Origin of the sequence: Marinifilum sp. D714 (assembly GCF_030851345.1) — a bacterium.
Lineage (GTDB): Bacteria > Bacteroidota > Bacteroidia > Bacteroidales > Marinifilaceae > Marinifilum.
This window is the reverse complement of the sequence record NZ_JALPNU010000026.1, coordinates 1-55,267: the sequence shown is the minus strand read 5'-3', so window position 1 is coordinate 55,267 and position 55,267 is coordinate 1. Positions and strand designations below refer to the sequence as shown.

At 35.9% G+C, this 55,267-nt stretch carries 44 protein-coding genes and 1 riboswitch; of the genes, 15 read left to right on the top strand and 29 right to left on the bottom strand.

All coding sequences use genetic code 11. The features are described from left to right. Positions 1–357: 357 nt before the first annotated feature. The 4 genes from M0051_RS17070 to M0051_RS17055 all read left to right on the top strand — a co-directional run bounded on the left by M0051_RS17070 (position 358) and on the right by M0051_RS17055 (position 4,027). Positions 358–1,086: a polyprenol monophosphomannose synthase gene (locus M0051_RS17070; RefSeq protein ID WP_373568321.1), complete on the top strand. Its 729-nt coding sequence runs from the start codon at positions 358–360 to the stop codon at positions 1,084–1,086. A gap of 31 nt (positions 1,087–1,117) precedes the next feature. Then, positions 1,118–2,458: a dihydroorotase gene (locus M0051_RS17065; protein ID WP_306742746.1), complete on the top strand. Its 1,341-nt coding sequence runs from the start codon at positions 1,118–1,120 to the stop codon at positions 2,456–2,458. A 21-nt stretch (positions 2,459–2,479) separates the two neighbouring features. Next, a complete protein-coding gene (locus tag M0051_RS17060; RefSeq protein ID WP_306742745.1) occupies positions 2,480–2,992 on the top strand; it encodes a hypothetical protein in 513 nt (170 codons plus the stop codon). A 93-nt stretch (positions 2,993–3,085) separates the two neighbouring features. Continuing rightward, entirely contained in the window at positions 3,086–4,027 is a 942-nt protein-coding gene (locus M0051_RS17055; protein ID WP_306742744.1) for a 2-hydroxyacid dehydrogenase, read from the top strand. Positions 4,028–4,086: 59 nt separating this feature from the next. On the opposite strand, the gene M0051_RS17050 is transcribed toward M0051_RS17055, so the two are convergent. The 10 genes from M0051_RS17050 to M0051_RS17005 form a co-directional block, all read right to left on the bottom strand. Further along, positions 4,087–4,725 carry a hypothetical protein gene (locus tag M0051_RS17050; protein WP_306742743.1) on the bottom strand — a complete coding sequence of 213 codons (639 nt, stop codon included), beginning with the start codon at positions 4,723–4,725 and terminating at the stop codon, positions 4,087–4,089. A 127-nt stretch (positions 4,726–4,852) separates the two neighbouring features. Beyond that, on the bottom strand, positions 4,853–5,392 hold the full coding sequence (locus M0051_RS17045) for a hypothetical protein (RefSeq protein WP_306742742.1): 540 nt from the start codon (positions 5,390–5,392) through the stop codon (positions 4,853–4,855). 164 nt (positions 5,393–5,556) lie between these two features. Further along, positions 5,557–6,096, bottom strand: a complete 540-nt coding sequence (locus M0051_RS17040; protein WP_306742741.1) for a hypothetical protein — start codon at positions 6,094–6,096, stop codon at positions 5,557–5,559. Positions 6,097–6,217: 121 nt separating this feature from the next. Continuing rightward, complete coding sequence (locus tag M0051_RS17035; protein ID WP_306742740.1) at positions 6,218–7,177, bottom strand: methylenetetrahydrofolate reductase; 960 nt, start codon at positions 7,175–7,177, stop codon at positions 6,218–6,220. Positions 7,178–7,342: 165 nt separating this feature from the next. Beyond that, positions 7,343–11,011: a methionine synthase gene (metH, locus tag M0051_RS17030; RefSeq protein WP_306742739.1), complete on the bottom strand. Its 3,669-nt coding sequence runs from the start codon at positions 11,009–11,011 to the stop codon at positions 7,343–7,345. Position 11,012: 1 nt separating this feature from the next. Beyond that, positions 11,013–12,272, bottom strand: coding sequence for an aspartate kinase (locus tag M0051_RS17025; protein WP_306742738.1), 1,260 nt, complete (start codon positions 12,270–12,272; stop codon positions 11,013–11,015). Positions 12,273–12,309: 37 nt separating this feature from the next. Beyond that, positions 12,310–13,500 carry a homoserine dehydrogenase gene (locus tag M0051_RS17020; RefSeq protein WP_306742737.1) on the bottom strand — a complete coding sequence of 397 codons (1,191 nt, stop codon included), beginning with the start codon at positions 13,498–13,500 and terminating at the stop codon, positions 12,310–12,312. Next, complete coding sequence (gene metX, locus M0051_RS17015; protein ID WP_306742736.1) at positions 13,490–14,524, bottom strand: homoserine O-acetyltransferase; 1,035 nt, start codon at positions 14,522–14,524, stop codon at positions 13,490–13,492. The genes M0051_RS17020 and metX overlap by 11 nt, the downstream gene beginning before the upstream one ends. A gap of 207 nt (positions 14,525–14,731) precedes the next feature. Further along, entirely contained in the window at positions 14,732–16,051 is a 1,320-nt protein-coding gene (locus M0051_RS17010; protein WP_306742735.1) for an O-acetylhomoserine aminocarboxypropyltransferase/cysteine synthase family protein, read from the bottom strand. Positions 16,052–16,525: 474 nt separating this feature from the next. Next, a riboswitch (SAM riboswitch) is annotated at positions 16,526–16,637 on the bottom strand. A 218-nt stretch (positions 16,638–16,855) separates the two neighbouring features. Further along, the gene (locus M0051_RS17005; protein ID WP_306742734.1) at positions 16,856–18,112 is read right to left on the bottom strand and encodes an aspartate kinase; all 1,257 of its coding nucleotides are present in this window, start codon (positions 18,110–18,112) and stop codon (positions 16,856–16,858) included. A 289-nt stretch (positions 18,113–18,401) separates the two neighbouring features. Here M0051_RS17005 and fbp point away from each other — a divergent pair, with 289 nt between their 5' ends. Continuing rightward, on the top strand, positions 18,402–19,424 hold the full coding sequence (gene fbp / locus M0051_RS17000; protein ID WP_306742733.1) for a class 1 fructose-bisphosphatase: 1,023 nt from the start codon (positions 18,402–18,404) through the stop codon (positions 19,422–19,424). Positions 19,425–19,509: 85 nt separating this feature from the next. Here fbp and M0051_RS16995 read toward each other — a convergent pair whose 3' ends face one another. The 3 genes from M0051_RS16995 to M0051_RS16985 all read right to left on the bottom strand — a co-directional run bounded on the left by M0051_RS16995 (position 19,510) and on the right by M0051_RS16985 (position 22,795). Continuing rightward, positions 19,510–20,586: a hypothetical protein gene (locus M0051_RS16995; protein WP_306742732.1), complete on the bottom strand. Its 1,077-nt coding sequence runs from the start codon at positions 20,584–20,586 to the stop codon at positions 19,510–19,512. After that, positions 20,498–21,748: a DNA cytosine methyltransferase gene (locus M0051_RS16990; RefSeq protein ID WP_306742731.1), complete on the bottom strand. Its 1,251-nt coding sequence runs from the start codon at positions 21,746–21,748 to the stop codon at positions 20,498–20,500. The genes M0051_RS16995 and M0051_RS16990 overlap by 89 nt, the downstream gene beginning before the upstream one ends. A gap of 381 nt (positions 21,749–22,129) precedes the next feature. Further along, positions 22,130–22,795 carry a hypothetical protein gene (locus tag M0051_RS16985; protein ID WP_306742730.1) on the bottom strand — a complete coding sequence of 222 codons (666 nt, stop codon included), beginning with the start codon at positions 22,793–22,795 and terminating at the stop codon, positions 22,130–22,132. A 504-nt stretch (positions 22,796–23,299) separates the two neighbouring features. On the opposite strand from M0051_RS16985, the gene M0051_RS16980 reads away from it, so the two are divergent. After that, positions 23,300–23,872 (top strand): hypothetical protein, encoded by a 573-nt coding sequence (locus tag M0051_RS16980; RefSeq protein WP_306742729.1) that lies wholly within the window; start codon positions 23,300–23,302, stop codon positions 23,870–23,872. Between the two features lie 119 nt (positions 23,873–23,991). Further along, entirely contained in the window at positions 23,992–27,342 is a 3,351-nt protein-coding gene (gene mfd, locus M0051_RS16975; RefSeq protein ID WP_306742728.1) for a transcription-repair coupling factor, read from the top strand. 63 nt (positions 27,343–27,405) lie between these two features. Here mfd and M0051_RS16970 read toward each other — a convergent pair whose 3' ends face one another. Then, on the bottom strand, positions 27,406–28,872 hold the full coding sequence (locus M0051_RS16970; RefSeq protein ID WP_306742726.1) for a PAS domain S-box protein: 1,467 nt from the start codon (positions 28,870–28,872) through the stop codon (positions 27,406–27,408). Positions 28,873–29,077: 205 nt separating this feature from the next. Here M0051_RS16970 and M0051_RS16965 point away from each other — a divergent pair, with 205 nt between their 5' ends. The 6 genes from M0051_RS16965 to M0051_RS16940 all read left to right on the top strand — a co-directional run bounded on the left by M0051_RS16965 (position 29,078) and on the right by M0051_RS16940 (position 35,855). Continuing rightward, on the top strand, positions 29,078–29,821 hold the full coding sequence (locus tag M0051_RS16965; RefSeq protein WP_306742725.1) for a type III pantothenate kinase: 744 nt from the start codon (positions 29,078–29,080) through the stop codon (positions 29,819–29,821). A 254-nt stretch (positions 29,822–30,075) separates the two neighbouring features. Continuing rightward, on the top strand, positions 30,076–31,413 hold the full coding sequence (locus M0051_RS16960) for a lipopolysaccharide assembly protein LapB (RefSeq protein WP_306742723.1): 1,338 nt from the start codon (positions 30,076–30,078) through the stop codon (positions 31,411–31,413). Continuing rightward, a complete protein-coding gene (gene lptC / locus M0051_RS16955; RefSeq protein ID WP_306742722.1) occupies positions 31,406–31,990 on the top strand; it encodes an LPS export ABC transporter periplasmic protein LptC in 585 nt (194 codons plus the stop codon). Before M0051_RS16960 ends, lptC begins: the two co-directional genes overlap by 8 nt. A 42-nt stretch (positions 31,991–32,032) precedes the next feature. Next, positions 32,033–32,236 (top strand): hypothetical protein, encoded by a 204-nt coding sequence (locus tag M0051_RS16950; protein WP_306742721.1) that lies wholly within the window; start codon positions 32,033–32,035, stop codon positions 32,234–32,236. Further along, a complete protein-coding gene (locus tag M0051_RS16945; RefSeq protein WP_306742720.1) occupies positions 32,237–33,496 on the top strand; it encodes a hemolysin family protein in 1,260 nt (419 codons plus the stop codon). A 235-nt stretch (positions 33,497–33,731) separates the two neighbouring features. Further along, positions 33,732–35,855, top strand: coding sequence for a peptidylprolyl isomerase (locus M0051_RS16940; protein ID WP_306742719.1), 2,124 nt, complete (start codon positions 33,732–33,734; stop codon positions 35,853–35,855). Positions 35,856–36,266: 411 nt separating this feature from the next. Here M0051_RS16940 and M0051_RS16935 read toward each other — a convergent pair whose 3' ends face one another. The 15 genes from M0051_RS16935 to mraZ form a co-directional block, all read right to left on the bottom strand. Next, entirely contained in the window at positions 36,267–36,713 is a 447-nt protein-coding gene (locus M0051_RS16935; RefSeq protein ID WP_306742718.1) for a GatB/YqeY domain-containing protein, read from the bottom strand. Positions 36,714–36,738: 25 nt separating this feature from the next. Then, positions 36,739–37,962: a cell division protein FtsZ gene (gene ftsZ, locus M0051_RS16930; protein ID WP_306742717.1), complete on the bottom strand. Its 1,224-nt coding sequence runs from the start codon at positions 37,960–37,962 to the stop codon at positions 36,739–36,741. Between the two features lie 54 nt (positions 37,963–38,016). Then, entirely contained in the window at positions 38,017–39,318 is a 1,302-nt protein-coding gene (ftsZ, locus tag M0051_RS16925; protein WP_306742716.1) for a cell division protein FtsZ, read from the bottom strand. A gap of 32 nt (positions 39,319–39,350) precedes the next feature. Further along, positions 39,351–40,613, bottom strand: a complete 1,263-nt coding sequence (ftsA, locus tag M0051_RS16920) for a cell division protein FtsA (protein WP_306742714.1) — start codon at positions 40,611–40,613, stop codon at positions 39,351–39,353. Between the two features lies 1 nt (position 40,614). Beyond that, the gene (locus M0051_RS16915) at positions 40,615–41,346 is read right to left on the bottom strand and encodes a cell division protein FtsQ/DivIB (protein WP_306742713.1); all 732 of its coding nucleotides are present in this window, start codon (positions 41,344–41,346) and stop codon (positions 40,615–40,617) included. Between the two features lie 4 nt (positions 41,347–41,350). Beyond that, on the bottom strand, positions 41,351–42,715 hold the full coding sequence (murC, locus tag M0051_RS16910; RefSeq protein WP_306742712.1) for a UDP-N-acetylmuramate--L-alanine ligase: 1,365 nt from the start codon (positions 42,713–42,715) through the stop codon (positions 41,351–41,353). 1 nt (position 42,716) lies between these two features. Continuing rightward, positions 42,717–43,817 (bottom strand): undecaprenyldiphospho-muramoylpentapeptide beta-N-acetylglucosaminyltransferase, encoded by a 1,101-nt coding sequence (gene murG / locus M0051_RS16905; protein WP_306742711.1) that lies wholly within the window; start codon positions 43,815–43,817, stop codon positions 42,717–42,719. Next, entirely contained in the window at positions 43,801–44,991 is a 1,191-nt protein-coding gene (locus M0051_RS16900; RefSeq protein WP_306742710.1) for an FtsW/RodA/SpoVE family cell cycle protein, read from the bottom strand. The genes murG and M0051_RS16900 overlap by 17 nt, the downstream gene beginning before the upstream one ends. Positions 44,992–45,003: 12 nt before the next feature. Then, complete coding sequence (murD, locus tag M0051_RS16895; protein ID WP_306742709.1) at positions 45,004–46,341, bottom strand: UDP-N-acetylmuramoyl-L-alanine--D-glutamate ligase; 1,338 nt, start codon at positions 46,339–46,341, stop codon at positions 45,004–45,006. Positions 46,342–46,346: 5 nt separating this feature from the next. Further along, positions 46,347–47,600 carry a phospho-N-acetylmuramoyl-pentapeptide-transferase gene (gene mraY / locus M0051_RS16890; RefSeq protein ID WP_306742708.1) on the bottom strand — a complete coding sequence of 418 codons (1,254 nt, stop codon included), beginning with the start codon at positions 47,598–47,600 and terminating at the stop codon, positions 46,347–46,349. A 2-nt stretch (positions 47,601–47,602) separates the two neighbouring features. After that, on the bottom strand, positions 47,603–49,060 hold the full coding sequence (locus M0051_RS16885) for a UDP-N-acetylmuramoyl-L-alanyl-D-glutamate--2,6-diaminopimelate ligase (RefSeq protein WP_306742707.1): 1,458 nt from the start codon (positions 49,058–49,060) through the stop codon (positions 47,603–47,605). An 11-nt stretch (positions 49,061–49,071) separates the two neighbouring features. After that, positions 49,072–51,189, bottom strand: a complete 2,118-nt coding sequence (locus M0051_RS16880) for a penicillin-binding protein (protein ID WP_306742705.1) — start codon at positions 51,187–51,189, stop codon at positions 49,072–49,074. Next, entirely contained in the window at positions 51,189–51,569 is a 381-nt protein-coding gene (locus M0051_RS16875) for an FtsL-like putative cell division protein (protein WP_306742704.1), read from the bottom strand. The genes M0051_RS16880 and M0051_RS16875 overlap by 1 nt, the downstream gene beginning before the upstream one ends. 1 nt (position 51,570) lies before the next feature. Then, positions 51,571–52,476 (bottom strand): 16S rRNA (cytosine(1402)-N(4))-methyltransferase RsmH, encoded by a 906-nt coding sequence (gene rsmH / locus M0051_RS16870; protein ID WP_306742703.1) that lies wholly within the window; start codon positions 52,474–52,476, stop codon positions 51,571–51,573. A 64-nt stretch (positions 52,477–52,540) separates the two neighbouring features. Then, positions 52,541–53,005, bottom strand: coding sequence for a division/cell wall cluster transcriptional repressor MraZ (gene mraZ, locus M0051_RS16865; RefSeq protein WP_306742702.1), 465 nt, complete (start codon positions 53,003–53,005; stop codon positions 52,541–52,543). Between the two features lie 207 nt (positions 53,006–53,212). Here mraZ and M0051_RS16860 point away from each other — a divergent pair, with 207 nt between their 5' ends. Together M0051_RS16860 and M0051_RS16855 are read left to right on the top strand one after the other, a co-directional pair. Continuing rightward, on the top strand, positions 53,213–54,043 hold the full coding sequence (locus M0051_RS16860) for a 1-acyl-sn-glycerol-3-phosphate acyltransferase (protein WP_306742701.1): 831 nt from the start codon (positions 53,213–53,215) through the stop codon (positions 54,041–54,043). Between the two features lie 126 nt (positions 54,044–54,169). Next, positions 54,170–55,150, top strand: a complete 981-nt coding sequence (locus tag M0051_RS16855; RefSeq protein WP_306742700.1) for a GNAT family N-acetyltransferase — start codon at positions 54,170–54,172, stop codon at positions 55,148–55,150. Positions 55,151–55,267: the final 117 nt, after the last annotated feature.

Sequence of the window (55,267 nt, the reverse complement as noted above, 5' to 3'; positions counted from 1 at the left end):
GCATACTTTCCCGACTTTCCAAATGAAAAGCTCAAGTATTTTAACCAAAACAGGCTAACTCACTGAAGATCCGATGGAAAAATTTTTCAGGAAAACATCAGCGAATGTGTTTTTTGATTGTTTTATATGTCTATTCGCTGATTTTTTCATACGCAATCATTCGAAACAATCCGGTAGGGATAGAAGCGGCATCCTTTTTCGAAGTATGAGAAAAAGATATAGCGTATAGCCCGGCCCGAAGGGTACCGGCATAATTAATGATAGTTTTCACTCTTTTTAACGAATGTAAATGACAGTTTTATTACAGATATACTATCTTCGTGCTAATAAATTGTTTTACACATTAATTCTCTGAAGGTGACAGATAGACTTGTTATTATCCCGACCTACAATGAAAAAGAAAATATTGAAGCCATTGTAAGGAAGGTGTTCTCGCTGGAAACAGCTTTTGATATACTTGTAATTGAAGACAATTCTCCTGATGGAACTGCAGATATTGTAAAAGATTTGCAGAAAGAGTTTTCTCAACTACACATTATAGAGCGAAAAGGAAAGCTTGGCCTGGGTACCGCATATATTACCGGTTTTAAATGGGCACTTGAAAACAATTACGAATATGTATTTGAAATGGATGCAGATTTTTCGCACAATCCGGAAGATTTGGTTCGTTTATATGATGCTTGCGCTAATAAAGGTGGTGACATGGCCATTGGTTCTCGCTATGTTTCTGGTGTAAATGTTGTAAATTGGCCTATGGGTAGAGTTTTGATGTCGTATTTTGCATCGAAGTACGTTAGAATTGTAACGGGAATGAAAATTCATGATGCAACTGCTGGCTTTAAATGCTACACCAGAAAGGTACTTGAAACGATTAATCTGGATAAAATTAGATTTAAAGGGTATGCTTTCCAGATAGAAATGAAATTTACCACGTGGAAATTTGGCTTTAATATTATTGAAGTGCCTATTATTTTTACGGATAGAACACAAGGAACCTCAAAAATGAGTGGTGGTATTTTTAATGAAGCTGTGTGGGGCGTAATTAAAATGAAACTACGCAGCTTTTTCACCAAATACGAAAGATAGATTTTAAAATACTTAGAACTAAACAACCAAAATGTCGACTTATTTAATACAAAATGCCTTAATTATTAATGAGGGTAAAAAATTCGCTGGAAGTGTTCTGGTGAAAGATCAATTGATTGAAGAAATTTATACATCTGCTCCTGAAAAGGTTGATTCATCGTGGAAAGTTATTGATGCTGGTGGTAAATTGCTGATTCCTGGTGTGATTGATGACCAGGTACATTTTCGTGATCCGGGAATGCCACATAAAGGTGATTTGTATACCGAATCGAGGGCTGCTGTAGCAGGTGGTACCACTTCCTTTATGGATATGCCCAACGTAAAACCACAAACAGTTACTCAAGAATTACTTACAGAAAGATACAAATTGGGTGCTGAAAAATCTTTGGCCAACTATTCTTTCTACATGGGTGCCACCAATGACAATTTGGAAGAGATTTTAAAAACAGACCCTAAATCGGTTTGTGGAATTAAGATATTCATGGGATCATCGACAGGAAATATGTTGGTGGATGACATTGATACCCTTTCGCAGATTTTTGAAAAAGCTCCTCTTTTGATTGCTACGCACTGTGAGGATACGCCAACCATTGAGAAAAATCAAGCTGAATACGTTGAAAAATATGGAGAGAACATTCCAATGGAATATCATGGAGTGATCAGAAGTGCAGAAGCTTGCTACAAATCTTCATCGAAAGCTGTGGAATTGGCTAAGAAATACAACACGCGCCTTCACATTCTTCATTTATCTTCCGGAATGGAAATGGATTTGTTCAACAATTCGATTCCTTCGAAAGACAAAAGAATTACTACTGAAGTTTGTGTGCATCACTTATGGTTTGATGACAAAGATTACCTAACAAAGAAATCAAGAATACGCTGGAATCCTGCCATTAAAACTAAAGCAGACCATGATAAACTTTGGGAGGCTTTACTTGATGACAGATTGGATGTAATCGCTACTGATCATGCACCTCATACTGAAGAAGAGAAAGATGGCAATTACTTAAATTCAGCTGGTGGAGGTCCATTGGTTCAACATTCGCTTGTGGCTATGTTGGAGCAAGCACGACGCGGCAAGATAAGTCTTGAAAAAGTGATTGAAAAAATGTGTCACACTCCTGCTGAGATTTTCCAGGTTGAAAAAAGAGGTTTTATTCGTAAAGGATATTACGCAGATTTGGTATTGGTTAAGGAAGAAGATTGGACTGCCAACAAAGAGAACACATTGTATAAGTGTGGTTGGACTCCTTTCGATGGAGAAAAATTCCAATACATGATTGAAAAAACTTTTGTGAATGGTCACTTGGTGTATGACAATGGTAAGTTTGACGAAAGCACGAAAGGTATGCGCTTAAGTTTCGATCGTTAACAAACACATTATATATAGAACATGAAAAAATTCTATTATATCTCAACAGCTCTGATCATTTCAGGGCTGTTTTTGTTTTCTTGCCAAAACAAACCAAAAAATTCACTTGCAAAATCTGAAGGTAAACTTATTGCCGATCCAATTACTTACGAGGTGATTGTAAAAAATCCGAATCCGGATGATGAATGGCTGAATGAATGCCTGGAGAATACCAATAGCTCCTACTTAATAGAGCAAGTTTTGAAAGAAGTAAAAGCTGGTAATTTAAAAGCGTATGATTATTACGACAATCACGAATTATCCATTTGTGAAATCGAAGAAATTATTACAGTAAATGATTTAAATGGGAGAACAGGCAAAATTCAGTTTGAAGAGAATTGGTATTGGGACAAGAATCAGTTACAACTCAAAAAAGAGGTTAAAAAACTGATGTTTGGCTTCGAAATATTTGATACTACTGGAAAACTGAGAGGTTATAAAGCCAGTTTTGTTGTTGATTTAGAAAGAGTGAATGAGGAATTACATTCTAAATAAATGCTCTGGTTTATAAATTTCAATCTATTTTTGCATGAAATCCCGGAATCATAGAATCTCCTTATTCTTGATACCCTTAACTTGATACGAAAAATGAAAGTTCTATTTATAGATTCAACGCACCCTCGTTTATTGGAGATGCTGAAAAATGCAGGCTTCGACTGTACTTACGCTCCTGAAAAAAACAAAGAGGAACTACTTGAAATATTTCCTGAGTTTGATGGTTTTATCATTCGAAGTAAATTTAAATTGACCAAAAGTGAACTTGATATCGCTTCTAATCTAAAATTTATTGGTAGAGTTGGTGCAGGCCTGGAAAATATTGATGTGGAATATGCAGAAAGTAAAGGCATTAGATGTTTTAATGCTCCGGAAGGAAACCGCGATGCCGTTGGTGAACATGCCGTAGGTATGCTTTTAACTCTTTTCAATAATTTGTGCCGCTGCAATTGGGAAGTTCGCAATGGAATGTGGAGACGTGAAGAAAATCGTGGGATTGAGATTATGGGCAAGACCATAGGGATTATTGGATACGGAAACATGGGCGGAGCCTTTGCACAAAGACTAAAAGGATTCAGCTGTAATGTAATTGCCTACGATAAATACAAATTTGACTATACCGATGAATATTGCCAAGAAAAGCAATTGGAAGATTTGTTTGAACAATGCGATATTTTGAGTTTGCATGTACCGCAAACCGAAGAAACCATGTTTATGGTGAATGATGAATTTCTGAATCAATTTAAAAAACCGATTTTCCTTATTAATACTGCACGTGGTAAGGTGGTTCGTATTGCTGATTTGGTGAATAATCTAAAATCAGGACAAGTAAAAGGAGCTTGTTTGGACGTACTGGAATACGAAAAAACTTCTTTCGAAGATTTGCACGCATCAGAACTTCCTGCTGAGTTTCGATATTTAATTGAAGCGGAAAATGTTTTGTTGAGTCCGCATGTTGGTGGATGGACCCATGAATCGAACATTAAACTTTCCGAGGTCACCGCACAAAAAATAATCGATGAGTTTGCATTATAAATATCAAAAGCCTCAAGTCTAAAGATTTGAGGCTTTCTCTTTTTATTTATAATTCTAATTCAAAATTGTGCAACCAAATCCGGCTCTCTCATAAAAACTGATTGCCTTTGCAATTGATCTGCCAAATCATACAAAATTTCAATCTCAGATGAATTGGTATACCATCCTTGTGTTGTATATATTCCAATAAAAGATCTACCTTTTAACTCTGTTATAAAATCAAGATTTAGCATGTTTATCCCGACTCTTAACCGACCATCAAAATCGAAAACTTTTAAGATTAAATTCTGAATTTTATTATTGGTAAAAATCTTATTGGTACCAATTGCTGTAAACTCATCGAACACTACCTGAGAATCAAATGTGTTAGTACCTGTTTTATAATATTTCTTTTTCCCAAACAGACTCATTTTGTCCAGTATATGTTTTTTTCGAACACATATCTTTGTATCTCCTGAAACATCAATAGGAAAAAAAACACCACTATAAATTGAAAAATTATCCAATCTACGAGAATCTCTAAAACAAGCAAAAAAGACTCTTTTGAAATCATTTCCAGGTATACTTACAAATCTTCGCTGGTAAGTCAGAGGATGTAGTGCATTAGAAGGATACACTTTCTTGCTAAAATCAATTTTGCGATGCGTTTTAAGAGCAAAATCTTTTAATTTTTCAATAGCAGATTTTTCTTTTTGCATTTGGCAGCTGTGGTTTTAATGATTAAAGTTTATCTAGACATTAATATACTTCAATTTCTATTCAGAATCAAAACACATTATTAACAAACTGTTAGCAACTTTAACCCAACCAAAACTAAATGATTATTTATTTAAGTTTATAGGCAACGCCAATTCCAAGATAATTATAAGCTTCATCTGTTATTTCTATTTTAGCTTCAACCAAAACAGATAAGCCATTACCAATTTCCATATCTACTCCAACCGGTAACCAAAGAGCAACTCTTGATTTATTAATAAAATAGTCACCATCTAATCCAGATGTGAATTTAATATTTGATCGAATTGGTGTACTGTATTTCACAGCTGCATCTAATGCCATTTTACTAAAATGATGTGCCCCAACTGACATTGAGAACTTTTCTGCAAGCCACAACTCTAAATCAGCACCATAATAACCATCTCTATTTAAAGGGTCGATACTTACCCCAAGATCCATTTTCTTTCCTAATCCATATTCACCATGGAAAAAAGTTCTAAAATCTTCACTCCCATCAAAAATAAAAACTCCAGGCTCACAAGCAACAACCAACTCTCCCTTTTTTAAGATATCAGAAGAATCAAAAATTTGTCCAAATGATGCCATTGATCCCATCATAAATGTTAATGCAATTATAATCTTTTTCATTTTCAGTTATTTTAATATTATTTATTACCAAAATACTAAATTAACAATAATTCATAATTTAAAAACATAAAAATAAATAAAAATTCATCATTTAAATTCTTTTTAGTTTACTTGCATTAATCATTTTAATATAAACACCTAGATTGAAAGGTTTTATATTTACTTTAAAATCCATAGGCCATACCAACTCCAAAATAATGGTAAGCCTCATCGGTCAACTCAATTTCCGATTCCATAATTAAGGACCAACCATTACCAACCGAAACTCTTATTCCTAATGGAACCCAAAGAGGAATTTTTGTTTCATCTCCAAATACAATATCCATATCTAAACCGGTAATTAGTTTAGTACCTCTTGCCAATGGTACGGTAACATTTGCCGTTCCATCCAATGCGATATCATGAAAATGGTGTGCTCCTGCTGATAATGAAAGCGTTTTACTGAAACCAAATTCAATATCTCCACCATAATAATTCTCATCACCAAAAACACCGAACTTTGCTCCCAAGTCAATATTTTGTCCTAATCCAACACCTGCGTGAAAAAACATCATAAATTCAGTTTCACCATCGAAAACCAAAAGGGATGGTTCAAAACCTATTGCAGCTTCTCCTCCTTTTAAAATTCCAGATGTATTAAAAACCTGAGCTTTTGATAAAAACGCTCCACTCATCAGTAACAATAGAATAATTGTCTTTCTCATATCTTTCATTAATTATCAATTCTATTTTTAAACTGAGACAAAGCTACTTTTATTGCAGTTTCTGCATAAAAAAATCCCTCTTCAGACTTGAAAAGGGATTTGATTTTGTTTCTAATTATTGTTAATAAATTGCTTTTGCAATATCTCTAACGCAACCGGATGCCATTAATGTGTAAAAATGCAATGATGGTACACCATGTTGAATCAACTCTTTGCTTTGCTGTATTCCCCACTCCACTCCAACTTGTTTTACCTCATCGTTGGTTTTACACTTACGAACTTCGGCAGCCAAAGCCTCTGGTATTTCTGTTTTAAAGATTTGTGGAAGCACATTTAATTGCGACAAAGCTGATATTGGTTTAATTCCAGGAACAATGGGAACATTAATTCCAGCTTCTCTCACTTTTTTCTCAAAATCGAAGAATTTTTGGTTATCGAAAAACATTTGCGTTACGATATAATCTGCTCCGGCATCTACTTTTTTCTTCAGCCAATATAAGTCCGATTCCATATTTGGAGCATTTTCGTGTTTCTCAGGGTATCCGGCAGTACCATAAGAAAATGGCGTTTCGAATGGCTCAACATGAGTTCCATCCAAAAAGTTTCCTTTATTGATATCGTTCACCTGTCCAATTAAATCAATAGCGAACTTGTGCTCTCCTTCGCTCGGAATGAAATCGTGACGTGGTGATTTATCTCCTTGCAAAAGCAATAAATCATGAATGCCCAAAAAATTCAGATCCAATAATGCATTTTCTGTTTCTTCGGGAGTAAATCCGCTACAGATTACATGAGGAACAACTGTAATTTTGTATTTATTTTGAATGGCAGCTGCTACTGCAACGGTACCCGGACGCTTGCGAGTAATCTTCTTTTCGAATCCTCCATTGGGCGATTCAACAAAAACAATCTCATCGCGATGAGCCGTAATATTAATGTACTTCGGATCGAATTCCCGAAGCTTTTCGATGGTATTAAATACCTTATATATACTATTACCCCTTAAAGGAGGCAATAGTTCAAAAGAGAAGTGTGTGGTTTTATTCTCAATTGCTTGATTTAAATGTTCAATTACTTTCATCCGTTTATTATTTTATTATCAAAGTCGGATGGAACTTACCATGAATTAAATAATTACTGTTACATGTGGTTTAATAATTATTTAATCATGGACGCTTCATCTGGTTAATTTTAGATGTGAGATTTTATTAAACCTCAAAAATCGTATTCTAATAGTTTGATGTTTCTACAAAATTGCTGTCAACAATTTATTGGCTTCCTTTTCTGAGATTCCCTTGCGTTCAGCGTAGTCTTTTACCTGATCTTCCTTGATCTTATCAATCGAAAAATAAATTGCATCGGGATGAGCCAATACCAATCCACTTACGGAAGCTGCCGGGTACATGGCAAAACTTTCTGTTAATGTAGCACCAATATTCTCCTCAACCTGCAAGAAGTCCCATAGTACTTTCTTTTCGGAATGTTCAGGCAATGATGGATACCCAAAAGCCGGGCGAATTCCCTGGTATTTTTCGCGCAACATTTCTTCAACGCTCAGGTCTTCTCCATTTGCATATGCCCAATCTTCCTTTCGGATTTGCTCATGCAACAATTCTGTATAAGCTTCAGCCAATCGATCTGCCAAAATCTTAATCATTATGCTGTTGTAATCATCATTTTGCTCAGCATATTTTTGCAAGCTCGCTTCTATTCCAAGCCCTGCAGTTACAACAAATGCACCTATATAATCAATCTTTCCAGACTCAAGAGGAGCCACAAAATCGCTCAGACACAAATTGCTTAGGCCTTTCGAGAATTTTTCCTGCTGACGAATTTGAGTGAATCGCTCCAGCTCCGAACTTCTCCTTTCATCAGAATAGATCACAATATCATCGCCCACGGCATTGGCTGGGAACAGTCCGTAAACAGCACTCGCTTCCAAAAGATTCTCTTTCTCAATTTGGTCCAACATTTTATTGGCATCGTCGAAAAGCTTCTTGGCCTCATCCTTGTAATCCGGATCTTCCATAATTTCAGGATACATGCACTTCAATTCCCAAGCTACAAAGAAGAAAGTCCAATCGATGTATTTTCTAATCTCACCTATTGAGAAATTTTTCTGTACTTTTAAGCCAGTTTTCTTTGGCTTGTACATTGGCGATTTTTCCCAGTCAATTGCTTCTGCGTTTGCTCTAGCTTCTTCCAAAGAATAATATTCAGCAGATTTCTGTTTGGCATGATTCTCTCTCACCTTTTGATATTGTTCTTTCACGCTATCCAGGTAATCGCCACGTTTGTTTTTATCACACAATTTCTTGAAAATACCTACCGACTGAGAAGCATCACTCACATGAACAACGCCATTCTTATAATTGGGTTCAATTTTTACTGCCGTATGCAATTCCGATGTTGTTGCTCCTCCTACTACCAAAGGAATATCGAATCCTTCGCGTTGCATCTCTTCGGCAACAAAACACATCTCTTCTAAAGATGGAGTAATCAATCCACTTAATCCAATGGCATCAACATTTTCTTTTTTGGCCACTTCCAAAATTTTCGAACATGGAACCATTACGCCCAAATCGATTACCTCAAAATTGTTACAACCTAATACAACGTCAACAATATTTTTACCGATATCGTGAACATCACCTTTTACGGTTGCCATTAATATCTTACCTGCATTTTTGGCATCTGCAGCGTTGCTTTTTTCTTCTTCTATAAATGGTTGAAGATATGCTACGGCTTTTTTCATTACCCTTGCAGATTTTACAACCTGAGGCAAAAACATTTTTCCATCGCCAAACAGCTCACCAACCACATTCATACCATCCATTAAAGGTTTTTCGATTACCTCTAATGCTTTCGGATAATTTTGGCGAGCCTCTTCAGCATCCTCTTCTATATAATCAGTAATTCCTTTTACCAAGGAGTAAGACAATCTCTCATTTACTGATTTTTCCCTCCAAACATCCTTTTTTTCCCCACATGTTCCTGCTGATTTTAATCCTTCGGCAAATTCTATTAAGATTTCAGTAGCATCAGGTTTCCTGTTCAACACTACATCTTCCACCTTCTCTAATAATTCCGGTTCAATCTCATCGTAAATCTGCAACATTCCCGGATTTACAATTCCCATATCCAAACCTTCCTTAATGGCATGATACAAGAAAACCGAATGCATGGCTTCACGAACCACATTATTACCACGGAAAGAGAAAGACAGATTACTGATACCTCCACTAATTTTTGCATGCGGAAGATTCTCCTTGATCCACCTTACGGTTTTAATAAAATCAACTGCATAATTGTTATGCTCTTCAATCCCTGTAGCAATTGCCAGTACATTTGGATCGAAGATGATATCTTCTGGCGGGAAGCCCACTTTTTCTGTTAGTGTTTTATAAGCTCTGCCACAAATTTCAATTCTGCGTTCATAAGTATCGGCCTGACCTTTTTCGTCGAAAGCCATTACCACTGCGGCAGCTCCATATCTTTTTATTTGGGTAGCATATTTAATAAATTCCTCTTCGCCCTCTTTCAAAGAAATGGAATTCACCACGCTTTTTCCTTGCACGCACTTTAAACCAGCTTCCAAAACAGACCATTTCGAAGAATCAATCATGACAGGAACGCGAGAAATTTCTGGTTCAGAAACCAACAGTTTCAAAAAGACATCCATTTCTTTCTCTGCATCCAACATGGCATCATCCATGTTCACATCAATAATTTGAGCACCATTTTCGACCTGTGAACGAGCAATTGATAAGGCTTCCTCGTATTTTTCTTCACGGATTAATCTTGCAAATTTTCTAGAACCCGCAACATTGGTACGTTCCCCAACATTCACAAAGTTGCTCATAGAGTTGATGCGCAACATCTCTAATCCGCTCAAGCGAGTCTCCTTTTCTACAAAAGGAATTTCTCTAGGCAAAGTATCTTTAACCACTTTGGCAATTGCAGCAATATGATCTGGTCTAGTTCCGCAACATCCGCCTACAACATTTACCTTTTTGTTCTCCAACAGCTCCTTCAAATCACTAACCATAGTTGTAGGAGTTTCATCATATTCTCCCAATTCGTTTGGCAAACCAGCATTAGGATATACACTTACATATACAGGCAATAAAGTATCCAATTGCTGGATAAATGGAATCAAATCTTTTGCCCCGAAAGCACAATTCAAACCAATACTCAACAATCTATCACACTTCATCGAAGTTACAAAGGCTTCCAAAGTCTGACCTGATAAGGTTCTTCCACTGTTATCTGTTATTGTTCCCGAAATCATGATTGGTAGATCCAAGCCCCTCTCTTCCAAAAGTTGATCTGCAGCATAAACAGCAGCCTTTGCATTGAGGGTATCGAAAATTGTTTCTATCAATAAGGCATCAACGCCACCATCAACCAAACCTTTTATCTGTTCGGTGTAGATTTCAACCAAATCATCAAAACTTACATCTCTAAAACCCGGATCTTCCACTTTTGGAGACATGGATGTAGTTTTGTTGGTTGGACCAATGGCTCCTGCAATCCATCTTGGCGTATGTAGATCTATTTTCTTAATTTCATCAATCGCTCTGCGAGCATTCTTCGCCGCTTCCAGATTCAATTCATAAGCAAGCTCTTGCAACTGATAATCAATTAAAGAAATCGCATTTGCATTAAAAGTATTGGTTTCAATGATATTTGCACCTGCTTTTAAAAATTCCAGGTGAATATTCTTAATGATTTCAGGCTGAGTCAACGTCAATAAATCATTGTGACCTTTTTGATCTGCTGAAACATTAGCAAACCTTTCTCCTCTAAAATCCGATTCAACTAATTTATATGATTGAATCATGGTTCCCATTGCTCCATCGAGAACCAAAATCTGATTTTTTAATGCCTCTCTTATCGTAAAATTTTGCTCCATATTAATTTTCAACTGTAAGATAGATTGCTGTATTGCTATTTTTTTGCTCTACTAAAACATGGTGTTTGTTTTGGATTTCTTCAATTGTAGCTGGCGTATAGTGTCGAACGGTTATTAACTCCAAATCTTCACTCAGGTCTACTTCATATTTTTTACTCAATTCACCAATTAGCTCCTCAATATTTCTAGCTGAACTATTGGCACAAAATGCAAAACTAACAGCGGTGTTTTGAGTAAAATTAAGCTTAATTCTAAACTTTGTCACGAGTGAAAAGATAAAAACCAGATCTTTTTCGCCTATAAATGAAAAATTTAAAGGTTTCAAAGTCACCATCACCTGTTTTTTCTTCACAATATAATTTGGCAACATGGGTTGGGGTTGTTCTCCTTTTGTTATCAAAGTTCCTTTTTGCGATGGATCAATAAATGATTTCACCCAAAGAGGAATTTGTTTTGCCTGCAAAGGCTTTATGGTTTTTGGATGAATTACCCTTGCCCCATAATACGACAACTCAATTGCTTCGTGATATGGAATCAAATCCAATTTGGTTGTTGTATCAAAATAATCAGGATCAGCATTTAATATTCCCAACACATCTTTCCAAATGATCATTTTATCTGCGCCAAGCAGATGAGCAAGAATTGCAGCCGTATAATCTGAACCTTCTCGCCCTAGAGAAGTGGTAAACCCTTTCTCATCACGGGCAATAAAGCCTTGAGTGATATAAAGCGCTTGTGAATCATCAATAAATTTCGCATTTGTTTTTTCTTTAGAAGATTCCCAATTGATATTGGCATCCATGTAGTTGTCATCAGAATCCAAACAAGTTCTGATATCAATCCACTGATTTTTTTGACCAGTTTCATTCAAATAACCCGAAATTATGGTGGTTGAAAGTAACTCGCCAAAACCAATCACCTGATCGTATTCAAAATTGAACTTATCAGATGATGGTTTTGAAATTTTGGTTTCCAGCTCGATGAAAAGAGCGTTTACTTCCGAGGCGATTTTCTCTGGCACTTCTTCGAATAAATCGTTGAGCACTGAAATGTGGTTCTTTTTCAGTATCTCGAAGTGTTTCCTTACTTCATCGCTTCCGGAAAAATATGCATCTACCAGTTCTTCCAACAGGTTTGTGGTTGAACCTATTGCCGAAATCACAACAGTAAGGGGTCGCTTTACCTTAGCTATTATCTGACAGATGTTTCGTATGGCAGCAGCATCTTTAACAGACACACCACCGAATTTGTATATTATCATTTTACTTTTTGATCTTAGATGTGATTTTCCCGGCAAATTATTCATCACCCAAGTAGGCTATGAAAATATCTCGTCCTTTAATTTGCTGACGAAGTCTTATCAATTGAGAAAGGTTCAAGGTTCCAATCACATAATTGAATTCTTTTCCTGTTAAAGATTCGCTGATATCTTTGAACTCAAACAAAGCCAAATCGTCTTTATCTGTATATCTCAAATAAACCTCAACCTCCATATCGTTGGTGTACTCCAAGCCTCCGTAATATTTCAGCTTTTTGTACTCATACTTGTAATCGTAAGCCAAGGCTGTAATATCTGACAATACAGCAGAACCAGTAGGATGCGCTCCTGCTCCTTTTCCATACATGAATTGGTTATCGTAGAAATTTCCTTGAATCAAAACTCCATTATAATGACTCTCTACAGTATATGCATGCTCTTCGGGTTTCACAAACTTAGGTGCAACCAAAAGGTTCACATGATTTCCATTTACCTTAGTTACTTTTCCTAGTAACCTGATTTTATATCCTTTCTGCGATGCCAATTCGATATCCTTTGGCGATAGGTTTGAAATTCCAAAATTGAAAACCTGATCAGGATGCACAAATAGTCCGAAGCCATGAACCGTTAGAATGATCAATTTGTATAATGTATCAAAACCATCCACATCAGATGTTGGATCGCTTTCAGCAAAACCTAGATCTTGTGCTTGCTTTAAGGCAATATCGTAATCCAAATTTTCATTAAAAATCTTCGTAAGAATGTAATTCGATGAACCATTCAGGATTCCACTTACCGATTGCAACAAATCATTATCGTAGTATTCTTCCAGGTTTCTAATAATTGGAATGCTACCACAAGCCGATGCTTCATATACAAATGAAACTTTGTGCTGCCATTGCAATTGAATCAATTCCTCGATATGGTAAGCCAACATTTTTTTATTGGCTGAAACCACATGTTTTCCATTCTGAAGTGCTGTCTTTACAATCTGATATGCAGCATCAGCATCATCAATCAATTCAGCAACAACATTAATTTCAGGATCGTTTAATATATCATCAGGGTTCGTGGTTAAAACTTCTGAATCTAAATCTCTCTCCTTTTCACCATCTTTTACACATACCTTTACAATAGAGGCATCCAAGCCTTTGCTATTTTTCAGAACGTGGGCCAATCCGGAACCAACAACTCCGTATCCGAATACACCTATTTTAAGTTTATTGCTCATTGATTTTGTTTTCGATTAAAAATGATTGTAGTACTTTAGTTAATTGTTCTTGTTCTAGAAGGAATCCATCATGCCCATAAAGCGAATGAATTTCCATGTATTGAGCTTGCGGAATATGATCCGCAATAAATTTTTGTTCATTGATCGGGAAAATCTGATCTGAATCGACTCCAATAACAAGTGTTCTTGATTTGATTTCATTCAGAGCCGTGATCAATCCTCCCCTGTTTCTCCCCAAATCGTGACTATCCATGATTTTTGACAAGTGCCAATATGAGTATGCATTAAATCGTCGAGCTAACTTTTCCCCTTGGTATCTTTGGTAAGAGCTTGCACGATAATCGTCAGTCTTACCTCCTTCATTTTCCTGTTGCGAATGATCGTAAGTTGCATAGGTTCTGTAACTCAACAATGCAATTGATCGAGCCACTCTCATTCCATTCAACCCGGCCTCGTCATTCGATTCCTTCCAGCTTGGATCAACTTCTATCGACATTCTTTGCGATTCGTTGAAAGCAATCCCCCAAGGTGAATGTTTGGCATTCGATGCCAAAACCACCAAATTATCTAACTTGCCATTCAACAAGTAAGCCCACTCCAAGGCTTGCATGCCTCCCAGTGAGCTACCAATCATCATATGAATGCGATTTATATTTAAATGTTTTCGTAAAATTTCGTGTGCCGCCACCAAGTCGCGTACGGTCAATTGCGGAAAATCGTGATAGTATGCTTGTCCATTCTCTGGATTTTTAGATAGAGGTCCCGTAGTACCGTAACATGAGCCAATAAAATTGGCACATACGATAAAATAATCCTTGGGATTAAAAAAGTCCTTCTCTCCAAAAAGTCCTGACCACCAATCGAAAACATCTGAATTGGCAGTAAGTGCATGACAAACCCAAATCACATTATTTCGCGAAGGATCGTACTCCCCATAGGTGTGATAAGCAATGGTCAACTCTTTAAGGCATTCACCCGATTCAAGTTGTAAACCTTCTTTATGGATGTAACAATTTGGATTCACTGGTTAAAAATTTTGATTATTGTTGTTTTTGTTTTTGCGAATATTCCTTGAAATAAGGATGTTTAAAGTACTGTTGAAATCATTTTCATTCATCTATCAAACAGTAAATCAATACAAATTATTCCTGTTTGATGCCGATAGATCTTTTAAAGAACATTAGAACTGAAAGGAACTAATGTTCTATTAAAAGACTTTTCGGTGTAAGAACTAATTGATTGTCTCTACATTAATGGCCTTTTCAACCGCTTGCTTGATGTCCGCTTTGATATCTTCAATATGCTCTATACCAACAGATATTCTTAGCAAACCTGGCTCAACTCCTGATGCTTTTTGTTCTTCCAAAGTCAATTGCTCGTGAGTTGTTGAACTTGGATGAATGATCAAAGTTTTTGCATCACCCAAATTGGCAACATGTGAAAGCAATTCTACTCCATCAACCAATTTATCGGCAACTTCTTTTCCACCTTTCACTTTGAAAGTAAGTACCGAACCAGCACCTTTTTTGAAATATTTCTTTGCTCTTTCGTAGTATGGACTCGATGGTAAACCAGGATAATTTATCTGTTCCACCCAATCTTGTTCTTGCAACCACTCTGCTAATGCTAAAGTATTTTCGACATGACGATCCAAACGAAGCGAAAGAGTTTCCAATCCTTGTAGTAGCAAGAATGAATTGAATGGGCTCTGGCTACATCCGTAATCTCTCAAACCTTCCACTCTTGCACGAATTGCAAATGCAATATTTCCAAAAGGTCCATCTACTCCAAACACATCCGAGAAAACCAGACCATGATAACCTTCAGATGGCTCCGAAAACTGTGGGAATTTCCCATTACCCCAATTGTAATTTCCACCATCAACAAGTACACCACCAACTGCAGTACCATGACCACAAATCCATTTGGTTGCCGATTCAACTACAACATTTGCTCCATGTTCCAATGGACGGAACAAATATCCTCCAGCTCCCAGAGTATTGTCAACAATTAGTGGCAAATCGTGTTCTTTTGCAATTGCTGATACCTTCTCGAAATCAGGAATTGAGAACTTTGGATTTGGCAATGCCTCTACGTAAATCGCTTTTGTGTTTTCATCGATTAGAGGTACAATGGTTTCAGGATAATCGATATCAACAAATTTACATTGAATGCCCAAGCGCTTGAACTGCACCTTGAACTGATTGTAAGTTCCACCATAAATTTGTGAAGCGCTTATGAAATTATCTCCTGCTTCCAAAATATTGGTCAAAGCCAAGAATTGAGCTGCTTGACCCGATCCTGTTGCAACTGCGGCAACTCCTCCTTCCAATGCGGCAATTCTCTTTTCGAAAACATCATTGGTTGGATTCATTAATCGAGTATAGATGTTTCCAAACGCTTTTAAGCCAAACAGATCTGCTGCATGCTTCGAGTCATTAAAAGTGTAGGCTGTAGTTTGGTACAAAGGAACTGCTCGTGAATTTGTTGTTGCTTCAACTTCTTGTCCTGCGTGTATCTGTAGTGTTTCGTATCTTAAATTTTTTGACATGGCGATTCTTTTTTTGAACAAGCTTTTGGATGTTAGCTATTTGCTTTTAGCTATTGTCATGATGAATACTTTATACACATCAATATTCAGCTTTAAGCTTAATCCTTGATTTTAAAATTGGTTAATTGGTTAGAAGCGAAAGGCTTCTGATGGTCACAAATTCCGTATCTATCTCATGCACAACCAATCTGAATGCTTCGATAGATTCAGTTTAAATTGTATCAATTCCTATTTCTGAAAATCAGAAACAATTGAAAAAGTAAATTAGAATTTGAATTCCCTGGTTCGGAGTTATTTTATACGCACCAGCATCTAAAAAATTGGGAAAGAATTTAGACAGAATGCGTTACAGCATACGCATCATTCGCTGCATTCGCATCATAGTGGTAATAGATGCCAAAGTTTGCAACTGAATGTTTTGCTCTGGTTGAGCCTGCTTTTGATTGTGAATTTCTGTCTTCTTCATGATCGTTTAATTTATATTCACCAAATTAAATGGTCAGGATTTGACACCTTTCAGCTTTTGGTTTTGCCGGGGTTGTCAGAAGGTCATCGAGCCTGTTCTCTCACTTCTTCTGTATAAATTAATGATATCCTCCTGCGAGTATTACCTTAAATATCTGCAACAAATATAGGCATGATTTTTTAATCTCCAAATAAAAGAGGCACAACTCTTAATTTTTATTTCCTGAAAATGTGCAAACTATACCTTATATATGCAAAGATGATTTTTTTGTGAAAAAAATTTTAAAAAGAAAACCCTGAGTTAAAACTCAGGGCAAATTATAATGAATTTCTATCTGTTTATACAATCACAAATTGCGCGGTATCTCTGCTTCGCTGTTCCAATAAAATTTCTCTTCCGGCAGTCATTCTCTCCACCGCCTCATCATCGTGATGACGAATGGTAATTAGTTCTACATCATCGTTGTACTTCACTTCAAAATTCTCTGAAATTTCATCCAATAAATTACTCAATCTTCTCTCCGATTTATCTACACATACCGAAAAGCTAATTGCCGAATTTTGAGTTAAATTCACCTTCATACGATGCTTTGCAAATAGTGCGAACAAGGAACTTAAGTTTTCCTCCAAAATGAAAGAAAAATCCGTTGGTCGAATGGATATTAACACCTGATCTTGTTTGCGAATATAAACTGGCAATTGCTTTTCCATCTGTTTGGATGCAGTGCTAATTAAAGTGCCAGGTTCGCTATAGTTGATAAAGGATCGTACCTGCAAAGGAATCTTCTTTCGCTTAATAGGTTGAATAGTTTTGGGATGAATCACTTTCGCTCCATAAAAGGCCAACTCAATGGCTTCCTGGTATGAAATTCTTTCCAACTTTTGTGCATCATCCAGCCATTTCGGATCGGCATTCATAATTCCGGGAACATCTTTCCAAATTGACAATTTATCTACATCCAAAATGTAGGACAGAATTGCAGCTGTATAGTCCGATCCTTCTCGACCTAAAGTGGTGGTTTGATTGGTGGTGGTTCCGCCCAAAAAGCCCTGTGTTACATACACAAAAGTATTATTAAATCTAAAAGCTTGAGGTACCAGTTTTTGTGATAATTCCCAATCAATTTTTCCTTCCCGATAACTGTTGTCCGTTTTTAAGCAAGTTCTGATATCGACCCATTTATTTGGCGATCCACTTTTGCGTAGATATTCCGAAACAATGGTGGTGGAAATCAACTCGCCAAACGAAACAATCTGATCGTAATCAAAATCGTAATCCAAAGTTGGTTCTCCTTGCAAATAGCAATGAAGTTGCTCGAACAGTCGAGTTACTTTTTCATAAACCGAATCTTCCTTATTTGCAAACAACTCATGAATGATGTCGAAATGATAAGACTTTACCTCGAGAAACTTTGATTCTACCGAATCTGATTTTGCACAAAACTCATCGGTAATTTGCTCCAAAGCATTGGTTGTTTTGCCCATTGCCGAAAGAACAATAATGGTTTCGTCTTTATAAGATTGAACAATCTTTACAAAATTCTTGACACCCTCGGCACTATTTACCGATGCACCTCCAAATTTAAATATGTTCATGTAAAATTACTTAAGTTATATTGATTTTGGCTTTCGCCGCTTTTAATAAAAATTGAAGGTACTAAATAAAGCTTGAGCAAAGCAAAATTATTTTTTAACATTTTGGTTTTTTCACATTTTTTAAGATAACAAACTGCTGTATAACAGATCGAACTTGATTTAACCGTAAGAAATACTATTTTGATTAAAACAAAACTTTTCTGTCAACGTTTGAAATAAGGGTTTGGCATTAAATAAAAAAGCATAACTTTATGCCACCAAATGAATGTAAACCAAAAGCCTTTTTAAAATGACTGAACACAATAATGTTCAAACCCTGAATCAATTTATTATTGAGCGTCAGTCTGATCATCCAGGAGCAAAAGGAGAGTTGTCTCGTTTGCTTCATCACGTAGAAATTGCTGCCAAAATTGTAAACCGCGCTGTAAACAAAGCTGGTTTGGTAGATATTCTAGGTGAACACGGCGATCAGAATGTTCAGGGGGAAGATCAGCAAAAGCTGGATGTTTTTGCCGATACACACTTTATTGATGCCTTAAGAGCAAGTGGCGAATGTGCTGCTGTGGCTTCGGAAGAGAACGAAGACATAATCATTTTCGAAGATGAGATGTGCAAAAACGGAAAATATGTTTTCTGTATGGATCCATTGGATGGCTCTTCGAATATTGATGTAAATGTTTCCATTGGAACCATTTTCTCGATTTTTGAACGCATTACCCCTCGCGGACAAGTTGCCAATATGGAAGACTTCTTACAAGAAGGAACCAAACAGGTTGCTGCTGGGTATATTATTTACGGATCATCAACCATGTTGGTGTATACCACTGGCAATGGAGTAAACGGATTTACGCTTGATCCTTCAATCGGAGAATTCTGTTTGTCGCATCCAAACATTAAAACACCAAAATCGGGAACCATTTATTCCATTAACGAGGGAAACTACATTAATTTCCCACAAGGAGTAAAAAAATACATTAAGTATTGCCAGGAGAAAGATGCTCGCAGCAAACGACCATTTACTTCGCGATACATTGGTTCTTTGGTAGCCGATTTTCACCGCAATTTGTTGAAAGGTGGGATTTTTATTTACCCACAAACCAATAAAAATCCTGAAGGCAAGCTGCGATTGATGTATGAATGTAATCCTGTAGCGTTTATTGCCGAGCAAGCAGGCGGCATGGCTATCGATGGAAATGGCAGAATCATGGAAATAAAGCCTGATTCGCTTCACCAGCGCGTTCCTTTTTATACGGGTTCGACCAAGATGGTGAAAAAAACAGAAGAGTTTCTGCACTTCTTCAACAATATTTGATTTCAACAACTAACCAGAACTCAAAATGCAAAGCCACTTCTCAAATGAGGAGTGGCTTTGGTTTATATGTAAATCTAAATAAATTTCAGCTATAAACAGGCTCCATATAACAATCTAGAAACTCCTCAGTAACTCCTTTTATTTTTCTTTTTTGACAAAGAGCATAAAGTTCCTCTACTGCTGAATACGGAAAAAACTTTGTTTCTAATTCCGCAAATTGAGGTTTATTGGCTTCTTTAACAACTTTAGCTCTATCTTCATCAGGGGCAACAACTACATACCTTGTAGGAAAAGGAGGGAAACGATCATAAAAATTCTTCATCCTTGTCAATCCACTCGTAACTCCTGTTGAATGTTCAATTTCCATAACTGCAGGCATCAACCTACCATTTTTAAACCAAATACAATCAATTAAAAGTGCTGCCTTTATTGCATCTTGATGAGATTTTATCAACACTTCATCGTCTAATTTAGAAATAACACCTTCAAATTCTCCGAGTTTTTTATTTTGATATAAGATTCCCTTATCATTTTGAGCAACCCAAGTTCTAAAACCTAATTGTTTTCCTATAAAATACAAAGCTACTTGAATCTGAGCATGCCTTCTTTTTAAATCAATATCCAGTTCATCAACAACTAAATCATTGGGTAAAACAAGCGAATCATAATAAGCCTCCAAAACCGGAATTTCGGAAATCACTATATCTGTCTTTTTTTCTTTTACAATACCATTCTCATGAGGCAAATTAGGCATCCACATTAAATGCTTATGTCCTTTTTTTATGGTATCATTTGAATTTATACTTTCAATTCTTCCAGGATAACAAAAATAAAACTGTGGAGTGTGAGCAATTAAAGCTTCAAGTACAGATCGTGTATTATAACTAGCTCCTAAAATTCTATCAACATTTATTGGTTGATTTGGTCGGATCGCATTAACCAATCTCCAAATCATCTGTGAAGAGATAGTTACTGTTCTTTTATGTTCAAATGACTCTCCTTTTGATGGATCGCATCTTTTTATCCTAATAGGACCTTCAGGTAAGGTGACATGTTCGATCTTAATTATCCCTTTATTCTTCGGGTTCAAATACTGATAACTGTTGTGCCTGGGAAGTTGATTTATAAAGGCCACAATGTTTTGAGCTGTCAATTTCTCCATTAATATTTATTTTTTTATCATTTAACTCATTTATAAAATTAAAAATTGTTTGTGCCAATCCTCTTGCTGCTAAATATGGAACACCATTTCCAATTGCTTTAAATGAATTTGTAAGAGTAGTATCATTGGGGATGATGAATTCTTTAGGTAAAGATTGAATAGACAAGGCCTCTGCTACAGATATTCTACGAGCCTTAAACGGATGCAAATGAACTTCATTATTACCATATGCTGCAGTTGGAGAATACCTCCATCGATGTAATCTCTTATATGATTTTTTTCTATCATCTCCCTCTGCAATACTTAAGAACTTAACAAGACCTGCCTTTGGTTTAAAATGCATTGATTGATTTGAGTGATTTTGAACATCATTTTTATCAAACCAATATTTAATAGTTAACTCTTGAGGTATTTCATTTGGAATTGAAATTTCAGAATCTTGAATAAATCTATCAGACTCTGGCCAATTCAATGCAAAAACTTTCTGTTTGTCATACTTAACTCCAAAATCCCAATTAAAATTCCACAGAAGATTGGTTCCATTGCTTTTATATTTTTTCTTATCAAGATATTCCTTACTAAAACCTACCAAAATAATTCTATCTCGATCTTGTGCTACCCCATACTCTATTGAATTTATAAGCTTTTCTGTCAATAAGAATCCATTCCTATAAAATTTATCTTTTAGAGTTTCATAGAACTCCCTATGCTTTTTAGTTCTCCACAATCCTTTTACATTTTCAAATAAAAAGAAATCTGGTTTCGTTTCACAAATTAAATCTGTATAAGTACCCGATAACTTTCCATTTTCACCTTCTTTACCCTTATTTTTCCCTCCTACTGAAAAATCGGGACATGGTGGTCCTCCAAGGAATCCAACTGCTTCATAATTTTTCCTTGCCTCACCTATTTGATTCTTCAACACAATCAGGTTATCGCTTTTTCGAAACTCACTTATATCACAAACATGATATCCATATTGTGGATGCTCAATTTTCATATTTTCTCTTGCACCTCTATATATATCCATAAAAGGTTTGTGATATTCATTAACCGATAATGTATCAAAATAACCTGTTTTCTCAAATCCTAAATCAAGAAATCCTGCTCCTGAAAAAAATGAGAAAATTCCAACTCTACCATCTTTCTGATCCTCTTTCATAGGAAACAAAAATACTATTTTTATCAGCTTATTTGATAATAAATTCTATTCGTATAATACTTTCTTCAAATTAGTAAAAACTCACCTCCCACTCATGCAAACCATATTTTTTTCCAGAAAAATGTTCTTTGCAAGCATGTGATGGGTATTTTTCTATAGTGGAATATGATTTGCAAGCTTGCGAAGCATGTTCTCCCGTAAAAAAAAGTGCTATGCACATTTGCAAAGCATATTCGATTTGGGTGGAATGTGCTTCTCATGCATGAGAAGCATGTTTTTTTGTAGTAGAATGAGCTTCGCACGTCTGCAAAGCTCATTCAATTTGCGGAGCATGCACTTTGCAAGCTTGCAAGGCACATTTTCCAGCAAACTAACCCAAATTTATGCTTCTTCTGTTACCTCTTCCTCAACCTCTTTTGGTTTTGGAGCTGTTTTAGGGAACAATCGGTCAGCGAATTTTTTGCCGAACAATTTCACAGCATCATGGTAGTTGTACTCATACTGCTTGCGCAAATCGGCCTGAGCCAATTCTTCGTTTGCTACCGCTATTTTCACTTTGTTATCTTCATCCGTTAAATTCGTTAGAGCCGTTTGAACATCGGTAATTGCAGTATTCAATAAAGCTACATTTGCATGCAATTCATGTTCGGCTCCCAAGGATGTTAATCGCTCCAATATCTGAATTGCCAAGCCAACCTCTTTTGTAAAAGGTGCCCGAACAATATCAGAATACTTCCCATCAGGGAACAATAAGTTATAAATTGGTCGACCTGGATTTCTGCGATCGTACTGCTTGGCCGAATCGGAAATGTTTCGAATGGTATCATCCAAAACAGCATCTTTATACACCAAGATATCGTAAGCCGCATCACGATTCTCTTTTGCTGCAAGAGTTGCCAAATTCTTCTCTTTTAGGCTACTTACTTTAGGAACAATTGCTTTCGATAATTGCTCAGCTCCCTGCGTCTGATTACACAAGCGAATATGACGGTTCGTATTGCTCATGTGAGTCTGCGACGACATTTTGTCGTTCAATAATTTTGCCATCTTCTTAAATTTTAAAGATTCTACTTGTATTTATTTGGGTTAGTCGGTTTCTATTTTTTTATCAATCATAAATTCCCTTCCTCACTCAACACCAGCAAACATCAGTCATTCAACAACAAAATCGCCATATATTATTTTATGATTCAGATATGAATTTAACATTTTATTTTTAAACCCGACATAAAATCCTATCCTTTTTGACCAATAAAATCATTTAATCAGGATTTTATGTGTTTTTATCAGGAATTTTTAGCAAATCAACAGAGGTTTGGATCCCCCTAGTTAAACTCACAATGCTTTAAAATCATTTACAGCTTATGTCTATTCTGTGGGGCTCACTTCCTGTGAAGCTCTCAGTTTACAAAAATTGATACTCTCAACTTAGAATGAGAGCATCAGAATCAGCAACGCATTATTGACATCCCCCTCACTTTGTTGTAATTTAGCTACACCAATCTTGCACTGCCGTTTAGCATACTTTATTCACTTTTAAATCCTATAGAAATGAAATCAATATGCATCCTATTGGTCTTACTCATTTTTGCCTTGCCAGCACTATCTCAAGAAGAAAAGGTAATTATCAACGACATTGAGTTGAATCAAAGTCAAATGGAAGAGTTTGAAAAATATTATGGTACCAAGCCTCTTCCGGGTAATTATTGGTACGATAAAACCAGTGGTTTGTATGGGGTTGTTGGCTATGCTTCATTTGGTTTTATGTTGCCTAACCATGACTTGGGCCACTTAAAGCGTAATGCCTCAAACGGACAAACCAATGTGATTGTAAATGGCAGGGAATTGCCACAAAACGAATGGCTGGTTTGGAGCTATGTATTGGGCTATTACATTCAGCCGGGAAATTACTGGTTCGATCATTTGGGAAATGCAGGCTATGTCGGAAATCCTATTCCTACCGTAAATTTATACTTGACCGCACAACAGAATGGCTACAGTGGCAAAGGAAGTGGAGGTGATAATTTTTGGTCGACCCGATTTAGTGCCGGCAATTACGATCAAGGAAATACCAGAGGTTATGTAAGTGTACCCGGACATGGGCCTGTGGGGTATGGTTTTTAGAATGGAAAAGTAATAAGTATAAAGGAGAAAATAAGGTTAAAACTTTATACTTTTTCCTTAACACTTTCAACTTGATTTTTTTCCCTAAATTTGCCTTTCAATCAATAAAAAGGGATTCATTGGAACTTCAAGAACTTAAAAACATTTTTGCTGGTCACCCAGCACGATTCAGCATTGAGAAACATTTACATGGTAACAATAATTTTCACCTACACTTGCGTGGATTGGTAGGATCAGCTTTGCCCGTAATGGTTTCATCATTGGAAAGCCAGGCAAAACCTCAACTATTTATTTTAAATGATAAAGAGGAGGCTGCCTATTTTTATAATGATTTGTGCAATTTGATTGACGAAAGTTCGGTTCTTTTCTTTCCATCGTCGTACAAGCGTTCGGTACAATACGAAAAAACGGATAACTCCAACATTATTCTGCGCGCCGAAACTTTAAACCGATTAAATTCCAATCATCAACCAAGCTACATTGTTACTTTTCCCGAAGCAATTGTTGAGAAAGTAATCAGTCAGGATCAGCTGACCGAAAATACCCTTAAAATTAAGATTGGGGAAAAATTATCACCCGAGTTTGTAGAAGAAGTTTTGGTAGATTACGAATTCGAGCGTGCCGACTTTGTGGTTGAGCCCGGTCAGTTTTCAATTCGTGGTAGCATCATCGATATCTTTTCTTTTTCGGATGAGCATCCATACAGAATCGATTTCTTCGGTGAAGAAGTGGAATCCATTCGTGTGTTCGATGTAGAAAATCAGCTTTCGATTAAAAAGCTGGATACGGTTGATATTATTCCAAACATACAGGAAAATCTTTTAAAGAATTCAAGAATCTCATTTCTGAATTTTGCCCCGGACCAATCGGTTTTTTGGTGTAAGAATGTACAGTTCATTAGCGATAGAATTCAGGCAATCTATGAAAATACCATCGAGAAAGTCCCTACTTTGGAATTGGGAGAAGATACGGTTGCAACAAAAGATTACCTGATAAAAGGTTTGGATTTTATCGATCAGTTAAATCAATACTCTTGTATTGAATTTGGGCAAAAATTCTTTTTCCCAACTGAGAACGAAATTCAGTTCAACCAAGCACCGCAACCGGCTTTCAATAAAAATTTCGATTTATTGGGCGAACACTTGCTGAATAACAACGCAAGGGCCGAAAGCAATTACATTCTGTCTGATAATGCCAAGCAGATTGAGCGTATTCAAAATATTTTCGACGATAAAGGCATTGAAGTAGAATTCCAATCTGTAGATCAAACCTTGCACGAAGGTTTTTCCGATCGGGATTTAAGAATTTCGGTATTTACCGATCATCAGATTTTCGATCGTTACCACAAGTTTAAACTAAAAACAGCTACGGTACACAAGGCCAAGGAATCGGTTACCTTAAAAGAAATCAACCGACTTCATCCGGGCGATTATATTGTGCATGCCGATCATGGTATTGGCCGTTTTGGAGGTTTGCAGAAGATTGATGTGAATGGGAAAGATCAGGAAGCAATCCGCTTGGTATACAAAGACAATGACATTTTGTTTGTGAGTTTGCACTCGCTGCACAAAATCTCTAAATACAAAGGCAAAGACGGTTCGGCCCCGAAAATTTACAAATTGGGAACCGGAGCATGGCAAAAGCTGAAAGAGAAAACCAAAAGCAAGGTTAAAGACATTGCCAAAGAATTGATTGCCCTTTATGCAAAACGTAAGGCCGAAAGAGGATTTCAGTTCAGTGCCGATTCGTACATGCAACAGGAGCTGGAAGCTTCATTTATTTATGAAGATACGCCAGACCAGGTAAAAGCTATAAAGGCTACCAAAGAAGGAATGGAATCGCCATTCCCAATGGACCGATTGGTTTGTGGTGATGTTGGTTTCGGGAAAACCGAAATTGCCATTCGTGCTGCTTTTAAAGCTGTGGCCGACAACAAACAGGTTGCTGTTTTGGTTCCAACAACCATTCTGGCATTTCAGCACTTTAAAACTTTCAGCGATCGATTAAAGAATTTTCCTTGCAGAGTTGATTACATCAGCCGCATGCGAAAAGCAAAAGATCAAAAAGAAATATTAAAAGATCTTAAAGCTGGTCAAATCGACATTTTAATCGGAACACACCGAATTATTGGAAAAGATATCGACTTTAAAGATTTGGGATTACTGATTGTTGATGAAGAGCAAAAATTTGGGGTATCGGTAAAAGAAAAGCTGAAACAGATGAAAGTAAATGTGGATACTTTAACGCTTACTGCAACGCCGATTCCAAGAACACTGCAATTCTCATTAATGGGGGCTCGCGATCTGTCAATTATCAATACGCCGCCACCTAACCGATATCCAATTGTAACCGAAGTTCACAATTTTAACGAAGACATTATTCGCGAAGCCATTACATACGAAGTGGAGCGCAACGGACAGGTTTTCTTCATCCATAATCGTGTTCAAAATATTAAAGAGGTTCAGGATATGATTCACAGAACAGTTCCTGGAGTTTCAACGGTTGTTGCCCATGGTCAGATGGATGGACCAAAACTGGAGAAAATCATGCTCGAATTTATTCGAGGCGATTACGATGTGCTGATTGCAACAACCATTATCGAATCAGGTCTTGATATTCCAAATGCCAATACCATTATTATTAACAATGGTCAGAATTTTGGCTTGAGTGAATTGCATCAGTTGCGCGGTCGTGTAGGTCGCTCAAACAAAAAAGCTTTCTGTTATTTGTTGACTCCTCCTATGGAATCGATGACCCAGGAAGCCAGACAAAGACTGCAGGCCATCGAAAACTTCTCGGAACTGGGAAGTGGGTTTAATATTGCCATGCAAGATTTGGACATTCGTGGAGCAGGAAACTTATTGGGAGGTGAACAATCAGGTTTCATTACTGATATTGGTTACGAAACCTATCAGCGAATTCTGAATGAAGCCATGCTTGAATTGAAAGAAAACGAGTTCAAAGATGTTTTTGCCGATGAAAAGAAAGAGGAAGAAAAAGAAGTAATCCGTTTTATTAATGATTGCCAGATTGACACCGATCTTGAAATTTTGTTCCCGGAAGAATATGTAGAAAGCATTTCGGAGAGAGTTCGCCTTTATCGTGAATTGGATAATATCGAAACCGAAGAAGAAATCGAAAAATTCGAAGCCCAATTACAAGATCGATTTGGCAATTTGCCCGAACCAAGTATTGAATTGCTAAACGTGGTTCGTTTAAGATGGTTGGCTCTTGACTTGGGAATTGAAAAACTGATCTTGAAAAGCAACAAGCTGGTTCTTTATTTTATTTCCGATCAAGATTCTCCTTTCTATCAATCGGCGCAATTCAGTAAAGTGCTTCAATTCTTGCAAGCCCAAACCATTCCTTGTAAAATGAAGGAAGCAAAAAACAGGCTGAGTTTAAGCTTCGAAAAAGTTTCGAATATCGTTGCTGCCAGTGAAATATTGAAACAAATCAATCAGGAATAATGATAAAAAAAAGATCGCTAAGTTTAATTCTCAGCGATCTTTTCAATATTTATTGATGTAAATTTAATCTTCTTGTATTTCTCTCAGCAAAACCAAAGCCTTATCATTTCCCAAATTGGTAATGCGGGCTTCGTACCAACACTTACCATTTACAGATTCTATTTCATATTTAAACTTCTCCATAAAACCCACATTTAAAACTTTCTCTATTTTCTCTTCAGCCAATTGCAAAACTTCGCCTGAAAATATCTTATCCAGATGTGCTCCTATAATTTCATCTTTTGGAAGATCTAAAACGGAATTATCATCCATTTTATAATCTTCAAAAATCCCCTCACGGTTCACAACAAAAATTAAATCAGGAATTGCATTAATTAAATCCTTATTTCGACGCTCACTTTCCTCAAGCATCAACTGACTTTGCTTCCGAACAGTTACATCCCTTACATAGCAAACTATTCCTTTATCGATTCCCTTTTCGTTTTTTAGCATCGACGAATACAGCTTTAGATAGGTCTCTTTTCCATCGATATCAAATAGAAGCTCTACTTCGTAATTGCTATCTTTTTCGGTTGGAATCAATAAGTCCTCAGCAAATGATTTTTCTCTTCCCGACAAAGATAATTCGCTATAAGGTTTGCCAATTATCTCTGATTCACTTTTGCCAAAAATTCTTTCACATCCATTATTCCATGATCTTACGATTCCATTCAAATCGAAGGTAACCACACCATCGTGGAAATGGTTAATAATATCCGCTTTTTCAGCCAACATCTCCCTGTAGGCATATTCCTGAGTTACATCACGTATAATAAACTGAAGATTATTCTTACCATTAAACTCAATATGAGCTGCAGTTAATCCAACATCAAACGGATCGCCATGAATGGTTTTAAATTTAAGGTGAGTATATTCAATTCCTTGTCCCATTTGAACAGCCCGGTCGAACTTTTCTTTAAATTCTTCTTGATATTCTTCACTGATATAGGAAAGAAGTTGAAGTCCTATTAGATCTTCAATATATGCCGTTCTAAATAACTTTAATCCCAAACAATTTAGATATTCAATTCCGCCTGCTTCGTTAATCACCAAAATTGCTTCTGGTGAATCTGTAATAAAATTACGGAATCGCTTCTCTCTCATTTTTTGGTCCAAATCAAACTGATGCTTATAAAATGCCAACTCGATTGATATTCCCAACTCTTTTTTATCAATCGGTTTAACCAGGTATCCGTACGAGTGGGTATTAATTACTCTTTGGATAGTAGATTCCTCAGTATCACTAGAAAGAAAAATAACAGGAATATCAAATTTAGATTTTATCAATTCGGTTGTTTGAATACCGTCGAGATCTCCTCCCAAATGAACGTCCATAAGAACAATATCTGGATTTAATTTTTCGCACAAACGAATGGCTTCTTTACCATCCTCAACAATTCCTAACAAATCGTAACCTAATTCCTTTAAGAACATTCTGAAAATGGTCGAAATTAAGTTGTCGTCCTCAACGATTAAAATCTTTTTTTTCATTAAGCAATAATTGAAAATTTGACCGATACCAATACCATTTAATATCTAGAGCACGGGTTTTTCACCTTTAAAACAAACCAAGAGGATTAATCTTCATTAGTTCCTTTTGAAAAACCTGTAGGGCACCTAATTTATATGCCTAAAGTTTACTAATTTTAAGCGATTTTACAAGCTATTTATAATAATACACATCAATTATTTTCCATTGAATCTTATAATTGACATAGGCAACACAAAAATTAAAGCTAGTATTTTTCTAAAAGGAGAATTAAATACTACCAAAGCTTCTGAAAAAAGAGATGTCGAATTTGTAAAGGATTTACTAAGTGAATTCACTACAATAGAAAAAGTAATCATCTCTTCGGTTAGAGAATATCCCGAAAGGTTGATTAATTTTCTTAAAACAAAAATTCAACATGTTTTCTTTTTTGATTCTAAGCTTCCTATTCCAATAGAAAATTTATATGAATCTAAAAAAACATTGGGTTACGATAGATTAGCTGCCTGCATTGGAGCATATGCAATGAATCCCAATCAGAATATCTTGGTAATTGATGCAGGAACTGCCATCACCTTCGATTTCTTGAATAAGAAAGGACAATACATTGGTGGATGCATTTCTCCTGGTTTAAGTATGCGATATAAAGCTTTGAATCATTTCACAAAGAAACTGCCTCTTCTTTCTGTAAATGAAGATTATCCTTTAATTGGAAAAAACACCAACGAAGCAATAACTGGTGGAGTACAAAACGGAATTGTTTTCGAGGTCGATTCGTACATCAACCAACTAAAGGAGAAATATGCTGATCTTAAAGTAATACTAACAGGTGGTGACGCTCCTTTTTTATACAAGAGTATTACCAACATCGCAATTCTCGAAACGGATGTACTGGCAATTGGGTTGAATCATATCCTCGAATTTAATATTTTGGAACGCTCTAATAATTAACAAAGTTTTTGTTGATTTCCAATTTATTTATAGTTTTGCAAGAAGCTAATTTTAGAGCTTTCAAATGGTTATTTAGAACGAATTCAAAACTTATACTGAAATTTTGGTATGAGTTTTGCAGTTTTAGTTCCAACAAAACTAAAACTTTCGTTATATTTATTCTGACTTAATAGATATGACATTTTATAGGATATTCTAAAGTCCATTTTTATAGTTTTGCAACAATTAAACTTGATTATAAAAAATTTAATAACATGAAAACAAGATTTACAATCGCAACTGTGGTTCTTTTGCTTTCAAGTATGTTTACCCTTAAGGCACAGACTTTGGAATCAAAATATGGATTGGATAGTGCTCAGACTGTATTGAACGCCTCTCTATATGTTGAGATGGTGAAACAAAAAAATTACGAAGAGGCTCTTCCAGGTTGGAGATACGTTTACAATAATGCTCCAGCTTTCCAAAAAACAACTTACATTAAAGGTGTAACAATTATGCGTGGTATGCTACGCAAAACCAAAAACCCAAAGTATGTTGACACTTTGATGATGGTTTACGATCAGCGTATCAAATATTTCGGTAAAGACCGCAAATATCCTGAAGGTTGGATTCTTGGCCGTAAGGGTGGTGATTTATTCAAGTATAAGAAAAAACATATCCCATCGGTTAAAGAAGCTTACAGTATTTTGAAGAAATCTATCGAAATGCAGCAATTAAAATCAGAAGCAACTGTAATAAACTATACTATGGAAGCTTCAGGTATTTTGGTTAAAGCTGGTGAAATTGAGCCAGAAGAAGTAATCGATAACTATCTTCTTTTCATGGATATGGCTAAGAAGCAGATTGATGCTGAAACCAAAGAATCTAAAAAAGAAAACCTTGATAATGCTCGTAAAAACGTAGAGCAAATCTTCTTCAAAGCTGGTGTTGCTGACTGCGAGACATTAAGTAATATCTTTACAGCAAAATTTGAGGCAAACAAAGACGATATGGTTTTGATCAACAAAATCCTTCGTATGTTGAATCGCCAAGAGTGTGAAGATGGTGCTTTATACGCAATGGTTGCTGAAAGAAAATATGAGTTAGAACCAAATGCTGATGCTGCTCACAACTTGGCTAAAATGTTTATCAAGAAAAAAGAGTTTGACAAAAGTATCGGATACTTAGAACAAGCCATTGAATTGGAACAGGATGCTGACATTAAAGCTGACTTACATTACAAACTAGCTTACATCCAACTAAGTCAAAGTAAACTTAGCGCATGTAGAAGTAATGCTTTAAAAGCAGCTAATTTAAGATCCGGATGGGGTGAACCTTACATTCTAATTGGTAAAGCTTATGCCGCATATGCTCCAAAATATGGATCTAAACCAATCGAGAAAAAATATCTTTATTGGTTAGCTGTTGATAAATTCAAGAGAGCTAAAGCAATTGATCCTAATTGTGCAGAAGAAGCTAGCAAGCAAATTGCTACTTATTCTAGACATTTCCCAAATAAAGAAAATGCTTTCTTCGAAGGTATTAAGGATGGAGATGTAATCACTGTAGGTGGTTGGGTTAATGAAACTACAAAGGCTAGACTTAATGAATAGTACGCCAAAAAATAAATACAATATTATCAAAAGCATTGTAATCCTTTCGGGGATTGCGATGCTTTTGTCTTGTGAGAACAGCATGAAAGAGGTGCAGAGTCTTACAACCAACGAAAACCTTCCTTTGCAACAAGGTAAAGAAGTTGAATTTATTTTCACCGATTCAACTAAAATTCAATATCGAGCTTTTGCCGTAGAATTTATTGAAACAGATTCGGAAGAAAGTGGAATGCTTCAAGAATTCCCCAAAGGAGGTAAAATTATTTCATACGATAAGGATGAAACGGTAGCCTGGGAAATTAAAGCAAACTATGCAAAACATTATCCGAAGGATGAACTTTGGGAGTTAAGAAATAATGTGGTTGCCAAAAGTGCAGATGGCAAGACGATTAGTTCTGAACTAATGTTTTGGGATCACACCAAAAAGTTAATTTATTCAAATCAGTATACAAGAATTATCACAGCTGATGGTCAAGTATTGGAAGGCTCTAGCTTTTCAATTGATGAAGACATGAATGATTTAAGACTGAAACAAGGCTCAGGAAAAGTATATTTTGAGGATAAAAATGAGCAATAATCAATAAAGCTTATTATCTTGCATACAACAAAACCTGATAAAGTGAATCAAAAACTACCATTTGTATTAGAAATTGTTTGGTTGATTGTAATGATTAGCAGTGCTAGTCTTGCCGTATACAGAACCATGCAAACCAATTTCTCCGAGAATATTTTATTGTACGTTATTGCCATACTAGCAGCATTAATGTATACTTCGCGTAGATACTTAAGAAGAACCCGAGAGAAAAACCAATCCCAAAAATAAATGAATGATCTGATCATCATTTTTGCCATGCTTGCTCTTTCCGCCTTTTTCTCAGGAATGGAAATTGCTTTTATCGCTGCCAATAAATTGCGCATGGAATTGGATCGAAATAAAAATACCATTTCATCCAGAATTGTATCCATTTTTTCTCGATATCCAGGTCACTATATCAGCACCATGCTGGTAGGTAATAACATTGCGCTTGTAGTGTATGGTATTGTTATGGCAAAAATGCTTGAACCATCAATCGAGCTTTGGGTTGATTCTGAATCATTGGTTTTAACCATTCAAACCATCATCTCAACCATTTTGATTTTGGTTACAGCAGAGTTCATTCCAAAAACATTGTTTAGGCTTAATCCAAATTTTGCACTGAATCTTTTTGCTCTTCCTGTAATGTTCTTTTACATCGTTTTTTATCCGGTTACAATTATAACCATGATGCTATCGAAGAATATTATCCACAAACTATTCAATACCAAAATAACGGAAGACGAGGAAACACAAGCGTTTGGTAAAATCGACCTAGATCATTTGGTACAAGAAGGACAGGATACTCAGGCAATTGCTGAAGATGAACTACATGATATCAAGATTTTTAGAAATGCACTGGATTTTTCCAAAGTGAAACTACGCGAATGTATCGTTCCAAGGAATGAAATAGAAGCCATGGAATTAAATGGTGAACTTGAAGATTTAACACAAAGATTCATTGAAACCGGCTATTCAAGAATTCTAATTTACAAAGAGTCCATAGATAACATTATTGGTTACGTTCATTCATCGGTAATTTTCAAAAAGCCACAAAGTATCAAATCTGCTTTAAGTCGAATTATTTTTGTACCAGAAACCATGGCAGCACATAAGTTGCTAAACCTATTTACCAAGGAACAAAAAAGCATCGCTGTAGTTGTTGATGAATTTGGTGGTACTGCAGGTATGGTTACTATTGAAGATATCATGGAAGAGATATTTGGTGAAATTGAAGATGAACATGATAATATCGATTTGGAAGAGGAAGTTCTATCTGAGAATGAATTTATATTCTCGGGTCGATTAGAAATTGATTATCTGAATGACAAATATGATTTGAACCTTCCTGAATCGGAAGACTTTGAAACCTTGAATGGATTCATTCTATTTAATCACGAAAGTATACCCAAGTATAACGAAACCATCAGAATTGAGAACTTTAATTTTAAGATTGTAGAAGTGAGTAATACCAGGGTCGAGAAAATTAAATTAACCATCATTGCCTAGCGTTTTCATTTCTCATTCACTGAATATTAGACTCAAAATCTTCCAATAAATAATCATTGATATTTGTAATCATTTCGGATAATAAAACTCCTCTTCTGAACATCAATTTTCAAACATTTATCAAGTAATTCTTACTTTACTATAAAAGGCACCAAACTGATAGCTATAAAAGGCAATCATTTCCCATTTTTTTGTATATTCGTAGCCTAATTAAGAAATATTTAAATCTTTTTCGATGGCAACATTACAGAAAATAAGAAACCGTGGTGTGTTTATTGGGATCATCATTGGGGGAGCTTTGTTTGCATTTATTGCTGGTGACGCTCTAAAATCGGGTGGTTCCTTATTGACGAATTCACGAAATGAAATGGCAGAAATTGCAGGTGAATCAGTAAATATTCGTGATTTTCAGAATCGATTCAACCATAATATTGAAGTAGCAAAAATGATGTCTGGTCAATCTTCAATTCCATCAGAACAAATGGATAGATTAAGAGAACAGACTTGGCAGCAAATGGTTCAAGAAATGGTAATGAATGTTGAATATGATGAATTAGGAATTTCAGTAACTTCTGATGAATTATTCGACATGGTTCAAGGTAGAAATATCGACCCTACAATTCGTCAAATGTTCCAAGGTCCTGACGGATCTTTTAACAAAGAACAAGTAGTTGCAACTCTTCAACAGTTAATTAACGCTCCTAAGGGAACTCCGCAAAAAAACTATTGGTTGAACATCGAAAATGCAATGACTACTCAAAGAACTTTAACCAAGTACAATTCTTTAATTCAAAAAGGTTTGTACATGCCAAATGCAATGGTTAAAGATTTAGCTACCAAAGGAAGCAAAAAAGTAGATATCAATTATATCGTTAAAAATTACAACTTGATTCCAGATAGTACAATTACTGTAAGTGATTCTGAAATTAAAGAGTACTATAACGAACACAAAGATTTATTCGAACAAACTGAATCAAGAAGAATTGATTACGTTCCATTTTTGATTGAACCTTCGACTGATGATTATAAAGCTACTGAAAATTCGGTTGCTGATTTAAAAGTAGATTTTGCTGCTGAAACCAACAATGCTCAGTTTGTAGAATTAAATGCGGATACAGATTTCAATCCTTTTTATTTGAAAAAAGAAGACATCACAAATGCTGAGTTAGCAGAATTCGCATTCTCAGGTAAAAAAGGTGATGTGAGTGGTGTATACTCAGAAGGTGATTCATACAAATTAGCTAAAATCAACGAAGTTAAAATGCTTCCTGATTCTGTTAAAGCACGTCATATCTTAATTCGTCCGGTAAACGGTGATTATGCTGCTGCACAAGCTAAGGCAGATAGCTTAAAAACATTACTTGAAAAAGGAGCTCGTTTCGATGATTTAGCAAAAGCTAATTCAGATGATCAAGGATCAGCTATTAATGGCGGTGATCTTGGTTGGTTCACACAAGGTAAAATGGTTCTTCCATTTAGCGAGGCTGCTTTCGATTCGAAAAGAAACGAAATCAAAGTTGTTCTAACTCAATTTGGAGCTCACGTTTTACAAGTAACCAACAAAGGAAAAGCAGTTAAAAAAGTACAGTTGGCAATTGTTGACCGTAAAGTTGAAGCTAGTAACAAAACAATTCAGGCAGCTTACGCTAAAGCTCGTACATTTGCGGGAAACAACTTAAGCAAAGAAGCTTTCTTAAAAGCTGTGTCGGAGCAAAACTTGCAAAGAAGAACTGCTAACCTAAGAAGAGATACCAAAAACATTCCTGGTCTTGAAAACTCAAGAGAATTGGTTAGAGCAGCCTACCAAACTGAAGACATGGAAAATGTTTTGATGAACAACGAACAATCAGCAGTATTTGAATTTGGTGATAAATTTGTTGTTGCTGTTCTTTCTAGCATTAAAGAAGAAGGTTTCGCAAACATCAATGATGTAGCTTCTACTATTAAACGTGAGATTAGAAAAGAAAAGAAAGCTGAGCAAATGATTGCTGAGTTTAAGAAAAACAGCCAAGGAGCACAATCGCTTCTATCTGTTGCACAGAAAGAAAATCTAGAAGTAAAGAATGCAACTGGTATTAGCTTCTCTTCATTCCAGATTCCTGGTGCAGGTATTGAACCAAACGTAATTAGTACTGCTTCTCTTCTTGAAAAAGGAAAGATTTCTGCTCCAATTGAAGGTAACCAGGGTGTTTACATGGTATTAGTTACCAACGAAACAACTGATGAAGTTACTGATGATACAGTTGAAGCTTTCAAAGCAAGATTAGAACAAGGATATCAATATCGTACAAACTATCAAGCATTCCAGGCGTTAAGAGAAAATGCTAATGTTGTTGATAAAAGATATAAGTTTTACTAGACAATAGTAAGCACATAAAGAAAGCGAGGTGATTTGGTCATCTCGCTTTTTTTGTGTCAAATTGTTGGTACAGCTACAAGGTATATTTTTCTTACTGCAGCTTGCAGCATGCTTTTTACATGCTGTATTTTTTATCCAGCAGTCAACAGGATGATTTTTACACACTGTATTTTCTTTACTGCAGCTTGCAGGAAGAATTTTCAGGGATGTATTTTTGCTCCTGCAAGCTGCAGGACGAAAAATACATCTTGGGATAAAAGATTGTATTAACCTGCGTTTACCTAAAGTTCACTATGAAATTTAAATGGAATTATTGGTAATTTCACTCCAAGTGAGAATACGAAGTAGAAAAACAAAAAAAGAGCTGTCAATAAATGACAACTCTTTTTTAATATCGTACAATAAAAGAATTTACGAAAGTAAAGCTTTTACCTTATCAGCAACGGCTTTACCATCGGCTTTACCTGCCAATTGTTTTGTAGCCATTCCCATTACTTTTCCCATTTCTTTCATTGATGAAGCTCCTGTATCAGCAATAATTTTTTGAACTGCTGCAGTCAATTCCTCATCGCTCATTTGAGCTGGTAGATAAACTTCAAGGAAACTCATTTCAAGCAATTCCTTTTCAGCCAAATCTTCTCTTCCACCACCCTTATAGGTATCTGCAGCATCTTTACGTTGCTTCACCAACTTCTGAATAATTTTAACAGCTGCCGCATCTTCAATTTCCGAAGCTCCTGTTTTAGTCATTTCAAGTGTAAGAGCAGTTTTTACAGATCTAATAGCCTGTAACTTATCTTTTTCTTTTGCTTTCATTGCAGATTTCATATCTGCATTAATTTGTTCAAGTAAGCTCATAGTATTTTATTTTATCAAAAATCGTTTATTCATCATCAAGAGTAAATTTAATCACATTTCCTGAATGGTAACGCTTTTGATCCAATTTCTGTTGTTTTCTTTTGTAAGCAGGAATACTTTCGAACTCATCAATTTCTGCATCTTTTAAATCCGTTAGAACCACCTTTTTTTCCTCAACCATTGGTTCCTCTTCCAACGAAATTTTAGTTTGCTGAGCCGTACCTCTTCCTCCTCTAAATGCAGTTGTTTTTGGTTTTTCAATCTCCTCAGTTATTCCTCCATTTTCGAATCCAGTAGCAATAATGGTAACAGATACTTTCTTTCCTAAAGCTAAATCCTGACCTGTTCCCCAAATGATAGATGCACTGTCACCAACTGCTTCTTGAACGTAGTCGGTAATTTCGCCAACCTCGTCCATGGTAACTTCCTCTTCTCCCGAGCTAATATTCAAAAGAATATTTCGTGCTCCTCGAACATCATTACTATTCAACAATGGAGAAGTAAGAGCTTCGCGAATGGCATTTACCGATCGGTCTTCACCTTCTGCCGAAGCTGATCCCATTACCGCAACACCACTATCGGTCATTACCGTTTTTACATCTTCGAAATCCACGTTAATGTATCCGTGTAATGTAATAATTTCGGCAATTCCTTTAGCTGCTGTGGCCAAAACATCATCTGCCTTAGCAAAGGCTGTAGAGAGCTTTAAATCTCCGTATATTTCGCTCAATTTCTCATTATTAATCACCAATAATGAATCCACGTTCTCTTTTAATTTATTGATTCCCTCAATTGCTTGATTCAATCTTTGACGACCTTCAAAACGGAAAGGAATGGTTACAATACCCACAGTTAAGATACCTTGCTCTTTTGCTGTTTTGGCAATCACAGGTGCAGCTCCAGTTCCGGTTCCTCCCCCCATTCCGGCGGTAATGAAAACCATTTTGGTATTATCGGCTAATACTTCATTAACATCATCAATATTTTCAATAGCCGATTGTGCTCCACGCTCCGGTTTATTTCCAGCTCCTCTACCCTCGGTTAAAGATTCTCCCAATTGTATTTTAACAGGTATTTCGCTATTCTCCAAAGCTTGTGCATCGGTATTGCATATCACAAAATCTACATCTTTAATGCCTTGCTGAAACATGTAATTTACAGCATTACCACCACCACCACCAACACCAATTACCTTTATAATTGATGATTCATTCTCGGGTAAGCTAAAATCAATTAAATCTTCTGCCATTTTTTATACTTCTAATCTCTCCTAATTTATAATCACAAAATCAAATTATTGATCTTACATAGGAGTATCCTTGTTATCAAATATATTTGAGAAACTTTTCTTAAACCAACCATTTATACTTTCCTCTTCTTCTTCGTCCACTTCCTTAGTTTCTAAGTGAGGATCTGGTTTGGACTCTGGCTTGGTATTATCGCTTTTTACTTCAAGAATTTCCTCTTTTTCTTCCTCGGAGCGCTTCCGCATTAATTCTTCACGACGCTGAGTTTCTTCTCTTCTTTTTGCTGCTGCTTTTTCTTCATCTGCAGCTGGATTTTCAATGATCAACTCCAATTTTGGGGCATCCTCTGCTCTTTTTCTTGGTTCAATCATCAATTCGGGAATAGGATTTTCAGAAAATCCAGTTGCAATAATGGTAACACTTAGCTCGTCTCCCATTTTCTCATTGTAACCATTTCCCCAAATCACACTCACATCATCTCCAACAACATCCTGTACATAATCGGTAATCTGACTCACTTCCTGCATGGTAACTTCCTCTTTACCAGAAATGATATTCAAAAGAATATTTCGAGCACCAACAATATTATTGCTATTTAAAAGAGGTGAGGTTAAAGCCTCTTCGATAGCTCGAATTGATCTATCTGGTCCTGAAGCAGTAGCTGATCCCATTACAGCCACACCACTATTTCTCATTACTGTTTCAACATCAGCAAAATCGACATTTACATATCCAGCAACTGTTATAATTTCTGCAATACTTTTTGCAGCAACAGAAAGAACATTATCAGCTTCGGCAAATGCATCGGAAAGTTTTAAATCTCCATACATTAATCTCAACTTCTCATTGTTAATAATCAACAATGCATCAACATGCTTTTCAAGGTTTTCAATTCCTTCCATAGCTTGTTGAATCCTTTTCTTTCCTTCGAATCTAAAAGGTATTGTAACAATCCCTACCGTAAGCACATCTTGCTGGCGAGCAGCTTCTGCGATAATCGGCGCAGCACCAGTGCCGGTTCCTCCACCCATTCCGGCAGTTACAAAAACCATTTTGGTTTTTTCACTCAATACTTTGTTGATATCGTCTAAACTTTCTATTGCAGATTCTCTTCCTCGTTCAGGTTTATTTCCTGCTCCTCTTCCTTCGGTTAGCGATTTTCCCAACTGAACTTTAATGGGTACAGGACTATTTTCGAGTGCTTGTGAATCAGTATTACAAATTACAAAATCAACCCCCGTAATTCCTTCTTTTAACATGTGGTTGACGGCGTTTCCTCCACCACCACCCACACCAATTACTTTAATTATGGATTTTTCTTTTGGTTCAAAATTAACCGGTAATAATTCGTCAATCATGATCTCACAGTATTAGGGTTACAATATCTTTTTTACATATCCACATCTTGGGTATCAAATAAAGATCCAAGGAATGCTGTAAATCCTTTTTTCTTTTTTGGTTTATTTCCATTTAAATTGGTCTTTTCCACAGGCTTTGTTTTGGGTTTTTCCATTCCTTTTAATAAAAGACCAATAGAGGTTGAGTACATTGGATGATCAATATTTTCCTCCAAATTCACTTTTGAGTTTCTAGGGAATCCTATTCTTACATCCAAATTCGTTCTTTGCTGTGTTAAAACATCAAGGTTGGTAAGTAAACCTCCCCCTCCGGTTAACACAATTCCAGCACCAATTTTATCTTTCAAACCTGTTGATTCAACCTGGAATTTCACAGAATCGATGATTTCTTCCATTCTGCACTGAATAATTTGAGCGAGAAATTTAAAGGATATATCCTTCTCATCCCATCCACCAGTTGCAGGAATCGTAACTACTTTATCATCTGAAGTCATATCTGCAACAGCTTCACCAAATTGCACTTTTAATGCTTCAGCCTGTCGTGAAAATACCGAACATGCCTCTTTTATATCTCTGGTTACATGATCTCCACCAAATGGAATAACCGAAGCATGTTTTAAAACGCCATCAAAATAAACAGTTACATCGGTGGTTCCACCACCTATATCAACAAGCACAACACCTGCCTCTTTCTCCTCCTTAGTTAAAACTGCCAAGGATGATGCCAAAGGTTCCAGAACCAATTCTTCCACATCCAATCCAACTTCACGAACACATTTTTCGATGTTTCTGGCTGAAGCTGTTCTCCCAATTATGATATTGAAATGCCCGTCTAACCTTCGTCCAGCCATTCCGAGTGGATTCTTAATTCCAACCTCTTTATCAACAACAAATTCTTGAGGAATTACATGTAAAATTTGCTCACCAATTTCAACAGGATGCTTGTAATTCTCATTGGTAATCTGCTCTATATCTTCCTTTGTAATTTCTTCGACCGAATTTTCTATATATTTAAATTTCCTCTCTTTGACTATACGAATATGCTGTCCGGCAATCCCCACATATACCGTAGAAAATTCCTTATTGGTCTTCTCTTTCAAACGAGCCACAGCTTCATTAATAGCCTCGATGGTAAGTTCAATATCATGAATTACTCCACGCTTTACACCTTTAGAAACAGTACGCTCCATACCCAAAATGTTAAGCTTTCCATCATCGGAAATCTCACCAAGTATGGCAACAATTTTTGTTGTTCCTATATCAATTGCGGCTATTATATTATTCGTCCCAACCATTCTAGTTCTTTTTTGTGCAAACCACCTGATTTTCGTACTTCAGGTTGATTCTTTTGTATCTGTTCCACCCGGTTTTTGTAAACCCATCGGTGTACAAAGCATACAATTTTTTGAATTTCTTCTGATAATTTTCAATGCTTCCCAACTCAATTTTATGTGCTCCTACACGTGGTACCAAAACATACTCTTTCCCGCGTGTTACATGTATTTGAGTTATTTGCGACTTCCAAAATTCATCATTTGTAATAAATTTTACCAAATCAAAAAGCTCTTCTTTTATCAACTGCTCATTTACTGCCCCCGAAACCACCAAAACCCTTGATGTAAATTTAGAGGATAATGGCATTTTCTTTCCTTCCTCATCAATATAATATCCTCTTCCCTGTAAAATACGAACAATAGGATTTCTCTGATGAATCTCAATAATCAGATTTCCTGAAAGCGAAGAATAGATTTCCGACCTTTTCACATATGGAATCTGATTGATCTTATCCTCCAAAACTTCCTTATTTATCGCATAAACAGAGTTTCCTTCCCAGTCTGGATACTGTTTTTTTACAATCTTCTCTACATCCTTATTACTAACAAAACCACTGTCTATGCTATCTTTTACCTTAACTTTTATATCATTTAGGATAATGGCATCACCCTTCTCACCTACGAAGGAGAAGCTTACCAATAAATATCCCAACAGTGATATCCAAATTAATATGACAGTAATTTTTTTAAGCATGCTTTTATTTTTCTATCAACATATTCTTAATTGGTTCAACCAATTTATCTATATCCCCAGCACCTAAAGTCAAAAGAACTTCCAAATCTTTTTGCTCCAACAAATCAATCAATTCCTTTTTTGAACAAGTGCAAACTGGAACCGTAATTTTTTTCATGATCATCTTGGAACTTACCCCTTCAATTGGTAATTCTCTTGCCGGATAAATATCCAACAGAATTACTTCATCCAACAAGCTTAAACTTTCCGCAAATCCCTCTGCGAAATCTCTGGTTCTGGTATACAAATGCGGCTGAAAAACTCCAGTAATTTTCTTATTCGGATAAATATCTCTAACCGAAGAAATACTTTCTTTCAACTCCTTTGGATGATGCGCATAATCATCTATAAAAACCAAATTGTCTTTTCTGATTTGATAATCGAATCTTCTTCTAACTCCTTCAAATGATGACAATGCAAATCTGATTTCCTCTTCCTTTACTCCTCCAAGAATAGCTACACTACACGCTCCTATTGCATTTTCTACATTAATCTTACCAGGATAAGAGAATTTTAATTTTTCAAATACTCCTTGCGGATGAACCAAATCAAACTCATAGAAACCTTCAACAAGTGTTAGATTTTTGGCATAAAAGTCTGCAATCTCATTTAGCGAATAGGTATACTTTTCAACCTCGACATTCTCAAGATGCAAACCTTTTTTATGAACTAATATTCCATCCTGCTTTATTTGACCGGCATACTCCTGAAAACTCTTCTCCAATTCTGATTTATCACCATAAATATCCAAATGGTCAGCATCCATTGATGTAATCAACGCAATTTTAGGATGCAACTGCAAAAAAGATCGATCAAACTCATCGGCTTCCAGAATTACCCATGAACTATCTTTGTTCAATAAAAGATTAGACTGATAGTTTCTGGATATGCCTCCCAAAAAAGCATTACAACCCATTTTTGAATTGTTAAAAATATGAGCTGTTATGGTTGAAACCGTAGTTTTCCCATGAGTCCCTGCAATTCCAATTCCATTTAAATCATCCGAAAGCAAACCCAAAACCTGAGATCGTTTCATAATGGTATAGCTATTTAATTTAAAATAGCTCAATTGCTGATGATCTTTTGGAATTGCCGGAGTAAACACAACCAATGTATTTTCCTTATTCAGAAAATCATTTGGTATTGTATCCAAATCATCTTCGAAAGTAATTTTAATACCTTCTTCCAAAAGCTCACCTGTTAGTTTGGTCGATGTTCTGTCATATCCGAACACATTCTTACCTATGGAATGGAAGTAGCGTGCGATTGCACTCATTCCTATTCCTCCAATACCAACGAAATAAATATTTTTAAAATCTTCTAACTTCATATTATATCATTGCAAGAATGTGTTCTGCTATATCATCTGCGGCATCAGGTTTGGCAAGTAACTTACAATTCTTTGCCAACTGAGCACATCTTTCTTCCTTATTGATTAAGTCCAAAGCTTGTGGAATTAATTTCACTTCCGCTTCAGCATCCTTTACCATCACCGCAGCATCTTTATTTACCAATGCCATTGCATTTTTGGTTTGATGATCTTCCGAAACATTAGGCGAAGGCACCAAAATACATGCTTTCTCCACCAAGCACAATTCAGAAATGGTTCCTGCTCCTGCTCTTGAAATTACAATATCGGCAGCAGCATAAGCCAAATCCATACGGCTCAAAAAATCAATAAACTTTAAATTAGGCAAATCCCAATTTTCAAGCTCTTTTTTTACTTTTTCTATATAAAACTTTCCTGTTTGCCAAATCACCTGAACTCCTGATTGAGAAATGGCATCAAGTGAATTTAAAACACTATTGTTTATGGTTCTTGCTCCCAAACTTCCTCCAACAATCAAGATTGTTTTTTTATCAGGATTCAAGTCAAAATGCTTTAAGGCTTCCTCTCTTTTCGATTCAATTTCCATCAAATCCTTCCGAACAGGGTTCCCTGTCAACACAATCTTCTCTTTTGGAAAGAATCGCTCCATTCCTTCGTAGGCAACACAAATTTTCTTAGCCTTTTTAGCTAGTAATTTATTGGTGATCCCGGCATAGGAGTTTTGTTCCTGAATTAATGCAGGCACACCAAGTTTTGCAGCTACATGCAATAATGGTCCGCTGGCATAACCTCCAACACCAACAACAGCATCAGGTTCAAAGCCCTTCACAATTGCTTTTGCTTTCCAAATACTTTTTAACAAGCGAGGGAAAAACTTTAAATTCTCCTTCGATAAACTTCTTTGTAAACCGCGAATAGGCAATCCAACTATATCATATCCAGCAGCAGGAACTTTTTCCATTTCCATTTTTCCTTCGGCACCTACAAACAAAATTTCACAATCCTGATGCTTTTGTTTTAAGGCATTGGCAATAGAAATGGCCGGATAGATATGTCCTCCGGTTCCTCCACCACTAACTATTATTTTAATTTTCTGCTTCATTTAATCTTTTTTCTTCTTCGTTTGCCCAATTGCTAATACTTAATATCATCCCCAAAGCGGCACTGGTAAATATCAAGGATGTTCCTCCCATACTTACTAAAGGCAATGGCTGACCTGTTACAGGAATTAAATTCACCGAAACAGCCATATTTGTCAAAGCCTGAAAAACGATACTTAAGGTTAAACCTATGACCAAAAATGCAGGAAATGTTCTACTACATTTCCGAACTATTATTCCGGCCCGATACAGTAAGAACAGATATAAGGCAAGAATTCCAAAACCACCAATCCATCCCATTTCCTCTAGTATAATGGCATAAATAAAATCGGAATATGGATGTGGTAAAAAATTACGTTGTGTACTATTACCCGGCATTTTTCCAAAAATACCACCCGAAACAACTGCAATTTTTGCTTGTTCAACCTGGTAGTTTTGATTGTTGTTTATGCTTCGTTCTTCATCGAAAAAGTTCTCGATTCTACTACGAACCGTTTGAACACGACCTAAACTCGGAATTACCGGAGCCAATGCAATTAACAACACCAAAACAAGTAAAACAGCAGCAATACTACCAAACAAATATTTATAAGCTACACGACCTATAAACATCAAAATATAACAAATACCTCCCAATAAAACAGAGGTGGAAAAGTCATCTAAAAATATCAGAAAACACACTATTCCAATTGGAACAATCAGATGAATAAAAGCTTCTTTACTACATCCGACTTTCCCTTGAAACCTTGATAAAGTTCTCGAAACATGCAATATCAGAGCCAACTTTGCCAATTCAGAGGGTTGAAAATTAAATCCAATACCTGGAATTGTTATCCATCGAGAAGCGTCATTCAAATTCGTACCAATTAATTTGGCCAGTATCAGCATCCCAACAGATATTATTAGAATAATATTTGCAAAACTGGAATAATACCGATGCGGCATGGCATGTACAAAGTACATAATGACAAAACATCCACCCAATAAAACCAACTGTTTTATCAAGAAATAAGATGTGTTCCCTCCACGAACTTTATAAGCCAAGGTTCCTGTAGAGCTATAAACCACTAGCAACGAAACCAAAGACAACAGCAAAATGACAATCCAAATTACTTTATCGCCTCTTAGTTTAGGATTCTTAACCCAGTTCCATATTCTTGCCAGCCAGTTCTGCATAAACTATTCCTTTTACAGATTTCTTACTTCTTCTTTAAATTGATCACCTCGGTCTTCATAAGATTTAAACAAATCGAAACTTGCACATGCAGGTGACAACAACACTACTTCATCCTTATTAGCGATTTCATAGGATAATTTCACCGCTTTTTCCATTGAATCAGCGTCTACAATTGTCTTCACTCTTCCTTCAAAAGCCTTATGGATTTTTTCATTATCAACACCTAAACATACAATTGCCTTCACTTTTTCATCAACCAAATCAAAAAGTACTGAGTAATCATTTCCTTTATCAACACCACCAACAATCCAAACTACAGGCTCTTCCATGCTCTCCAAAGCATACCATGTTGAATTAATGTTTGTTGCTTTTGAATCATTGATAAACTGAATACCGCGCACTTTCACAACTTTTTCCAATCGGTGATTTACACCCTGAAAATCACTTAGACTCTCACGTATAGCATCTTTTCTAATGCCTAATACACTTCCGGCAATTCCTGATGCCAATGAATTATATACGTTGTGTATCCCAGGTAATGATAAATCCTTTTTATCCATAGATATTTTGTATTCGTTACAATCAATTGTTAACAATTCGTTCTCAAGCCATCCGCCTGTTTTCAGTTCTTCTTTAACTGAAAAAGGAAATAGTTGAGCTTTAGAGTTCCAATTCTCCATTTCTTTGCTGATGATTTCATCATCGCAACAATACACAAAAGCATCACTTTCTGTAAGGTTTTGTGTAATGCGAAACTTCGAATCGACATAGTTCTGCATTTTATAATCGTACCGATCTAAATGATCAGGTGTAATATTTAATAATATCGCAATATCCGCTTTGAACTGATACATTCCATCCAACTGAAAACTGCTCAATTCTAACACATAGTAATCAAAGTTTTTCTCAGCAACTTGCCAAGCTAAACTTTCGCCAACATTACCAGCTAAACCAACATTTAAGCCTGCTTTTTTTAGCATATGGTAAAGCATTAATGTTGTAGTGGTTTTGCCGTTACTACCAGTAATGCAAATCATCTTTGCATTGCTATATCTTCCTGCAAATTCAATTTCAGAGATTACAGGAATACCTTTACCTTTCAGCTTTAAAATTAAAGGCGCCGTATCCGGAATTCCAGGGCTTTTCACTACTTCATAAGCTGAAAATATTTTGTCTTCGCTATGTTCTCCCTCTTCAAAATCTATTTTATACTCTTGAAGAGCTTTTTTGTACTTATCACTAATTTTTCCAAGATCAGATACAAACACATCGAATCCTTTCGCCTGAGCCAGAACTGCTGCTCCAACTCCACTTTCTCCTGCACCTAATATGACAATTCTTTCTGCCATAAACATTAGCGAATTTTAAGCGTTACTATTGTAATCACCGCAAGGAAAATTCCGATAATCCAGAAACGAGTTACAATTTTTGGTTCCGGATAACCCTTCATTTGATAATGATGATGTAAGGGAGCCATTCTAAATATTCTACGGCCTTCTCCATATTTCTTTCTGGTATATTTAAACCATGAAACCTGCATCATTACTGATATATTCTCTACCAAAAAGATTCCACATAAAATAGGAATCAGCAATTCTTTATGAATGATAATTGCAAATACTGCAATGATTCCACCAAGTGATAACGAACCTGTATCTCCCATAAATACTTGTGCAGGGAATGAATTGTACCACATAAATCCAATGGTTGCACCAATAAATGCAGCTATAAATACTACCAGCTCACCTGAATTTGGGATATACATGATATTCAAATAGTCAGCATATACAACATGACCCGATACGTAAGCCAGAATCCCAAGTGTTGCTCCAACAATTGCAGATGAACCTGTTGCTAAACCATCCAACCCATCGGTAATATTTGCTCCATTGGATACGGCAGTAACAATAAAAATGGTAATAATGATAAATACCAACCATGCCAATTTAGGTGCATGCTCCCCCGCAAAACTTACAAGATATTCGTAATCAAACTCATTATTTTTAAAGAATGGGATAGTGGTTTTTGTTGATTTTACATCAGTTGTAAGTCTTGTAACACCAGGTTTCTCTGTAGTAAATCCTTCATCTACCAATTCTGTTTTTACACCAATTTCATCAATACTAGCTTTCTCTCGAATTACAACATCGTCACTCAAATAAAGAGTAAGACCAACAATTAACCCGAGTCCAATCTGACCTGCAACCTTAAATCTTCCCTTCAATCCTTCCTTATCTTTCTTGAATACTTTAATGTAGTCATCAACAAAGCCAATAAAACCCAACCAAACAGTTGTAATCACCATTAAAATGATATAGGTATTCTCCAGTTTTGCAAAGAGTAAAACTGGAATCAGGATTGAAATGATAATGATAATTCCTCCCATTGTAGGAGTCCCTTTTTTCTCAAGCTGACCAGCTAGACCCAAATCACGAACAATTTCACCGATTTGTTGTTTTTGAAGTAATAAAATGATTTTCTTCCCAAATACAGTTGAAATAAACAAGGACAACATAATTGCCATTGACGCACGAAACGAAATGTAATCGAACATTCCAGCACCTGGAAAATCTAACTGATTTAAATATCTGAACAAATAATAAAACATACCTACAGTTTAAAAATTTCTTGTATTACTTCTTTATCATCAAAATGATGTTTCACTCCTTTTATTTCCTGGTAATCCTCGTGACCTTTTCCAGCCACCAGGATGATATCTCCTTTTTGTGCCAACATACAAGCAGTACGAATGGCCTCTTTTCTATCGGTAATTGCTAAAACTTTTCTAATATTACATGCTTCAACACCTTCTTTCATATCCGAAATAATCTGATCTGGATCTTCCGACCTTGGATTATCAGAAGTCAAAATTACCTTATCACTTAAGTTCGAACTAATTTTTGCCATTGTTGGTCGCTTGGTTTTGTCCCTATCACCTCCACAGCCAACAACAGTGATTACCTGCTCATTTCTGGTTCGTAATGCTTCTATGGTTTCTAAAACATTTTTCAAAGCATCAGGAGTATGCGCATAATCAACAATAGCCATTACACCTTCCGGTGATATGATACTCTCAAACCTTCCATCCACTGAAGTTAGTTCGCTAATTCCACGAAGCACTTCCTCCTTCTCCTGATTTAATAATCTGGCTGCTGCATATACCGCCAATAAATTGTGTGCATTAAAATCTCCAATAAAATTGGTCCAGGTTTCCACACCATCAATCTCCAACAACATTCCTGTAAAATGCTTTTCCAAAATCTTACATCTAAAATCAGCAAAAGAACGAGTTGAATACAAAAACTTATGTGCTTTTGTATTTTGTAACATTAACTTGCCATTCTTATCATCAGCATTTGTAATGGCAAAAGATGTTTTACCCAAATCATCAAAAAAGCGCTTCTTCACTTTCAAGTAAGCATCAAATGTTTTGTGATAATCCAAATGATCATGCGTAATATTTGTAAATATTCCTCCTTTGTATTGTAATGCCCCAATGCGTCTCTGATCAATTGCGTGTGAACTAACTTCCATAAAGCAAAACTCGCATCCTTCAGCAACCATATCAGCAAGTAATGCATTCAATTGTAATGAGTCAGGAGTTGTATGAGTCGCTACAATTTCTTTCTCATCTACATAGTTTTTTACCGTTGATAACAAGCCCACTTTGTACCCTAACTTTTTGAATAATCGATACAATAAAGTTGCAATTGTTGTTTTCCCATTTGTGCCTGTAACACCGACCAGTTGAATGTCATGTGTTGGTTTCCCATAGTAGTTATGAGCCAATTCAGACAATACGACCAATGAATCCTCAACAATGATATAGGTAGTTTCAGAGTTGGTAACTTCTGGCAATTCTTCACAAACAATAACTTTTGCGCCTTTCTCTTCTACTGATGCTATATATTTGTGCCCATCACTAACAGTTCCCCTACACGCTACAAATAGGTCCCCTTCCTCTACTTTTCGCGAATCGAAATGAATGTTGTTGATCTCAACATCACTCATACCCTTTAGGCTTTCTATTTTAACCGAACTAAAAAGTTTATTTATCTTCACACTCATATCTTATTCTTTTAAGATAAATCAATAGTTATTATATCTCCCGAACGGAAATTGCTGCCTGGACGCAAGGATTGTTTGGAAACAGAACCAGCTCCCCGAACATTAACTCTCAACCCTACATTTTCCAATATATATAATGCGTCCTGCACTCCCATTCCTTTTACATTCGGAACCAAAAAGTTTTTTACTCGTCTGTATTTGTATTCAATTACAGAATCTTTACGAGATGTAACCACCCATTCTGTTTGAATTTCTGGATTTGTGATATCGATATTCAAGTCATCAAAAACCAAATCTAAATCCTCTTTGCTTCCGTTTAGCGAGATGGGCACTTTAGGTCCTTCCTCCTCTTCATTTATTCTTTCTGGATGCATTGAATAGCTCATCGCATAAACTTTATCGGCAATTGATTTAAAAACAGGGCCTGCCACTTGATTGCCATAAAATCCTTTGGTTTTATTTGGACGATTAATCACTACAATACAAGAATACATTGGGTCGTCAGCAGGGAAATATCCTACAAATGATGCCTGATATACCTTATGCCCATAACCTTTTTTACCGTCTGCAATCTGCGCCGTACCTGTCTTGCCTGCAATTTTATAGTTTGAATTCCTCAAGTTTCGGGCAGTGCCTCTCAAAACCACACCTTCCAGCATATTTTGGACGGTTTCCAATGTTTGTCCTGAACAAATCTTCGATTTTAAAACCTCATCATCAAACTTAGATATCACTTCACCATGATATCTAATTTCCTTAACAAATTTTGGTTTCATCATTTTGCCATCATTTGCAATTGCATTATAAAAAGTCAATGTTTGCAACGGTGTTTGATGAATCGAATATCCTATCGACATCCACGGTAATGAAATTCCAGACCAAGTTGGATCATCAGGATACTTGATTTTTGGTGTACCTTCTCCTCTAATTTCTAATCCAAGAGGTTCATTTAAACGAAAATCGTACAAACGATTAATAAATTCTCTTGGTTTATTTTTATAGTGTTCATCTACCAATTTCGAAATCCCAACATTTGAAGATTTCTCAAAAGCTTCCTGAACAGTTATCTTTCCATATCCTCCATAATGAGAATCTCTCATTTTGGCATTGTAAAAACGATAAATTCCATTACCCGTATCAACCGAATCCATTGGACCAACATAACCATCTTCCAAGAGAGCCATCATAGAGGCTAACTTAAAGGTTGAACCAGGTTCTGTTGCTTCTCCAATGGCGTAATTATACAACTCGCGATACACTTTTTTCTTCTCGTCATAACCAATGTTGGCAATTGCTTTAATGGCACCTGTCTTCACTTCCATTAAAATTGCAGATCCATGATGTGCATTATATTTTACCAACTGATGATACAAAGCCGATTCTGCCACATCTTGATAATTGACATCAATGGTTGTAATCAGATCATTTCCATCCTTAGGTTCCACCATATTTACAGGCAACCATCTTCCCGACATTTTTTGCATGATACTAACACCATCAACTCCTTTCAGCTCACTTTCAAAAGCCCCTTCCATTCCAACTCTACCTATTAACTTGTTGTTATCCTCTTTATTCAGATAACCAATGGTTCTTGTAGCGAGATTTCGGTGAGGTTGTTGTCGTTTATTTTCTTGTTCACAAATTAAACCGCCTTTGTTTTTGCCCAATCGGAACAATGGAAAAGTTTTAATCACCTTAAGTTCATTGTAGTTTACCTTACGGCGATTTATCAGGACATACCGGTTGGATTTTTTCTTGTACTTTGAGTTCCATAAAAATCGACGATATTCATTCTTCGATTTGTCATTAAAAAATCTTGACAAACAAAGAGCCAAAGAATCAACTTTGGATTTAAACACTTCATCAGTTAATCCTGAAGCTCTAAAATCCATTCTTAACTGATAATATGGCAATGAGGTTGCTAAAAGACGTCCATCTTCAGCACATATATCACCTCGATTGGCATGCACGGTTACATCTCGTTGTGAGATCTTTTGAGCCTTTCCTCTCCAATAATCTCCTTCGAACAATTGTAAGGTCACAACGCGTCCTACAATCATTAATGCAAAAAGCATTACAACTGCATACACCAAACCAACTCGCCATATGATATCTTTTTTTATTGGCACTATTTATCGATGTAAATTTTTACAGGAGGTTCTGTTGATTCAATCAAACCCAAACCTTCCTTTTGAACTCGTTTTAAAACTTCCGATTGCTTACTCATATACATTAAATCCGAAGCCGTTGTAATCGACTCGAATCTTAAATCTTTCAATTCCTTTTCAAGACTAACCATATCTCTATAAACCTTTTCTGATTTATATCGATTACTGATATAAAAAATACCAAGGCAAACCAAAAAAAGCACAAATGGCAATTGCTGAACAACTGCCGATTTAGTTAAAATACTACCGTCGATAAAATCCTTTACCGAAGCACTAGAAATCTCCTTCTGCTCTTTGGTAGGACTTACAAAATCGTTGTATTTCTTTCTAAATCTGAACATACTATTTCAAATTTGGTTTTGCAATTCTAAGCTTGGCACTTCTTGCTCGACCGTTTCTTTCAATTTCTTTTTCGGTTGGCAAAATCACTTTTCTATTCACACTTGTAAGTGGTGTTTGAACATTGCCAAAGAAATCTTTCTCGGCTCCTCCTTCAAACTTACCATCACGTATGTAGTTTTTCACCAACCGATCCTCCAACGAGTGATAAGTTATCACTACCAATCTACCTTCAGGCTTCAATACATCCGCACACTGCTCCAGCATTTCCTTGAGAACATCCATTTCCTTGTTCACCTCAATTCTTAGTGCTTGAAACACCTGAGCCAAATATTTATGATCTTTAAACTTTGGCACACATGGAGCGATCACCTCTTTAAACTGCTGAATGGTTTCAAAATTGTTCTCTTTGCGATAATTTTCAATCAATTTCACCAACTTACCAGGATTCTTCACTTCTCCATACATTTTGAAAATCTTAAACAAATCTTCAACATCGTAATCATTAAGAATATCAGCTGCCGTAAAATCTGAACTCTGGTTCATCCTCATATCCAAATCACCATCGAAACGGAAAGAAAAACCACGCTCTGCAACATCAAATTCGTGAGAAGAAACTCCTAAATCAGCTAAAATTCCATCGATCTTCTCATACCCCAGGTACTTTACAAAGTTTTTGAAGTATCTGAAATTGTGACGAACGAAAATAAAATTTTCATCATCCGGAACATTGGCTTCAGCATCTTCATCCTGATCAAAACCGATCAATTTTCCAGTAGTTAAATGCTTTAATATTTCTCTTGAGTGACCACCTCCTCCAAAGGTTAAATCCACATAGATTCCCTCAGGATTGATTTTCAATCCCTCAATACATTCATCCAACAAAACTGGTATATGATATTCACTCATTTCTAATCTTTTAATCACTATTTAAATCAAGCGCGAAGAAAGCCAATGTTTTTCTCAAAATCAATTATAATTCAGGATTAATACTCCCTCCTAAAATCTCATTTGCCAGACTGCTAAAATCATCGTCTGACAGTGCTGGTTTTTCGTAGGCTTCAGTATCCCAAATTTCGATCTTATCATCCTGACCTGCTAAGGTGATTTCCTTTCTAAAGCCCGCAAACTCAAAAAACTTTTTGGGAATTAAAATCCTTCCATTACTATCAATCTGAACCTCCGCTGTACCTCTGTAAAATTCACGCATAAAAGCCGCATGCCTTTTATTGAATGTATTAACTCTGGCTCTAACCATCTCAATTTGCCTTTCCCATTCTTTCATCGGATACAAATCAAGACACCTGTCATGCAGGTTTTTTCTAAGCACACAGCGATTCTCAGAATCTCCATTTAGAAGCTTCCGAAACGCTGAAGGCAGCAACACGCGCCCTTTTGCGTCCAATTTGCATTGATAATCGCCTATGAATGTTTGCATTAAAAAAATCGATTTACAATTGTAAAATTAGAGAAAAAAACTCCCACTTTCAACCACATACTCCCACTTTTATTGTATTGTTGATAACTTTTCTTTGCTGCAACAATTATTTATTCTTCAGGATGTTCTATTAAGCCCTTAAAATTGGACTAACAATGCAATAAATTTGCGATATTTGCTAGCCTAAATAATCTACGCTAAACTTTTATGGAAAGTAATTCAGATAATTATTTAAAAATTGATATCGAAAAAGTATTTGCAAGTAAAAGCGAAAAACTGACAAAGCTTCTTCCTGGTTTTATTGTGCGATATTTGAAACGCATCATTCATCAAGATGAAATCAACGATTTTCTATCTAGAAATTATCAAAAACAGGGCATTGAATTTGCCGATAGTGTTTTGGAGGAACTTGATATTAAATTCAAAGTTGAAGGACTTGAAAACATTGACAAAAATGGAAGATATTTATTTGCTTCTAACCATCCACTTGGAGGTCCCGATGGAATTATCTTGATTAGTATTTTTGGAAAAGAATTTGACGGCATAAGATTTCTGGTAAATGATATCCTAATGAATATCAAAAACCTAAACGATGTATTTATTCCAATTAACAAACACGGAGGTCAAGCAAAAGCTGCTGCAATTTTATTGGAAAATGCATACCAATCCGAATCTACTATTCTAACATTTCCTGCAGGTTTAGTCTCTCGAAAACAAAAGGGGAAAATTGAGGATTTAGACTGGAAGAAAAGTTTTATTGCAAAATCAATAAAACACAAAAGGGATATTGTTCCTATATACATGGATGGCAGAAATTCTAACTTTTTTTACAACTTAGCCAACCTAAGAAAGTTCTTTGGATTAAAATCTAATTTGGAAATGTTATATTTGCCAAACGAACTGTTTAAGCAAAGAGGTAAAACTTTTACAGTTAGAATTGGAAAGCCTGTTTCTTATAAAACTTTTGACAAGAGCTTATCGTATGATAAGTGGGCAGAAAAAATGAAAAGAGAAACTTACAAACTTGCAGATCACTAAAAACGAATATTACTTTTATCAAAAATTAAATAACATTAATATTATTTGTTTCGATTAGTGATTAATTTCGTTGCCCATTAAAACCAAAAATAAAACCATCCTACTTAGGATTAACACCACTTTAAAATGAAAGAAATTATTCCCCCTGTACCAAGAGAAGAGCTTGAAAAAGAGCTAACAGAAGAGAGATTTGTACGCAAGACCAACAAGGGGTCTAATGAAATCTATTGCTTTACTCATCACGACTCTCCTAACTTAATGAAAGAAGTTGGTCGATTAAGAGAAATTACCTTTAGAAAAGCTGGTGGTGGAACTGGTAAAGAGCTTGATATCGACAATTTTGACATTGATGAAAAACCGTATCACCAATTAATTGTTTGGGATCCTAAAGCCAAAGAAATTTTAGGTGGTTATCGTTATATTTTGTGTAGCGAAGCTCCTGTTGATGAAAATGGAGAGACTTATTTGGCAACATCAAGACTTTTTAACTTCTCCGATGATTTTAAAAAGAACTATATGCCTCACATGATTGAACTTGGCCGTTCTTTTGTTCAACCTGATTATCAATCAATAAAAAAAGGAAGAAAAAGCTTGTATGCTTTAGATAATTTATGGGATGGACTTGGTGCTTTAATTGTTGATTATCCTGAAATTAAATATTTCTTTGGCAAGGTTACCATGTATCCTGATTACAATAGAGATGCAAGGAATCACATTTTATATTTCATGAACAAGATGTTTAATGATGTAGAAAAATTGGCATGGCCAACCACTCCACTTCAAACAAACATGGATGAAGAACAATTGGCGAAAGATTTTTGCGGTGAAACTTTCGATGAGAATTATAAAATTTTATCACAAAATGTAAGAAAAAACGGGGAAAACATTCCTCCGCTTATCAATGCTTACATGGGTTTATCGCCAACAATGAAATGTTTTGGCACTGCAGTGAACACACACTTTGGCGATGTTGAAGAAACAGGAATCATGATTACGATTGCAGATGTTTACGACCAGAAGATAGACAGACACACATCGTCATATTTATCGTTTCTAAAGATCAAATTACCTAAGAAACCAAATCTGAATATCTTCAAGAAAAAATAAAACTAAATGTTATAAAATAAAAGACACTGTCCCACAAAGTGTGTAAATGAAATTTAGAGGGTTAGATGTTTAGTCTGACCCTTTCTTCAAATATAGTTAAAAACTGATTTAAGATCA

Excerpts from the sequence above, each read along its gene's own strand:
- M0051_RS17065 (WP_306742746.1), top strand. The coding sequence starts at position 1,118 with ATGTCGACTTATTTAATACAAAATGCCTTAATTATTAATGAGGGTAAA.
- M0051_RS17060 (WP_306742745.1), top strand. The coding sequence starts at position 2,480 with ATGAAAAAATTCTATTATATCTCAACAGCTCTGATCATTTCAGGGCTG.
- M0051_RS17055 (WP_306742744.1), top strand. The coding sequence starts at position 3,086 with ATGAAAGTTCTATTTATAGATTCAACGCACCCTCGTTTATTGGAGATG.
- M0051_RS17050 (WP_306742743.1), bottom strand. The coding sequence starts at position 4,725 with ATGCAAAAAGAAAAATCTGCTATTGAAAAATTAAAAGATTTTGCTCTT.
- M0051_RS17045 (WP_306742742.1), bottom strand. The coding sequence starts at position 5,392 with ATGAAAAAGATTATAATTGCATTAACATTTATGATGGGATCAATGGCA.
- M0051_RS17040 (WP_306742741.1), bottom strand. The coding sequence starts at position 6,096 with ATGAGAAAGACAATTATTCTATTGTTACTGATGAGTGGAGCGTTTTTA.
- M0051_RS17035 (WP_306742740.1), bottom strand. The coding sequence starts at position 7,177 with ATGAAAGTAATTGAACATTTAAATCAAGCAATTGAGAATAAAACCACA.
- metH (WP_306742739.1), bottom strand. The coding sequence starts at position 11,011 with ATGGAGCAAAATTTTACGATAAGAGAGGCATTAAAAAATCAGATTTTG.
- M0051_RS17025 (WP_306742738.1), bottom strand. The coding sequence starts at position 12,272 with ATGATAATATACAAATTCGGTGGTGTGTCTGTTAAAGATGCTGCTGCC.
- M0051_RS17020 (WP_306742737.1), bottom strand. The coding sequence starts at position 13,500 with ATGAGCAATAAACTTAAAATAGGTGTATTCGGATACGGAGTTGTTGGT.
- M0051_RS17010 (WP_306742735.1), bottom strand. The coding sequence starts at position 16,051 with ATGTCAAAAAATTTAAGATACGAAACACTACAGATACACGCAGGACAA.
- M0051_RS17005 (WP_306742734.1), bottom strand. The coding sequence starts at position 18,112 with ATGAACATATTTAAATTTGGAGGTGCATCGGTAAATAGTGCCGAGGGT.
- fbp (WP_306742733.1), top strand. The coding sequence starts at position 18,402 with ATGACTGAACACAATAATGTTCAAACCCTGAATCAATTTATTATTGAG.
- M0051_RS16995 (WP_306742732.1), bottom strand. The coding sequence starts at position 20,586 with ATGGAGAAATTGACAGCTCAAAACATTGTGGCCTTTATAAATCAACTT.
- M0051_RS16990 (WP_306742731.1), bottom strand. The coding sequence starts at position 21,748 with ATGAAAGAGGATCAGAAAGATGGTAGAGTTGGAATTTTCTCATTTTTT.
- M0051_RS16985 (WP_306742730.1), bottom strand. The coding sequence starts at position 22,795 with ATGGCAAAATTATTGAACGACAAAATGTCGTCGCAGACTCACATGAGC.
- M0051_RS16980 (WP_306742729.1), top strand. The coding sequence starts at position 23,300 with ATGAAATCAATATGCATCCTATTGGTCTTACTCATTTTTGCCTTGCCA.
- M0051_RS16970 (WP_306742726.1), bottom strand. The coding sequence starts at position 28,872 with ATGAAAAAAAAGATTTTAATCGTTGAGGACGACAACTTAATTTCGACC.
- M0051_RS16960 (WP_306742723.1), top strand. The coding sequence starts at position 30,076 with ATGAAAACAAGATTTACAATCGCAACTGTGGTTCTTTTGCTTTCAAGT.
- lptC (WP_306742722.1), top strand. The coding sequence starts at position 31,406 with ATGAATAGTACGCCAAAAAATAAATACAATATTATCAAAAGCATTGTA.
- M0051_RS16945 (WP_306742720.1), top strand. The coding sequence starts at position 32,237 with ATGAATGATCTGATCATCATTTTTGCCATGCTTGCTCTTTCCGCCTTT.
- M0051_RS16940 (WP_306742719.1), top strand. The coding sequence starts at position 33,732 with ATGGCAACATTACAGAAAATAAGAAACCGTGGTGTGTTTATTGGGATC.
- M0051_RS16935 (WP_306742718.1), bottom strand. The coding sequence starts at position 36,713 with ATGAGCTTACTTGAACAAATTAATGCAGATATGAAATCTGCAATGAAA.
- ftsZ (WP_306742717.1), bottom strand. The coding sequence starts at position 37,962 with ATGGCAGAAGATTTAATTGATTTTAGCTTACCCGAGAATGAATCATCA.
- ftsZ (WP_306742716.1), bottom strand. The coding sequence starts at position 39,318 with ATGATTGACGAATTATTACCGGTTAATTTTGAACCAAAAGAAAAATCC.
- ftsA (WP_306742714.1), bottom strand. The coding sequence starts at position 40,613 with ATGGTTGGGACGAATAATATAATAGCCGCAATTGATATAGGAACAACA.
- M0051_RS16915 (WP_306742713.1), bottom strand. The coding sequence starts at position 41,346 with ATGCTTAAAAAAATTACTGTCATATTAATTTGGATATCACTGTTGGGA.
- murC (WP_306742712.1), bottom strand. The coding sequence starts at position 42,715 with ATGAAGTTAGAAGATTTTAAAAATATTTATTTCGTTGGTATTGGAGGA.
- murG (WP_306742711.1), bottom strand. The coding sequence starts at position 43,817 with ATGAAGCAGAAAATTAAAATAATAGTTAGTGGTGGAGGAACCGGAGGA.
- M0051_RS16900 (WP_306742710.1), bottom strand. The coding sequence starts at position 44,991 with ATGCAGAACTGGCTGGCAAGAATATGGAACTGGGTTAAGAATCCTAAA.
- murD (WP_306742709.1), bottom strand. The coding sequence starts at position 46,341 with ATGGCAGAAAGAATTGTCATATTAGGTGCAGGAGAAAGTGGAGTTGGA.
- mraY (WP_306742708.1), bottom strand. The coding sequence starts at position 47,600 with ATGTTTTATTATTTGTTCAGATATTTAAATCAGTTAGATTTTCCAGGT.
- M0051_RS16885 (WP_306742707.1), bottom strand. The coding sequence starts at position 49,060 with ATGAGTGTGAAGATAAATAAACTTTTTAGTTCGGTTAAAATAGAAAGC.
- M0051_RS16875 (WP_306742704.1), bottom strand. The coding sequence starts at position 51,569 with ATGTTCAGATTTAGAAAGAAATACAACGATTTTGTAAGTCCTACCAAA.
- rsmH (WP_306742703.1), bottom strand. The coding sequence starts at position 52,476 with ATGAGTGAATATCATATACCAGTTTTGTTGGATGAATGTATTGAGGGA.
- mraZ (WP_306742702.1), bottom strand. The coding sequence starts at position 53,005 with ATGCAAACATTCATAGGCGATTATCAATGCAAATTGGACGCAAAAGGG.
- M0051_RS16860 (WP_306742701.1), top strand. The coding sequence starts at position 53,213 with ATGGAAAGTAATTCAGATAATTATTTAAAAATTGATATCGAAAAAGTA.
- M0051_RS16855 (WP_306742700.1), top strand. The coding sequence starts at position 54,170 with ATGAAAGAAATTATTCCCCCTGTACCAAGAGAAGAGCTTGAAAAAGAG.